Genomic DNA, 57,671 nt, shown 5'->3' with positions numbered 1-57,671 from the left:
CGATCGTCTCCGAGGCCCATTCCATCCGCGCCGAGGCGGCCAGGATGTCCGTGCGGATGAGCACGCGCAGGCCCTCGTCGGTCTCCTCGGTGATGATCTGATCCTCGGTCAGGGAGAAGAACAGCCACCACGACGGCGGCACGTCCCAGGCCGAGACGCGGGTGAAGATCCTGGTGTCCTTGGCGTCCTGCAGCCACTCCGCGCGACGGCTGGCGGCACGTCTCCGGGCGGACTTCGGAGCGACGATGTCCAAGGTCGCCTTCGAGGTGTGTTCGGCCAGCGAATCGAGCGCCTCCCACCCGCGGATGTCCTCCTGAGCGGGGCAGAAACGGTCGACCCCGTCCGCGGTCTGAGACGCCGGAAGGAAGATCGGAGTGCGCCGAAACGAATCGGCCACGGGCGACGGGGGCAGGGAGATCAGGCGCTTGTCAGCGTCGTGGGAAATCTGCTCCTCGATGCGTGACCGGTTGTCCTCCACCTGCCTATCTTGCAATTCGGAATGCACCACAAGAGGTTCGAAGATCCGCAGGGTGACGACATAATCGCGACGGTAGGCCATGGGTTCAGCCTATCCAAGGTCCACTCACAAAATGGAACTTCCCAGTATGAACAGGTAGGATTTAAGCGCATAGCAGAGATCTAGTCCGGGGCAATCGGTCCCATCGACGACGGAGGGGGTCACGCCAGTGGGTCGCGGCCGCGCAAAGGCAAAGCAGATCAAGGTAGCTCGGAAGCTGAAGTACTACAGCCCGGATACCGACCTTAATAGACTCCAGCAGGAGCTGGGCGCCGACGCGCACAAGTCTGGTCCGTCCGATCCGTACGACGATGAACCCGACTACTCGGCTTACGCCGACAAGTACAACGTCGACGATGACGACGAGTACGAGGACTGAACTCGGATGAGTCCAGCCGCATACGGCTGATCTGACACGCACAGAGGGCGGGGACTTCGGTCCCCGCCCTCTGTCGTACGCCCGGGCATCCCTCGCCGAGGCGGCCGTGCCCTCACGCGCATCACGCACCGTTGCGTGCAATTCCTCCGCGTACCTGGCCATCACGCACCGCAAGCAGCACACCCCCGTGCAGGAACACGAGGGTGTGAGACCAACGGTGTGAGAAGCCTCTGCGCCGAGGGTGTGAGACTAACGGTGAGGGATGCACCGCGATCAGGGCCAGCCGGCTGTGCGGGGCCCGGCGACCGCGGCCCTTACTGCAGGATCGCGGCGCCGCCGTCGACGCCTTTGGCGCCCTGCACATAGTAGGGATCACGCGCCAGAGATCCGTCATCGGCGGCGACGTCGCCGAGCACCCAGGCTCCGGGGCTCGCGGCGAGGACACCGTCGACGGATGCTGCGTCGACGACGAGGACCATGCCGACGCCGAGGTTCCAGGTGCGTTCACGGTCGTCCTGCGGCACTCCGCCGAGCTCGCCGAGCACGGAGAACACCGCCGGGATCTCCCAAGAGGCCCGCGACATCCTGGCGACCAGACCCTGCGGAAGCACCCTGGCCACATTGGCCGACAGTCCCCCGCCGGTGACGTGCGAGACCGAATGGACGGCATCGGGCAGTGCGTCGAAGAGAGCAGCGAGTTCGCCGGTGTAGACATGGGTGGGAACGAGCAGCTCCTCACCGAGGGTGCGGCCGAACTCCGCGACCTGCCTGTCCAGGCCCCATCCCGCCTCGGCGATGATGTGGCGGACCAGGGAGTACCCGTTGGAGTGGATGCCCGAGGACGGCAGACCGATGAGCACGTCCCCGTCGCGGACCTTCTCCGGCCCGAGCAGCTTCGACGCCTCGACGACACCCGTGGCGGCACCGGCGACATCGTATTCGTCCGCCCCGAGCAGACCCGGGTGTTCGGCGGTCTCCCCGCCGACCAGTGCGACACCGGCCGAAGCGCAGGCGTCGGCGATGCCGCGCACGATATCGGCGATGCGTTCGGCCACGACCTTGCCGCAGGCGATGTAGTCGGTCATGAACAGGGGGCGGGCACCACAGACGATGATGTCGTCGACGACCATGCCGACGAGGTCGTAGCCGATGGTGTCGTGCTTATCCATGGCTTGAGCGATGGCGACCTTCGTACCGACGCCATCGGTCGACGAGGCGAGCAGCGGACGGTCGAAGTCCTTGAGCACGGAGACGTCGAAGAGTCCGGCGAATCCGCCCATCCCACCGACGACCGAGGAGTTGTGGGTGGCCGAGACCGCGGCCTTCATGAGTTCGACGGCGCGGTCTCCGGCCTCGACGTCGACGCCTGCGGCGGCATAGGTGGTGGACTTCGGGTTCGCGTCGGAACTCAACTCAGCATCCTTTGTCGGCGGGGGTGTTGTTGACGGGAATCGGGTACTCGCCCGAGAAGCAGGCGGTGCACAGCTGGCTGCGTTCCTGCTGGGTGGCGGCGATCATGCCGTCCAGGGAGATATAGCCCAGGGAGTCCGCGCCGAGGTTCTCGCAGATCTCGTTCGTGGTCAGCCCGTTGGCGATGAGTTCGGCACGGGTGGCGAAGTCGATGCCGTAGAAGCACGGCCACTTCACCGGCGGGGAGGAGATGCGCACATGGACCTCTGCCGCTCCTGCCTCTCGCAGCATCCGCACGAGCGCCCGCTGGGTGTTGCCGCGCACGATCGAATCGTCGACGACGATGAGGCGCCTGCCCTCGATGTTCTCCCGGATCGGGTTGAGCTTGAGGCGGATGCCCAGCTGTCGCAGGGTCTGTGAGGGCTGGATGAAGGTGCGGCCGACATAGGCGTTCTTCATCAGCCCCTGACCGAACGGGATGCCCGAGGCTTCGGCATAGCCGACGGCCGCCGGGGTGCCGGATTCGGGGGTGGCGATGACGAGGTCGGCGTCGACCGGGTACTCCTCGGCCAGCTGCCGGCCCATCTGGGTGCGCGCGGCGTGGACGTTCTTGCCGGCGAGCATGCTGTCGGGACGGGCGAGGTAGACGTATTCGAAGACGCAGCGGGCCTGGCTCGGCTCGGCGAAGCGGTGCGAGCGCAGACCGTCTTCGTCGATGGCGATGAGCTCTCCGGGTTCGATGTCGCGGACGAACTTCGCGCCGACGATGTCGAGTGCCGCGGTCTCCGAGGCAACGACCCAGCCGTTCTCCAACCGGCCCAGAGACAGGGGCCTGACCCCGTGCCGGTCACGGGCTGCATAGAGGGTGTGCTCGTCCATATAGACCAGCGAGAACGCGCCTTCGACATGAGGCAGCAGGTTGAGAGCCGCCTCGGTGAGGTTCTCACCCTCTTCGGTCGCGAAGAGCTCGGTGACCAGGGAGGTGTCGTTCGAGGAGTCGCGGAAGGGCCGGGTGCGGGCCGTCTTCTTCGTGGCCTCCTCGACGACCTTCGTCGCATGGTCGCGGCGAGCGTCGGCCATGGCCTCGAGGGCGTCGAAGTTCGTCAGATTGCCGTTGTGGGCCAGCGCCACGGTGCCGAACGGAGTCGGCCCCAGCGTGGGCTGGGCGTTCTCGAAAGAGGGTGATCCGGTCGTCGAATACCGGGTGTGCCCGACGGCGATATGGCCCTGCAGGAGCTCGAGATCGCGTTCATGGAACACCTGGGAGACCAGGCCCATGTCACGGTAGATGAGGATCTGCTTGCCGTTGCTGGCAGCGATCCCCGCGGACTCCTGTCCGCGGTGCTGCAGGGCGTAGAGCCCGAAGTAAGTGAGTTTGGCGGTTTCCTCGCCGGGGGCCCAGACTCCGAACACACCGCATTCATCCTGCGGTCCGCGGTCCTGGGGGTCGATTTCGTGCGTCAGCTGCCCGTCTCCTCTTGCCACGAGTGAAATTGTCTCATACCCGCGCAGGCCCTCTGACGCGGTGCTCAGACTGTGGAACCGGGGGCCGAATCCCGTCCGGCTCCCGCATCGTCCCCGTCATCGGCCGCGGGAGCCGGATCGTCGACCGCAGGTGCGGCATCCTGGCTCGCCGAGGCGGTCCCACCCTCGCCAGCGTCGGCATCCGGGTCCTCCCCGCGGGCTTCGGCGATGCGACGGCGCGCGATCTCCTTCGGATCGTCGACCATGTCGATCTGTGCATCGACCCGGAATTCCTTCGATGTCTTCCGTCCCCGCCAGTCGAGGATGAGCGCGACGAGTCCGCCGAGGAACAGTCCCCCGATCCCGAGGACGAGCAGCAGCAGACCCAGTCCCTTGGCCACCGTGTAGCCCATCGGCATATCGGCCGGGTCGACGAAGACCGCGAGGATTCCGGCGAGCACGATGCCGAGAACCGCGCCGATGCCCATGAACACCGAGTACTTGGGGCTGCGACGGACGGAGACGTCGATCTGGTCCTTCATGATCTCCTTGGACATGTGGCCGGATGGGCCGATGGATCGCCGGGATCGCCCCGGAACTACAGGTCGCGAACAGTCTAGTCGAGTCAGCCTGAGGTTCCTCCCAGGCAGTCTCATGCCAGTTCCCATAAACTGGACACAACTAAACTGGACTCAACCAGATTGACGGTCACTGAAGACAGAGGTTTGCGATATGTCCCATACGATCATCGTCGGCATCGACGGTTCCGACAACGCCGAATGCGCCCTGCAATGGGCGATCATGCACGCACAGAAGACCTCCGCAGAGATCCGCATCGTCTCCGCCTACACCGTCCCCGGCGTGAATATGAGCCAGGCCGATATCGTCTACCCCGCCGATTTCGACAGTGCCGTGAAGCAGACCGTCGAATCCATCGCCGAGGCGGCCGCCGCCACCGTCACGAAGGCCGGGATTCCCGTCTCGACGACGATCGCTCCCGGTGACGCCTCCGGAGTGATGGTCGAGCATTCGAAGAACGCCGCCCTCGCCGTCGTCGGGGCACGTGGTCGCGGCGGATTCGCCGGTCGCCTCCTCGGGTCCGTGGCCTTGGCGATGCCCGCGCACTCGCAGTGCCCCACCGTCGTCGTCCCGAGCACCTGGCCCACCCGAGTCATGCCCACGACTCCCCTGCCCGTCGATGATCCCGTCCGCACGACGGATGGTCCCTCCGCCGAGGCGGAGACCGGTTCACGCCCCGACTTCTCCGGGGAGGTCGTCGCCGCCGTCGATCCCTTCGAAACCGACACCCCGGTGCTGCGCGCAGCTGCCGCTCAGGCCGCGATCTACGGTGTTCCGCTGCGCCTCGTCGGGGTCACCGCCACGCACATCCTCTCGCCGGAGTGGATGCCCAGCGAAGAGCATCTCATCCGGATGTACGACGAAGCGGCGAAGGCCTTCACCGCCGCGGCCGATTCGCTCACGACCGATTTCCCCGACCTCGAGGTGCGGTACTCGATCTTCGACGCTCCCGCCACTGAGGTGCTCGTGTCCGCCACATACACCGCCGATCTCATGGTCATCGGCTCCCGTGGCCGCGGCGGCTTCGTCTCCACCATCCTCGGGTCGACGTCGCAGGGCGTGCTCTCCCACGCCGTGTGTCCGGTCCGGGTGGTGCGGGTCAACCGCCGTCAGCCCGGCCGTCGCCGCTGAGCCGCAGCCCCGTCAGCCGAGTGCGATGAGCCCGATGCCGGTGACCACGACGAGGGCACCGGCGAGTTTGAGCAGCACGTTCCTCTCCCCGAAGAACCACCAGGCCAGCAGGGTGCCGACGATGATCGAGGTCTCCCGCACGGGAGCCACGAGCGCCACCGGCGCCTGCTGCATCGCGTAGAGGACGAGCACATACGCCAAGGGCGAGAGGATCGCCACGGTCACGAGTGCCCGCTTGTGGTTCCTCAGGATCTCACGCAGGTCCGCGCGTCGGTCCTGGCCTCCGGGCAGGGTGAACGCTCCCGCGGTCATGATCAGTCCGACGCAGGCTTCGGAGACCGCGAAGTACAGCAGCGGGGAGTCGCTGACATGGTTGACCGCGAAGTCGTCCCAGAGCGTGTACGAGGCGATGAACGCCCCGATCAGCCCACCCCACGCCAGGCCGCGCCGCAGACCGTCGCTGGTGGTGGGACCGTCCCCACCGCGGGGCCGGATCGTGACGACAGCGATTCCGGCGATGACGGTGAAGGCTCCGAGAGCCTCGGTGAGGGTGGGACGCTCACCCAGGAGGGCCACGGCGATGATGATCGTCACGACCGGCCCGGTGCCGCGCGCCGTCGGATAGACGACGCCCAGCGGCGCATGGTCATATCCCGACTGCAGAGTCACCGAGTAGGCGATGTGGAACACTGCACTCAGTGCCGCCGCGCCGACCAGCCCCCAGTTCAGCGGCTGCGCGCCGGTGGCGATGATGACGGCCGCGACCGGGGCGAGCAGAATCGCCGAGAGCCCGTGGTAGCCGAGTACGAAGGCAAAGCCCTTGCCGGTGACGGACTTCGCGGCGAGGTTCCACACGGCGTGGGCGATCGCGGCGAGGAGGACGAGCCCGAGGACGGGGAAGGTCATCTCAGCTCCGCCCTCGTCGGCACCGTCACAGCTTGATGGCGACGGTCTTCGTCTGTGTGTATTCGTCGAGGGCTTCGATGGACTTCTCGCGCCCGTAGCCGGACTTCTTGAACCCGCCGAAGGGCAGTTCGACTCCCCCGCCGGCACCGTAGGTGTTGACGAAGATCTGACCCGCGTCGACCTCGGCGGCCAGGCGGTGGGCACGGGAGATGTTCTGCGTCCACAGAGCCGTGACCAGCCCGTAGTCGGTGCCGTTGGCCAGGGCCACGGCTTCATCGTCGTCGGCGAACGGCAGGGTCGCGACGACGGGACCGAAGACCTCCTCCTGGGCGATCCGCGACTGCGGGTCGACGGAGTCGACGATGGTGGGGGTGATGAACGCCCCCGCGGCGAGGTCGTCGGCCAGGCCGTCGGGCCGGGTGCCGCCGGTGACGATCTGCCCGGAATCGACCTCGGAGAGGAACCCGTCCACCCGATCGTGCTGCTTGGCCGAGATCAGGGGGCCGAGCATCGGGTCGTCGAGGCCGTAGCCGATGGTCACGGCCGCCATGGCCGTCGCCATCTTCTCGACCACCTCGGCGTGGATGTCGCGGTGGACGATGAGCCGGGAGCCGGCCGAGCAGGTCTGCCCGGCGTTCTGGATGATGGAGCGCACGAGCGACGGAACGGCCGCATCGACATCGGCGTCGGGGAAGACGATGTTCGCGGACTTCCCGCCGAGTTCGAGGACCGTGGGCACGACCCGCTCGGCGGCGGCGTGGGCGATGGCCGAACCGGTCTGCGTCGATCCGACGAAGCCCAGGTGCGCCACCCCGGGGTGGGCGCTCAGTGCCGTTCCCGCCTCGGCGCCGAGGCCGGTGACGACGTTGAAGGCTCCGGCGGGGAAGCCGACGGAGTGGATGAGTTCGGCCAGTCGCACGGTCGACCGCGGGGTCTCGTCCGCGGGTTTGGCGACGGCGCAGTTGCCGGTGGCCAGCGAGGTGGCGGCGGCGCGGCCGATGAGCTGGAGCGGATAGTTCCAGGCCACGATGTGGCCGGTGACGCCGAAGGGCTCCCGCCGCGTGTAGACGTGCATGTCCTCGGCCAGCGGGATCGCGTGACCGTAGTAGGACTCGATGGTGTGGCCGTAGAACTCGAAGTAGCGGGCGCACACGTCGACGTCGGCATAGGCCTGGGTCAGCGGTTTGCCCGTGTCCTCGGATTCGATGCGGGCCAGATCGTCGCGGTTGGCGGTGATGACGGCCGCCGTGGCGATGAGCAGACGGGAGCGCTGTTCGGGGCTCGAGCGTTTCCATTCCCGCTGCGCCTTCGCCGCCACCCGCACGGCTCGGTCGACCTCATCTGCTCCGGCGCGGGCGATGTCGCCGAGCTGGCCGCCGGTCGCCGGGTCGATGTTCGCGTAGGTGAGCAGAGAGGGCACATGCCGCCCGCCGATGAACGACGTCGTCTGCGTGATCTGTGCACTCATCGTCGGTCCTCGAGTTCGGCAGCGGTGAACAGGGGCAGGAAGTCGCCGAGGTCGGCTCGGGTTCCCGAGGCGTCGATGTCTCCGGCGGCGAGCGCGGTGGCGAAGTCGGTGCGTCCGGTGACCAGGGCCAGCCACACCTCGGCGGAGGTTTCGACGACGTTCGGCGGGGTGCCGCGGGTGTGCCGGGGTCCGGCGATGCACTGCGTGACCCCGAACGGCGGGACCCGAACCTCGACGCTGTTGCCTTCGGCGCGGGAGGCGAGCTCTTCGAGGGTGAAGCGCACGGCGGTGGCGGTGGTCGACCGGTCGGCCGGGGCCGCATCGAGCCTCGCCTGGGTCAGCCACATCTCCACGGCACTGCGCCCCTGATCGGGGTCTATCCTTCTGCGAATCGCCATCAGTTCTGCTCCCTCCGCCGAATCTTCGCTACATCTTCACCCACGCAGAGCGTGCCGACAACGTCCGTCCGCCCCTCGGAATCCGTGCCCCCGGTGACCGTGTCCGTGATCGCTTCGATCACGGCGTCGACCGTGTCATCCTCCGGCGCCGAGGCGGCTCCCGGCCCGGCAGCGAACGCTCCGGCCCGCCGGAGCAGGGTCAGCGCCACGAGCCCGGTCGCCCGCGAGGACCCGTCGAGGCACTTCACCGCCACCGAATACCCGGTTCGGGTGGCCATGACGATGACGCCTTCGGCCCCGCCCTTGGCGAAGACGCCGAGCCGGTCGATGACGGTCGAGTTCGGTCGGCCGTGTCCCTCGATCGCCCACGGGTCGGCGAAGACCGCCTCGGTGAGGGTGCGCGCCTCGTCCTCATACGCGGTCCATGCCCCTGTCGCCGCCTCGGCGGGGCCGTCGGCGCTGCCCATCCGCACGACACGGCCGACAGCGCGGGCCAATCCGGTGAGGCTGAGCGCGAACACGGGAGCACCGCAGCCGTCGATGCCGAGCGCGGACGGTTCCTCGGAGGCGAAGGCGGCGACCACCTCGGCGACCTTCTGCTGCACGGGATGGTCCGGGGACAGGTAGGTGGAGGTGTCGGCACCGATGGCACGGGCGGCGGCGAGGAACGCCGCATGCTTGCCGGAGCAGTTGAAGTACAAGGGCGAGCGCGGGTCGGTGTCCGCATCTGAACGAGCCCGTGCACGCTCCTGCAGTTCACGCCGGAAGTCTCCGTCGGCGGGATGGGCGGACGGGCACTGCAAGTCGGACACGCTCAACCCGGCGACCTCGAGCATCGATTCGACGACCTCGACGTGCCCGGCCTCGGACTTGTGCGAGGCGGTCGCCAGGGCCGCGGCAGGACCTGTCAGCTGCGCGCCGAGGCTCATCGCGGCGATCGCCTGCAGCGGTTTGAGACTGGAGCGTGTGAACACGGCTGTCTCAGGGGCGCCCAGGCTGATCAGCGGCGATCCGTCCGGGGCGAGGACCACGGCGGATCCGATGTGCCGGGATTCGATGAACCCGGAGCGCTCGACGACTGCGAGCTCGGCGGCTTGGGCGGGAGTGAAAGTCGAGAGGGTCACGCACTCAAGCCTACGACCCTTTAGGCTGGTGACGTGAAGGTTCTTGTCATCGGTTCGGGCGCCCGTGAACACGCCCTTGTCCTCGCTCTCTCGCGCGACCCGCAGGTCGACGCCGTCATCGCCGCTCCCGGCAATCCCGGGATCGCGCAGATCGCCCACACCGAGGCCGTCGACGCCTCGGATGCCGCCGCCGTGACCGCGCTGGCCGAGACCCTCGACGTCGACCTCGTCGTCATCGGGCCCGAAGCCCCGCTGGTCGCCGGTGTTGCGGATGCTCTGCGCGAAGCCTCCTTCCCCGTCTTCGGCCCCAGCGCGGAAGCCGCTCACCTCGAAGGCTCCAAGGCGTTCGCGAAGGAGGTCATGGAGTCCGCGAACGTGCCGACTGCCCGCACCGTCGTCGCCTATTCGACCGATGAGGCCGCCGCCGCGCTGCGCGAATTCGGCGCCCCGCACGTGGTCAAGGCCGATGGACTGGCCGCCGGCAAGGGAGTCGTCGTCACCGATGACCTCGATGCCGCGCTGGCGCATGCGAGCTCCTGCCTCGAGGTCTCCGATCGCGTCGTCATCGAGGACTACCTCGATGGCCCCGAGGTCTCCCTGTTCGTCCTCTGCGACGGCACGACCACCGTCCCCCTGGCCCCGGCGCAGGACTTCAAACGCATCGGCGACGGCGACACCGGCCCGAACACGGGCGGAATGGGCGCGTATTCGCCGCTGCCGTGGCTGCCCGCCGGCACGGTCGACGAGATCGTCGACACCGTCGCCCAACCCGTCGTCGATGAGATGGCCCGCCGCGGCACGCCGTTCACCGGTCTGCTCTACTGCGGTCTGGCGCTGACGTCGAAAGGCCTGCGCGTCATCGAGTTCAACGTCCGCTTCGGCGATCCGGAGACCCAGTCCGTGCTCGCCCGGCTGGCCAGCCCCCTGGGCCAGACGCTGCTCGCCGCCGCCGAGGGGCGCCTCAACGAAGTCGCGGCCCTCGAATGGGATCCGCGCTCCTCGGTGACCGTGGTCATGGCCGCCGAGAACTACCCGGGCACGCCGAGCACCGGAGACATCATCCGCGGGCTCGACACCGCCGCGGCCCTGCCCGACGTCAGCGTCCTTCACGCGGGCACGAAGCTCGCGACCGGCCCCAGCGGCGGGTTCGCCCCCGAGGACGCCGTGATCACGAAGGACATCGCCGAGACCGGTGACATCGTCACCTCCGGCGGCCGCGTGCTCTCCGTCGTCTCCCTCGGTGACGACCTCGACGATGCACGCGCGAGGGCCTATGCCGCGGTCGACGAGATCGCATGGGACGGCGAGCAGCATCGCACCGATATCGCCGAGGCGGCCGCCGCCGGACGTATCGAGCTCGCTTCCGGCTACGCCGCCCCCGCCCCGGTCGCCCCAGTGCTGCCGGGCTGGAAGCATGTGTATTCGGGGAAGGTCCGCGACCTCTACATTCCCGCCGATGCCGCCGATGCCGCGAGCGCCGAGCAGCTGCTCATGGTCGCCTCGGACCGCATCTCCGCCTACGACTGGGTGCTCGATTCGGAGATCCCGGACAAGGGCAAGGTGCTCACCGGTCTGAGCCTGTGGTGGTTCGATCAGCTCGCCGATGTCATCGGCAACCATGTCATCAGCTCGGACGTGCCGGCCGCCGTGGCCGGGCGCGGGCTGATCGTGCAGAATCTCTCCATGTTCCCCGTCGAGTGCGTCGCCCGCGGCTACCTCACCGGTTCGGGAATGTCGGACTACCGGGCCACCGGATCGGTGTGCGGCATCCAGCTGCCCGCCGGGCTCGTCGAGGCCGATCGCCTCGAGCCTCCGATCTTCACTCCGGCGACGAAGGCGGAGCTCGGCGACCACGATGAGAACGTCAGCTTCGATGCCGTCGCCGAGACCGTCGGGACGGAGACGGCGGAGAAGCTGCGCGATCTGACCGTGGAGATCTACCAGCGTGCCGAGCAGATCGCCCGGGAACGCGGGATCATCCTCGCCGACACGAAGTTCGAGTTCGGAACCCTGCCCGATGGCACGATCGTTCTCGGCGACGAGGTGCTCACCCCTGATTCCTCCCGCTTCTGGGACGCCGCGGGTTATGAGGCCGGCAAGGCTCAGTCGAGCTTCGACAAGCAGTTCGTCCGCGACTGGCTGACCGAAGAATCCGGGTGGGACAAGGCATCGGACACTCCTCCCCCGCCGCTGCCCGCCGAGGTGGTCGAGAAGACCCGTGCCCGCTATATCGAGGCCTTCGAGAAGCTCACCGGGGAGACGTTCCCCGGCTGAGACCCTGCGCGCCGCAGAGCGCCAGTGCGTGAGCCGCGGGGCACCGACACACAGTCGGTGCCCCGCGGCTTCGTCGTTCCCAGAGACTCCCCGGCCACCTCCTGCCCGCTGTCGCCGACATTCGAGCCGCCAACTCCTCCTGTGCGAATATCGCGGAATGAGACGCTGATTCAGCATCACTGGCAATCTGCGTTGCAGTTTCCATCAATAGAGCCGCAATTGAGCAACGGAATCAGTGGAATCGGGAGTGAACTTCCGCTAAGGTGACTTCACAGTGATTCAGGACACACAGTGAGCGGACTCTGCGATCCGCCTCTGCCACGACACAGCAGTCGGGAGGCACCGATGGACCTCGACATCCTCGACGTCGCGATCTTCGACGGTGAGGCTCTGCGCCCCGAGGATCGCGTGAGCATCCGCGACGGGATCATCACCGAGATCGGCACCGGTCCCGCAGCGGTGCCCGCCGCGCGCACGATCACCGCCGCCGGCAGGCTGCTCACTCCCGGATTCGTCGATGCGCATGTGCACACGACCTTCGGCGGCCAGGAGGCCCTGGCCTGCGATATCAGCGGAGCCGACAGCCTCGAGGCGGCGCTGCAGATGATCCGTGAGTATGTCGCCGAGACGACCCGTGATGACGGCGCGACCGACCCTGCGAACGACTGGGTCATCGGCGGAGGCTGGTCGATGGCGCACTTCCCCGGGGGCGATCCGAGTGCCGACATCCTCGACGCGGCCTGCCCCGATCGGCCCGCGATCCTGCTCAGCGCCGACCATCATTCGGCATGGGTGAACACGCAGGCGATGTCCGCGGCCGGACTCGACGAGACGTCGACGGCGCCTGCCGGCGGCGTCATCGTCACCGATTCGACCGGTCGGCCCACTGGGTGCCTGCACGAATCGGCCATCGACCTCGTCTCCGCATCGGTTCCCGCGGCCTCCGACGAGGAGGTCCTGGCCGGTCTGCGCGAAGGTCAGCGCTATCTCAACTCCCTCGGGGTGACTGCATGGATGGACGCCATCGTCGGCGACTACGGCGGTCACCGCGACCCGTACGGCACCTATGTCGGGGCGGCGGAGACCGGCGAGCTCCATTCCGAAGTCGTCGGCAGTCTGTGGTGGCCGCGCGGTGTCACCGACATCGACGCCGAGGTGGCCCGACTGACCGATCTCGCCCGTGCCGAGGGACGCTTCCGCGCCACCTCGGTGAAGTTCATGCTCGACGGGATCGTCGAATCCCGGACCGCGGCGATGACGAACGAATACACGTGCACCTGCGGCGGCTTCGGAACGAGCTATTTCACGCAGCACCACCTCGAGGCCTCGTTCGCGGCCCTCGATGCGGCCGGTTTCGACATCCACTGCCATGCGATCGGCGATGCCGCCGTCAAGGCAGCCCTCGACGCCTTCGCGGCCGTCCGCAGCCAGGGCACCGCCGGCACCGGGACGACCGGCGCACCCAACACCGGCGAACGCCGCCACCATATCGCCCATGTCCAGGTCGTCGATCCCGCCGATGTGCCGCGCTTCGCCGAACTCGGCATCACCGCGAACCTGCAGGCACTATGGGCCTGCCATGACGAGCAGATGATCGACCTCAACCTACCGTTCCTCGGCGCCGAACGCAGCGGCTGGCTCTACCCTTTCGGGTCTCTCAACCGCACCGGCGCCCATCTGGCGATGGGCTCGGACTGGCCGGTGTCGACGGCGAACCCGTGGGACGCGATCCATGTCGCACTCAACCGCTCACACCCCACCGCCGCGGACACCTCTCCCCTGCTGCCGGACGAGGCGATCGACCTGACGACGGCACTGCGTGCCTACACCGCAGGCTCGGCACACCTCCTGCGCTCGGCCGACAACGGCCACATCCGCCCCTGTCGGCCGGCGAACCTCGCCTTGGCCAGTGTCAACCCCTTCACTCTGCCGACCACCGACATCGCCGGAATCACCAACGTTCTGACGATCTGCGACGGCCGCATCGTCCACGATGATCTGCCGCCTCTGACACCGACCACCACGTCCGCACCGACCACCACAGGCTCAGCCCGCTGACGACGAAAGGCCATCATGACCAGCACAGCCACCTCGGCGCCCTCTGCGGAAACCGGACTCGACCACCTCGAGATCCAGGGCGTGAAGAAGGTCTTCGGCGACAACACCGCCATCGAACGCCTCGATTTGAGCGTCCGCAAGGGCGAATTCCTCTCCCTGCTCGGCCCCTCCGGCTGCGGAAAGACCACCCTGCTGCGGATGATCGCCGGGTTCGAGACCCCCACCGACGGGGCGATCCTGCTCGGCGGCAACGACATCGTGTCCCTGCCGCCGCACCGCCGACCGGTCAACACGGTGTTCCAGTCGTACCTGCTCTTCCCGCACATGAACATCGCCGACAACATCGCCTACGGACTCAAGCAGGCGAAGGTTCCGAAACCGGAGATCGCCCAACGGGTCAGAGACGCCCTGGCACTCGTTCAGATGGAGGACTTCGCCGGACGCAAGCCCGAACAGCTCTCCGGCGGTCAGCAACAGCGCATCGCCCTGGCCCGCGCGCTCGTCAACCGCCCGCAGGTCCTCCTCCTCGACGAGCCGATGTCCGCGCTCGACCGGAAGCTGCGGGAGGAGATGCAGCTCGAACTCAAACGACTCCACACGAGACTCGACACGACTTTCGTCTTCGTCACCCACGACCAAGACGAGGCACTGGCGATGAGCGACCGCATCGTCGTCATGTACGACGGCGTCATCCAGCAGATCGGGACCGGTGAGGACATCTACGCGAACCCGCACAACGGCTTCGTCGCCGGCTTCATCGGCAAGCAGAACTTCATCTCCGCCGAGGTGGCGTCCACCGATGCGACGACCGCGACCCTGCGCTCGGCCAACGCTGTGCTTACGGCCCCGACGCTGACACTCAAACCATCCACCGCCGCAGGTGAACCCCGTGATCTCACCGTCGGCGACCGAGTGCGCGCAGCCATCCGTCCCGAACGGATGCACGTCGCCCCCGCAGGCGAGGCTTCCGGGGATGCGAACACGGCACGCGGCTCGGTGATCTCGTATTCGTTCTTAGGCGACGTCATTCAGTACATGATCGTCGTCGGTGACAACGACGAGATCCTCGCTCGCGTCCCCGCCGCCGGGCGGGAGCCGATCAGCGCCGGCACCGAGGTGGAGCTGAGCTGGAATGCCGACGCCGTCGCCGTGTACGACCGTGAGCCTGGCCTGCCGACCGCGACCGTCGAGGGCGGTGCCTGACATGGCCGGCACACGACCCGATGTGACATTCCTGGCCCCGCGGGCCGCCTCGGCGAGGTTGAGCCGGCGAGCGCTGCTGGCCGGATTCGGTGTCGCGGGCCTCGGCGCACTGAGCGCGTGCGGGAAGACCACGAAGATGGCGGCGTCGCCGCCGACCGACGGCAAGCTCGAGTCGAAGCTCAACCTCTACTCGTGGGGCGACTACGATGCTCCGGAACTCATCGAGGCGTTCAAATCGAAGTATGACGTGCTCGTCCAGGTCGACTCGTACGGATCGAACGAGGAACTCGCCGCGAAGCTCTCAACTTCACGCGGCACCTCCGGCTACGACGTGGTCGTGCCGACGGGATCGAATGTTCCGCAGATGCTCAACCATGATCTGCTCCAAGAACTCGATCTCTCGCTCATCCCGAACTTCGAACACATCGACGACAACTTCAAGAACCAGTACTTCGACCCGGACAACACGTACACGGTCTGTAAGGCCTGGGGCACGACCGGATTCGTCTACAACACGACGAAGATCGACCGTGAGCTGACCAGCTGGCAGGACTTCGTCGACGCCGCGCAGAAGGAAGCGGCCGGCACGACGGCGCTGCTCGAGGACCCGTGGGAGGTCTCAGCGATCGCCTTGGCCGCCATGGATGTCAGCCTCAACACCGAGGACGAAGACGAACTCGACCGGGCTCGGACGATCGTCGTCGACCAGCTGGCCCCGAACATCAAGGCCTATATCGGCAATGCCGCCACCGGCATGATCCAGGGCAGCTTCACTCTGCTGCATGCGTTCAACGGTGACGCCCGGCAGGGACTGTCGGAGGTCAAGGATCCGGAGAACTGGAAATTCGTGTTCCCGACGCCGTCGGCGAACCTGTGGACGGACACGTGGGCGATCGCCACCGGTGCTCCGCACCCGGACTCCGCTCACGCCTTCATCAACCACATGATCTCCCCGGACACGGCCGTCGAGCAGCTCGACTACATCGGCTACCCGATCGGCACGAAGGGGCTCGAAGAGCAGGCGGTCAAAGCCGACCTCGACGAACGTGACCTCATCTTCCCCGCCCAGGAGGTCCTCGACCGTCTCGAACCGAGCAAGCAGACCCCGGCCGATCAGATCCGCACGAAGATCTTTGCCGACGCCCAGGCCAGGAGTGGAGCATGAGCACAACCACGACCACGACCACAGAGACAGCCAGGCGCGGGCTCTCCCCGCGTTTCTTCGGCCCGGCGGCCATGTCGTTTCCGACGTGGGCCTATGCGCTGTTCTTCTTCATCGTTCCGCTGGCACTCATCGTCTTCTACAGCTTCGGCTACAAACCGGATGAGTTCACGGCCATCGCCACCGACCGGCTGTCCTTCGACCGATACCCGGAGGCGATGAGCGCAAGCTTCGTCTCCACGTTCTTCGCGACCCTGCGGATCTCGATCGTCGGCACGATCCTGTGCCTGCTCATCGCCCTGCCCTTCGCCTACTGGTTAGCGGTCAAGGTCTCCCCGGCCCGCCGTTCCCTGGCCCTGGCATTGGTGATGGTGCCGTTCTGGACGAACTTCCTCGTCCGCACCCTCGGTTGGCAGATCATGCTCTCCCCCGACGGGTTCCTGTCGAACTGGCTGCAGGGTCTCGGCCTGCTCGATGGACCGCTGGACATCCTCTACACCCGATCGGCTGTGCAGATCGGCGTCGTCTACAACTATCTGCCGCTGATGATCCTGCCGCTGTTCGTCGCCATCGACGCCTCCGGCAAGAAGCTGAGGGAGGCCAGCTACGACCTCGGCGCGGGGAAGGTGAAGACCTTCATGCGGGTGACGCTGCCGATGGCGATGCCGGGAGTCGTCTCCGGCTGCCTGCTCGTGTTCATCCCGCTCAACGGCGACTACGTCACGGCGACCGTCCTCGGCGGGGCGAGCGGCTCGATGGTCGGGCAGCTCATCGCCAATCAGTTCAACACCGCACAGAACTGGGCGGTCGGGGCGGCCATGGCGATGATCCTCATCATCTCCACCTTGGTCGTCGTCGGCCTCGGATTCGCTCTGCTCAAGCTCGGGCAGGCGATCACCGCCAGACTCAACAGTGTTCCGCTGCAGGACGGGAGGGCCTGAGATGCCGAAGAAGAACACGTTCGCACGTCGGACACCGACCGATATCGCTCTGCACGTCTGGGGCATCATCGTCTTCGTCTACCTGTTCGTGCCGATCGCGGTGATCATCGCCTATTCGTTCAACAACGGCAAGGTGCTCGCGAACTTCCGCGGTTTCGGCCTGCACGCCTACATCAGCGGCATCAACAACGACATCATCGTCTCCTCCATCGTCACGAGCCTGCAGGCGGCCGTGGGCACGGCCATCGTCTCGACGATCTTCGGCACCCTCGGCGGGGTCGCTCTGGCCAGGGCGCGAAGGGGCGCGTGGTGGGCGCTCGGACTGACCGCGATCCTCGGGCTGACGCTGGTCACGCCCGAGATCGTCGACGGCATCTCGTTCCTGCCGTGGTTCGTCACCGTCGGCGTCGACTGGGGCATCACTCCGCTCAACAACGGTCTGGTCAGGCTCATCATCTCGCATGCGATGTTCTCGATGGCGATCGTGACGTTCATCATCAGGGCCCGGCTCGCCGGCATGGACACCCAGCTCGAGGACGCCGCCGCCGATCTCGGCGCGACACCGTGGAACCGGTTCAAGGACATCACCCTGCCGATCGCGGCTCCCGGCATCCTCGCCGGTGCCCTGATGTCGTTCACCGTCAGCCTCGACAACACGATCCTCTCGAGCTTCGTCCAGCAGCCGGGCTACACCCCGTGGCCGGTCTACATCTTCTCCGCCGTCCGCGTGGCTCTGCGCCCCGAGGTCGCGGCGATGTCGACGGTGATGTTCGTGCTCACCCTCGCCGCGCTCGGCTTCGTCGGGTTCGTCCTGCGCAAGGCCGGCGGCAATGCCACCGAGATCATCAAGACCATGGCCGCCTGATCCAACCCATCACCGAGGCGACCCCGAAGATCGCCGGCGCCGAGGCGGCCCGCCGTTCCGCACCACCCCGCACCTGCTCATCCGGCGGAGTGTCCGCCGACCGCACCGTGAAGAAAGTGAAGTGACATGGACGTCAATGCCGCATTGGCCGACGCCTCGACCATTCCGTTCTGGCTCGATACCGACCTCCGTCCGGCGCCGCTGCCGCCGCTGGTCGAGGACCGCGAGACCGATCTCCTCGTCGTCGGCGGCGGGTTCACGGGTCTGTGGACGGCGCTGCAGGCGAAGGAACGGGACCCGAGCCGTCGGGTCGTGCTCGTCGAGGCGAACTCGATCGGGTGGGCCGCCTCGGGGCGCAATGGCGGATTCTGCGCGGCCAGCCTCACACACGGCTATGACAACGGGCTAGCCCACCTGCCTGAGGAGAACGATCGGCTCGCGCAGCTGGGCCGGGAGAACCTCGACGCCATCGAAGCAGCGGTGGCGAAGTACGGAATGGACGTCGAGTTCGAACGCACGGGCGAACTCGACGTCGCCACCGAGGACTACCAGGTCGCCGAGCTGCGGGAGGCCCACGATCCCGATTCCGGTTTCGTCTTCCTCGACCAGCAGGAACTCGCGGGGATCGTCAAGTCACCGACGTACAAGGGTGCGCTGTGGGATTCTCGTGAGGTCGCGCTGGTCCATCCGGCGAAGCTGTGCTGGGAGCTGCTGCGCGTCATCCGCGAACTCGGGGTCGACGTCTATGAGGGCACGAAGGTCACCGATGTCAGCGATGCGACGTCGACCGTGCAGGTAAGCACCCGCGTGACCGCGGAGACGATCGAGGACTGCGCATCCGCGCCGTGCACCACGATCACGGCGAAGCGGGTCGCGTTGGCGACGAATGTGTTCCCGTCCCTGCTCAAGCGGGTGAGTCTGCACACCGTTCCCGTCTACGACTATGCGCTGATGACCGAGCCGTTGACCGACGAGCAGATGGCCGCGATCGGGTGGGAGGGCCGCCAGGGCATCGGCGACTGCGCGAATCGCTTCCACTACTACCGGCTGACCGCGGACAATCGGATCCTCTTCGGCGGCTGGGACGCCGTCTACCACTTCGGACGGAAGGTGTCGTGGAAGTACGATCAGCGGCCCGAGACCTTCGAGACCCTCGCTGAGCACTTCTTCGAGACCTTCCCACAGCTGGCCGGACTGAAGTTCACTCACAAATGGGGCGGACCGATCGACACCTGCTCGCGGTTCTTCTCGTTCTTCACCAGCGCCTATGGGAAGAAGGTCGCCATGGCTGCCGGGTTCACCGGGCTCGGCGTCGGTGCGTCGCGGTTCGCCGGAACGGTCATGCTCGATCTGCTCTCCGGCGAGGACACCGAGCTGACAGCGCTCGAGATGGTGCGCAAGCTCCCCCTGCCGTTCCCTCCCGAACCCGTGGCCTGGCTGGGCATCAAGATGACGACGAATGCACTGATCAAGGCCGATGAGAACGAGGGTCGGCGCGGACCTCTGCTCAAGGTCCTCGACGCAGTGGGCATGGGCTTCGATTCGTAAGCTCGCGTCGGCCTGTCCGGCGTCCGGACCCCAGGCGGGGAATTCGGCCGTGGTTGGTAGACTCTGGGTGAGCGCGGGAGGAACTCCCGAACACTTTCACAAAGGAGCAGTACACGCATGGCACGTGTCGTCGTTGAGGTGATGCCCAAACCCGAGATCCTTGACCCGCAGGGCAAGGCGATCTCCGGCGGACTGACCCGTCTGGGCTTCACCGGGTTCGGTGAGGTTCGTCAGGGCAAGAGGTTCGAACTCGAGGTTGACGGCGAAGCCACCGAGGAGGTCCTCGCCCAGGCACGCGAAGCCGCGGAGAAGCTTCTGTCGAACCCCGTGATCGAAAACGTTGTGGCCGTCCGCGTGGCCGAGGATGCATCGTGACCGCTGTCGCTGCTGATCCCACCGCCGCGGCGACCGCAGAGTCCGGTGTCTCCGTCGGAGTCGTCACATTCCCCGGAACGCTTGATGACCGTGACGCCGCTCGAGCCGTTCGCCTGGCAGGGGCGAACCCGGTGAACCTGTGGCATGCGGATTCGACTCTGTCCGGTGTCGACGCCGTCATCCTGCCGGGCGGATTCTCCTACGGTGACTACCTGCGCTGCGGTGCGATCGCCGGATTCGCTCCGATCATGGAGTCCGTCGTCGCTGCGGCGAATGCCGGTATGCCGGTGCTCGGCATCTGCAACGGCTTCCAGATCCTCTGCGAGTCCCGTCTGCTGCCCGGTGCCCTCATCAGAAACGATCACCAGCACTTCATCTGCCGCGACCAGGACCTGGTCGTGGAGAACGCGAACACCGCGTGGACGAGCGACTACGAGCAAGGTGAGACGATCCGCATTCCGCTGAAGAACGGTGAGGGCGGGTTCGTCGCCACCGACGAGGTGCTCGACGAGCTCGAGTCCACCGGGCGCGTGGTCTTCCGCTACCAGGGCTTCAACCCGAACGGGTCTCTGCGCGACATCGCCGGAATCACGAACGAAGCAGGCAACGTCGTCGGTCTCATGCCGCACCCCGAACACGCCGTCGAGGCCGGTTTCGGCCCCGAGTCCGGCGGCGGAATCGACGGTCAGGGGTTCTTCTCCTCGGCCGTGCGCACTCTCGTCGCCAAGGGCTGAGACCACCCCGGCACGTGGTCCGGCTTTGCTCGGACACGCTTCAGGCCCCGAACTCGGTTCTTTGCGAGTTCGGGGCCTGAGCTGTTGTGGCCGGACAGCAGTGTGTCGCTTTCGCAGTCACCACGGTCGCCGTCGGGCCGGGTGGAGTCACCAACCCGACGGGTCACCGGTCGCTGTCAGCTCTTGTTCTTCCGGCGGGCCAGTCCGATGGCTGCTCCACCGCCGAGGATGAGCAGGGCGCCTGCCGTCAGTCCGGTGAGTTCAGCACCGGTACGCGGCATCGACGAGCCGTCTCCGGATCCGCCGGAATCCCCGCCGTTACCGCCACCGGACTCACCACCGGTCACGACGAACTTTCCTGACCTGCTGACGTCCATACAAGCGGCGACGACTTGGTACGTCCCGACGTAGTACGCGGGATCATCCCCGAGGCCGTAGACCTGGATTCCGGCTGCGCCATCCTGATCAGCCGTTGCCGTCTGCTCGTAGAGCTTCTCGCTCTTATCACCCGAGTACACCTCGAAATGCACATCGGCGTCCGCTGCGCAGTCGGTGAGAGTCATCTGTACGCCCTTGTCTCGGTCGATGAAGTCCACTCCGGAGATTCGTTCGGGACTGATCGAGAGCGTCGGGTCGACGACGCTGCCGTCATCGGTGACCGTGAACGTGGTCTCGGCGCTCTTGTCGCCGCAGGAGGCGGCGACGGTGAAGTCACCGATCCAACCGGTGCCGCCGTCACCGTCCGGGAGGAACTGAACGGATCCGGCCGCATCTTCACCGGCCTCCTGGGTCTCTTCCCAGATCACGGTGTCGGGGTCTTTCGCGGAGCTCACCTGGAACGTCACCTCGGAGTCGACGTGGCAGTTGACGAGGGTGATGTTGACACCGTTCTCGAGGAAGTCGGCCAGCTTCTGGCTCTGCGGAGTGACACTGAGATCGGCATCAGTTCCGTCGTCGTTCTCAGTGACCGAGTATGTCGTCTCGGCGCTCGTGCCGCCGCACTTCGCGCTGACCACGAAGTCACCGATCCAGCCGTCGCCACCGGTGCCGGGCATGAAGGACGCAGAGACCGAACCGTCGTCGCCGGCGGTCTTCGTCTCTTCCCAGATATTCGTGTCCTCGCCCTTGCGGACGATGGTGATTGGCACCTTCTCGCCCGGTTCGCAGCTGCTCACGGTGATGTCGACACCGTTGTCGAGGTACGAATCGATCCCCTGGCTCTGCGGATCGACGCTGACTGCCGCATCCGACTCATCTTGGCTGTCGGTGATCTCCACGCTGCCGGTGAACGTCTTCGACTCCTGCCCGTCGCGGGCGACGGTCACGGTGACATCGACGACATCGCCGACCTTGAGCTCGGTATTGCCGCGGAGCTCTCCGTTGAACGTTCCGTCGCTGTCGACGGTGATGGAGCTGTTCTCGCCCGGTTCGGCGGTGACAGTATCTCCGGCCTGCAATCCGGTGATGGTGTACGGGATGGATTCAGCCGCCTCGTCGACCGGCATCGTCGACCGGTCGAGGGAGAACGAGGCGTCGATCGGGGTTGAGTCCTCGGACGGCTCCTCCGAACCTTCGCCAGGATCGGCCGCCTCTTCACCGTCGCCGGGATCGGCCGCGTTCTCGTCGCCTCCCGGATCAGTCGATTCCTCCCCGTCACCGGGTTCGGTAGGTCTGCCGTCGTTGCCGGGATCAGCGTCGTCACCAGGGCCCGCGGGCGGATCCTCCGGACCCGGGGTTTCTGCGTCACCGTTTCCTGCTCCCTGCACGACCGTCGCGTCTGCTGCAGACTTGTCGTCGGCCAGCGCGACCGCCGGACTCAGTCCTCCGATGGAGAGTGCCAGGGCGAATGTTGCCGCCATTGCCAACCGTCTCATGATGGTCCTTCCAGAGTTCTGGCCGGTTGCCGTCTTCAGTTATGGCTTGGACCATACGCAGGCAGAGGAGTGCGCACGACTTTAGTTCATTTAGGTCATGACAGAAGTGATAGAGGTGTTGTGCCGAATGTTTATCACTTCGCAATACTGTTCGCGCGCCCGATCTAGGGCGCCCCGCGGGTTCGGACCAGCTGCTGTGCTCTCACCTGCACAGCAACGTCGAGTCGGGGTCCGAGATCCACACGGCAGAGCAGTCAGATCAATGTCACATTCGGGTCGATTTCGGCATAAGCCAGGCAGAAATCGTTATGCCGGATTTCCGTTCATTTCCTGATTTCTGCGGTGAAAACGAGGCAGGGTCCCCGAGCTCGAGCTCGGGGACCCTGCGACCGGTTGGAACTGTCAGGCCTGCGGCGAGGACCCCTCTTCTGCCGGCGCCTCGGTGCTCTCGCCTTCGACGTTCGGCCCGTCCGCACTGTCACCGTCGGAGGACCCGGTCTCGTCGCCGACCGGCGTACCAGACTCGGGCTCGGTCTCGGCGAGCACCTCGGCGGTGAACTGCTCCTCGGCGTCCTCCCCGCGGAACTGCGACATGTACAGCCGGTAGTAGGCGCCTTGTGAGGCAAGCAGCTGCTCATGATTGCCGTGCTCGACGATTGCGCCGTCCTCCATCACGAGGATGGTGTGAGCGTCACGGATCGTCGACAGCCGGTGGGCGATGACGAACGACGTCCGATCGGTCCGCAGCGCCGCCATCGCCTGCTGCACGAGCACCTCGGTGCGGGTGTCGACCGAGGAGGTCGCCTCATCGAGGATGAGCAGCGAGGGGTCGGCGAGGAAGGCTCGAGCGATCGTGATGAGCTGTCGCTCACCGGCCGAGACGCTTCCACTGTCGGAATCGATGACCGTGTCATAGCCGTCGGGCAGCTGACGCACGAACCGGTCGACCATCGTCGCCTTGGCAGCTGCGACGACTTCCTCATCGGTGGCACCCAGCCGACCGTAGCGGATGTTGTCGGCGATCGTGCCCTCGTACAGCCAGGCGTCCTGGAGCACCATGCCCACATGCGAGCGGAGGTCGGCACGGCTGAGGTCGCGGGTGTCGATGCCGTCGAGGAAGATGGTTCCGCCCGTGATCTCGTAGAAGCGCATCACGAGATTGACCAAGGTGGTCTTGCCGGCACCGGTGGGTCCGACGATCGCCACCGTGTGTCCCGGTTCTGCGGTGAAGGACACCTTCTCGATGAGAGGAATCTCGGGAGCGTAGCGGAAGCTCACCTCGGAGAACTCGACCTTGCCCGGGGTGCGCGGGGGCAGTTCCCGCTGCACCTCGTCGGGATCTTCCTCCTCGGCGTCGAGCAGCTCGAAGGTCCGCTCCGCCGAGGCGACTCCGGACTGGAGCATGTTCGCGACACCGGCCATCTCGGAGATCGGCTGCGAGAACTCACGGGAATACTGGATGAACGCGGTCGCATCGCCGAGCGTCATCTGCCCCGTTGCCACCTTGAGGCCGCCGGCGACTGCGATGAGGACATAGCTGAGGTAGGACACGAACTGCATCGAGGGCATGATCATGCCGGAGACGAACTGTGCTCCCGCTGAGGCCTTGTACAGCGATTCGTTGCGACGGTCGAACTCCTCGAGCATGACCTCATCACGGCCGAAGGCCCTGACGATGTCGAGGCCGGAGAACGACTCTTCGACGTGCCCGTTGACCTCACCGGTGTGCTTCCACTGCGCCTTGAACAGCTTCTGCGACCGAGTGCCGATGACACCGGCGATGATCGCCGACAGCGGCAGAGCGATGAGGGCCAGCAGCGCTAGCTGCCAGGACACGATGAACATCATCACCCCGATGCCGATGATCGTCAGCGCCGACTGCACGAGCTGCGAGAACGCCTGCTGCAGGGCCTGCTGGATGTTGTCGACATCGTTGGTCACTCGCGACATCACATCGCCGCGCTGCCGCGTGTCGAAGTAGCGCAGCGGCAGTCGGTTGATCTTGCGTTCGATGTCCTCACGCAGTCGGTAGACGACCCGCATGACCAGGGCGTTGAGGATGTATCCCTGCGCCCACATGAGCATCGAGGCCACGAGGTACATGAGCAGGACGACGATGATGATCTGCCCGAGGGCGGTGAAGTCGATTCCCTGCCCGGGCACCACCTCGGCGGTGGCGAGCATATCGGCGAAGTCGTCGCGGCCTTCGGCGCGGGCCCCGGCGATGATGTCGTCGATATTCGCACCTGCGGGCAGCCCAGCACCGATGACTCCGGAGTAGACGACGTCCATCGCCTTGCCGAGGACCTTGGGAGCGATGACGGTGAGGACCACGGAGCCGACGACGAGGGCGACGACGTAGATCAGCCCTTTCTTCTCGCTGGCCATGAGCCCGAACAGCCGTTTGACCGAGGGCCAGAAGTGCTTGGCCTTGCGCGGAGGTGTGCCTCCGCTCATCTCCAGGTCCTCGCCGCTGGGAATGTACTCGTCTTCCGCAGCCACCACGGTCTCGGTCGAGGTTTCGTCGGCCATGTCAGTTCACCTCTTCCGCGGTCAGCTGGGATTCGATGATCTCGCGATACGTCGGGTTCGCCTCGGCGAGTTCGTCATGGGTGCCGCGGCCGACGATCTTCCCTGCTTCGAGGACGATGATCTGGTCGGCGTCCCGGATCGTCGACACGCGTTGGGCGACGACGATGACGGTGGCCTCCCCCGTCGATTCGTCGAGGGCCGCCCGCAGCCGTGCGTCGGTGGCGACGTCGAGGGCGGAGAACGAATCGTCGAAGACATAGATCTGCGGCTTCACCGTCAGCGCTCTGGCGATGCAGAGACGCTGACGCTGACCGCCGGAGTAGTTCGTGCCTCCCTGGGCGACGCGCTCTGAGAGCCGGTCCTCCTTCTCGATGACGAAGTCGTCAGCCTGAGCGATGCGCAGGGCCTCCCACAGCTCGTCATCGGTGGCGTCCTCGTTTCCGAAACGCAGGTTCGAGGCGATCGTGCCGGAGAACAGATACGGCTTCTGCGGGACGAGACCGATGAGCTGGGCCAGCTGGTGACGGTTGAACTCGGTGACGGGGATGCCGTCGATGAGGATCTCGCCTGCCTGCGGATCGATGAGTCTGGGGATGAGGTTGACGATCGTCGATTTGCCGGAGCCGGTCGAGCCGATGATCGCGGTGGTCGTTCCGGGCTGGGCGGTGAAGGTCAGTCCTTCCAGCACGGGCACCTCGGCGCCGGGATATCCGAAGGAGACATTGCGGAATTCGAGCTCACCACGGCCGGGCAGGTCTGTGACACCGGCGGGGATGGTCATCGTGCTGCGGGTGTCGAGGATCTCTGCGATGCGTTCGGCGCAGACGACGGCGCGCGGAATCATCATCATCATGAATACGCCCATCATCACGGCCACCAGGATCTGCAGCAGGTACTGCAGGAACGCCGTCAGCGATCCCACTTCCATCTGTCCGGCGTCGACGCGATGACCGCCGAACCACAGGACGGCCGCGGTCGCGAGGTGGAGGATCATCATGATGGCGGGGAACATGAGCACGAACAGATTGCCGACCTTGACCGAGGTCTCGGTCAGGGCACGGTTGGCATCGGCATATCGGTCGGTCTCAAAGGGTTCGCGAACGAAGGCGCGGATGACGCGGATGCCGGTGATCTGTTCGCGCAGAACCCCGTTGATGTCGTCGACCTGGCCCTGCATGCGGCGGAACAGCGGCATGAGGAGGTAGACGAGGATGGCGACGACGATGAAGAGGACGGGCACGGAGACCCACACCAGCCAGGACAGCCCCGCGTCTTCCCGCAGGGCCATGATGATGCCGCCGATGCACATGATCGGGGTCGAGACCATGAAGTTCAGGGTCATGAGCACCAGCATCTGCACCTGTTGGACGTCGTTGGTGTTGCGGGTGATGAGAGTGGCGGAGCCGAATTTTCCGACCTCGAGCATCGACAGGTCATCGACCTGCCGGTAGATCGCTCTGCGGAGGTCGCGGCCGACGCCCATTCCCGTGCGGGCACCGAAGTAGATCGCAGTGATCGCGGTGACGACCTGCACGAGGCAGACGAGCAGCATCGTCATGCCCGTCGACCAGATGAAGTCGGTATCGCCCTTGGCGACGCCTTCGTCGATGATCCGAGCATTGAGGCTGGGAAGGTACAACGCTGCGATGGTCGAGGCCAGCTGCAGGATGACGACCAGAATGATGAAGGGCCAATAGTTCTTGGCGTATTTCAGGGACAGGCGGAGTAATGCCACGTTGAACGTCCAGAGTGAAGAAAGGCTGACAGTTGAGTCGTGAGAGTTGCGAAGCGCAACAGACTACCTTACATGAGTTCTCCTCCCCGAGGTATGTGAACGGACGACGATTCTGGCAGTTCTGCTGAGATATCTACTCCACCATGAGGCACTGACACGGCCATCGCACCGCGTGCCTCCTCGATTCTCGGGCGCTCCCGCATACGCTTGACAGCATGAGCTCAACTCTGCAGGACCTGGTCAACCGCGCCGTCTTCTACTCGACGGAGGTGCAGACGCATTTCGGTGCGCTCATCGCCGACGCCGAGTGGGAAGTCGACTTCAGCTCCGACCCGCATCTGACGTTCACGTCGGCCGACGGTGCCGTTCTGCGCGCCCGACCACATCTGCTCGGTTCCGAGTCCGACCGGGAGAAGACTTGGCTGTGGGGATGGGAGAACGTCAATGACTTCCCCGATGCCGTCGTCGGGCTCTCCCACGAGGTGCGCAAGTACGGGGCCGCCGAGGATGTCACCGAGCTCACGACCCCGGAGCTGTCCCTCGATGAGGAGCTCGCACTGCGCCTGACCCTGGCGTCGAAGGAGGCCACTGACAAGTGGGCCCACTATCCTGCCGCCGCCGGTGCCGGGACCACGGTATGGCTGCTCGTCGATGCCGCCGAAGTCGCCCTGCCCGCACCGCAGGTCAAAGTCTCTGTGCGCGCGCTCATGCAGGGTCTGACACAGACGACGGTGACCGATCACCGCGCGGCTGTCGAAGCGTACGTCGCTAAGCGCGGCGTTCCGACGGCAGAGCTGCCCGAGGGTGGGCTGCGGATGCTGTTCTCCGACGGCTCCGCCGACCTGTCCTTCGACGATCAGCGTCGCATCTCCAACTGCGACCTGAACGCTCCCTTGGAGGGTGAGGCCGCCGACCAGTTCGCCGCCGCCGGGGGAGCCACGGGCACCCCCGCCTCCCGTACGCCGGATTCAGCTTCCGCTACCGCCGCGGAAGACGCTGTCGCGCCTTCTGAGACGGCCCCGGCAACTCCGGTACCTGCTCAGGCAGAGGAAACTGCGCCCGCGGAGTCCGTGCCGGATGAGAAGCCGGCAGCGGAGGCGACCCCGGCGGCCGAGGCTCGGGCCGACGAAGCCGCAGAGCCTGCGGCGGAGGCTTCGGATGCCGCACGCGGACAGCACCAGCCGGAAGACGAACGACCGCGCGGAGACGAGCCTGTCGAGCCTGCGCGGGCAGAGACTTCTGCCGAGGAAGAACCAGTCGAGGAGGCCAAGCCGAAGAAGAAGGGCCTGTTCTCGAAGTTGTTCGGTCGTTGAAGCAGCTTTTGATCTGCCGGATCATTCATCGCCCTTCAGCGATTCACGGGTGCCTCGGGACCCCATCGGAACCCGCGGTCGAAGAGGAAACGTCTCTCGTCATCGTTGTGCAGTGTCAGTTCCGAGTCTTCTGTCCGCAGAGAGAACTCCCCCTCTCCGACCTTCGAGTACCGGAACTCGACCGTGCCGGAGGGATCGCGAATGAGGGTCTGAGCACCTTTCCGGACCGGAAAGAGCTTCCCTGTGATCGACTGGCCATCGACGCTGTAGACACCGTCCTGGAAGTCTCCGTCGGAGTACCGCACGCTCATTCTCTTGCCCTTGCCCGATCCGATCTGCCCGAAGGCGATCTGAGCGATGTCTGCGGTCGTGTGGTCGGTGCCTTCGATCGGGGTCGTCTTGCCTGACGTAGTGACGGTGTAGACACCTGAGATCTCCTCGGGAGTGCCGCGGTTGCCCCAATTCAAGCTGATACCGGTTGCCAGACCGCTGCCGATGATGATGACGATGGCAAGTATCGGGGATACCCAGCGTGTGATCCGTACGAAGATCCGGTTGCGCCAGATGAGGCCGCTGACCGCAGGACCGACGCTGCGCCCGAGTATGAATCGCATGACTCGAGGCACATTCGGGATGAGAAGGATGAGACCGACCAGTGCCATCGCTCCGGACAGTTGCTTCACCGGCACGTCGAACGTCAGGTTGAGCAGGAAGACGACGCTCATGTCCAGAGCAGCGATGAGCGCACCGAGCCAGGCAGAGCGCCGGAAGAGCAGCAGGATGACGGCGATCAGCTCAGCGACGCCCGCCAGAAACTGCACGGTCGGGGAGAACGCCATGAAGCGCCACAGCAGTCCCATGGGGCTCATCTCGCCGTATTGGACAAGAGCATCGGCGTAGTCGGCGTAACCCATCTGAACGTGAAAGACCTTCGTCCAGGCGTAGGGCAGGAGAGACACCGCCAGCCCCGTCCGGAGCACCCAGTGGAGGGCCCAAAGGATCCCGACCCATAGAGATCGTGACCGAAGCTGCTGAGCTGACTGTTCTGTTGATTGTTCCTGTATCGCAGTGTCTTGCGTCATCATGGTGATCAGATTACTGACAAAACCACTTGCCCCGAAGTGGGGTTCTCCCGACCATTCCAAAAGACATTCCCCACCACCCTATTACTACCTGGCGGGGGCGCAGCAACCCCGCGCCAGGTAGCCCGGCCCCCATCAGGTAGCAACAAGCACGGGCAACACACCTCATCGTGAATACACGCAACACACCCGATCGTGAATACAGGAAAGGCCCTGCCCCTGACCCGAAGATCAGAAGCAGAGCCTCCCCACTAAAAAATTATTGCGGCAGTCACTTACTCTCCCACAACCACCAAGTTGCAGTACCATCAGCGCGAATGGGCTTAGCTACCGGGATCGGAACGGTTAACCGGGCGTTTCCCCACCACTATCACCACCGCAAAACCACACAGACCACCACCACAACCCACAAGGATTGTCAGCGGTAGTGGTCCAAGAACCGCACAGCGAACGCGAACACCAAAAACAATGTCATGCGCACCCCACAAGGGCGCATTCTCTCATCACAACTAGAAAAGATTACTCACAGAAACACTCTCTCGCACACACCAACCCCACTTGGAATGGTTGGTGAGTGATCGGTGTATTAGTACCAGTCAACTCCACACATTGCTGTGCTTCCATACCCGGCCTATCAACCCCATCATCTATAGGACACCTCCCCTGACAAAAGTCAGTTGGAAATCTCATCTCGGAGCCGGCTTCCCGCTTAGATGCTTTCAGCGGTTATCCATCCCGAACGTAGCCAACCAGCCATGCTCCTGGCGGAACAACTGGCACACCAGAGGTTCGTCCGTCCCGGTCCTCTCGTACTAAGGACAGACCTCCACAAATTTCCTACGCACGCAGCGGATAGGGACCGAACTGTCTCACGACGTTCTAAACCCAGCTCGCGTACCGCTTTAATGGGCGAACAGCCCAACCCTTGGGACCGACTCCAGCCCCAGGATGCGACGAGCCGACATCGAGGTGCCAAACCATGCCGTCGATATGGACTCTTGGGCAAGATCAGCCTGTTATCCCCGAGGTACCTTTTATCCGTTGAGCGACCACGCTTCCACAAGCCATGGCCGGGTCACTAGTCCCAGCTTTCGCTCCTGCTCGACACGTCCGTCTCACAGTCAAGCTCCCTTGTGCACTTACACTCGACACCTGATTGCCAACCAGGCTGAGGGAACCTTTGGGCGCCTCCGTTACTCTTTAGGAGGCAACCGCCCCAGTTAAACTACCCATCAGGCACTGTCCCTGAACCCGATCAGGGTCCGAAGTTAAGGAATCCACTATGGTCAGAGTGGTATTTCACCGATCGACTCCACCCCAACTAGCGTCAGGGCTTCACAGTCTTCCACCTATCCTACACAAACCACACCGAATCCCAATACCAAACTATAGTGAAGGTCTCGGGGTCTTTCCGTCCTGCTGCGCGTAACGAGCATCTTTACTCGTAATGCAATTTCGCCGAGTTCGTGGTTGAGACAGCAGAGAAGTCGTTACGCCATTCGTGCAGGTCGGAACTTACCCGACAAGGAATTTCGCTACCTTAGGATGGTTATAGTTACCACCGCCGTTTACTGGGGCTTAAATTCTCCGCTTCACCCTTACGGGTTAACAGGTCCTCTTAACCTTCCAGCACCGGGCAGGCGTCAGTCCGTATACATCGACTTACATCTTCGCACGGACCTGTGTTTTTAATAAACAGTCGCTTCTCTCTGGCCTCTGCGACCACCACCAGCACATCCCCAAGCAAGTTGGGTTCACCGGGATGGTCCCCCTTCTCCCGAAGTTACGGGGGCATTTTGCCGAGTTCCTTAACCACGATTCTCTCGATCACCTTAGTATTCTCTACTCGACCACCTGTGTCGGTTATAGGGTACGGGCAACACACACCCTCACGTCGATGCTTTTCTCGGCAGCAGAGGATCACCAGATCACCCCACCAATGTGGGGCGCCCATCAGCTCTCACACACTTGTGGGGACGGATTTACCTACCCCCACGTGCTACAACCTTAGACCGTGACTACCATCGCACGGCCTGGCTACCTTTCTGCGTCACACCTCACGCTTACCGACTCCACACTCAGGTCCCACCCGCAACCCCAACATCAAGTCCGAAGACTCAAAGGAGGAATTGGATGGTTAGTCTCATGTGTTTTGGTACTGTCGGTTGTGTGTCGGTACCAGAATATCAACTGGTTGTCCATCGACTACGCCTGTCGGCCTCGCCTTAGGTCCCGACTTACCCAGGGCGGATTAGCCTAGCCCTGGAACCCTTGGTCATCCGGTGGACGGGTTTCTCACCCGTCTTTCGCTACTCATGCCTGCATTCTCACTCGAATCGCCTCCACCACTCGTTCACACGGCGACTTCACCGGCAACTCGACGCTCCCCTACCCAACACCACACCATTACGGCGTCCGTGGTGCTGCCACAACTTCGGCGGTGTACTTAGCCCCGCTACATTATCGGCGCTCAATCACTTGACCAGTGAGCTATTACGCACTCTTTCAAGGATGGCTGCTTCTAAGCCAACCTCCTGGTTGTCTTCGCAACTGAACATCCTTTCCCACTGAGCACACGCTTAGGGGCCTTAGTTGATGGTCTGGGCTGTTTCCCTCTCGACAATGAAGCTTATCCCCCACTGTCTCACTGCCACGCTGAACCTTGACTGGCATTCGGAGTTTAGTTGACGTCAGTAACCCGGTAGGGCCCATCAGCCATCCAGTAGCTCTACCTCCAGCAAGAACCACGCAACGCTGCACCTAAATGCATTTCGGGGAGAACCAGCTATCACAGAGTTTGATTGGCCTTTCACCCCTAACCACAGGTCATCCCCTCCATTTTCAACTGAAGTGGGTGCGGGCCTCCACGCGCTCTTACACACGCTTCACCCTGCCCATGGCTAGATCACTCCGCTTCGGGTCTAGGACACGCGACTCAATTCGCCCTATTCGGACTCGCTTTCGCTACGGCTACCCCACACGGGTTAACCTCGCCACGCACCGCTAACTCGCAGGCTCATTCTTCAAAAGGCACGCCATCACAGTCATCAAGATACTGCTCTGACGGATTGTAAGCACATGGTTTCAGGTACTCTTTCACTCCCCTCCCGGGGTACTTTTCACCATTCCCTCACGGTACTCATTCCGCTATCGGTCATCAGGAAGTATTTAGCCTTACCAGGTGGTCCTGGCAGATTCACACGAAATTCCACGAGTTCCGTGCTACTCGGGCAACGCACACACCACGACAGGTCAATGTTTCGTCTACGGGACTCTCACCCACTCCGGTCCTGTTTCCCACCAGGTTCGACTACACCAACCACGCTCGCGGACCAGTCATGCTGAACCGGACCATGCACACCCCACAACACCCTGACAGCAACACCAGCACGCTTGACACTGACAAGGTTTAGGCTCATCCAGTTTCGCTCGCCACTACTCCCGGAATCATTGTTATTTTCTCTTCCTGCGGGTACTGAGATGTTTCACTTCCCCGCGTTCCCTCCACATGCCCTATATATTCAGACACGGGTCACCACCCTCACGAGTGGCGGGGTTTCCCCATTCGGAGACCCTCGGATCAACGCCTGTTTATCGGCTCCCCGAGGCTTATCGCAGATTTCCACGTCCTTCATCGGCTCCTGATGCCAAGGCATCCACCATGCGCTCTTACACACTCACCCAACCCCCAAACAGGGCCGGCTTTGTGTGCGCGAAAAATTGTTTCATTCACCTCACTAGATGATGACAAGAAAAATCACATTACATCAACAACACAAAACAATTGTGTTGTTTGATGCTCGCGTCCACTATACGATTCTCAAACCACTACCAAACACCGGCCACCACACAACACCATTTCGCTGCTGCCTGGCCGTCGGGTTGGTCCTGTTGGTTGAAACCACACCCACACACACTGTGTGGGGTTTGTGATTCCAGGACCCAATAACGTGTTCGTCCTAGCCCACCCGATCACCACCGTCGTCATGGCACACAGGCCACACCACGCTGGAAGGTATGAGCGAAAGAAGTGATGTTCCACCCTTGAGCTCCCAACCAGATGACGCATTCGGTCACTGCGTTGGGGTTCTGATGTGTGCTCCTTAGAAAGGAGGTGATCCAGCCGCACCTTCCGGTACGGCTACCTTGTTACGACTTAGTCCCAATCACCAGTCCCACCTTAGACGGCCCCCTCCCACAAGGGGTTGGGACACCGGCTTCGGGTGTTACCGACTTTCGTGACTTGACGGGCGGTGTGTACAAGGCCCGGGAACGTATTCACCGCAGCGTTGCTGATCTGCGATTACTAGCGACTCCGACTTCACGTAGTCGAATTGCAGACTACGATCCGAACTGAGACTGGCTTTAAGGGATTCGCTCACCCTCACGGGTTCGCCTCTCTCTGTACCAGCCATTGTAGCATGCGTGAAGCCCAAGACATAAAGGGCATGATGATTTGACGTCATCCCCACCTTCCTCCGAGTTGACCCCGGCAGTCTCCTATGAGTTCCCACCATCACGTGCTGGCAACATAGAACGAGGGTTGCGCTCGTTGCGGGACTTAACCCAACATCTCACGACACGAGCTGACGACAACCATGCACCACCTGTACACCAGCTCCAAAGAGAAGAACTGTTTCCAGAACGGTCCAGTGTATGTCAAGCCTTGGTAAGGTTCTTCGCGTTGCATCGAATTAATCCGCATGCTCCGCCGCTTGTGCGGGCCCCCGTCAATTCCTTTGAGTTTTAGCCTTGCGACCGTACTCCCCAGGCGGGGCACTTAATGCGTTAGCTACGGCGCGGAGAACGTGGAATGTCCCCCACACCTAGTGCCCAACGTTTACGGCATGGACTACCAGGGTATCTAATCCTGTTCGCTCCCCATGCTTTCGCTCCTCAGTGTCAGTTACAGCCCAGAGTCCCGCCTTCGCCACCGGTGTTCCTCCTGATATCTGCGCATTTCACCGCTACACCAGGAATTCCAGACTCCCCTACTGCACTCTAGTCAGCCCGTACCCACTGCACGCGCAACGTTAAGCGTTGCGTTTCCACAGCAGACGTGACCAACCACCTACGAGCTCTTTACGCCCAATAATTCCGGACAACGCTCGTACCCTACGTATTACCGCGGCTGCTGGCACGTAGTTAGCCGGTACTTCTTCTGCAGGTACCGTCACCTTACGGCTTCTTCCCTGCTGAAAGCGGTTTACAACCCGAAGGCCGTCATCCCGCACGCTGCGTCGCTGCATCAGGGTTTCCCCCATTGTGCAATATTCCCCACTGCTGCCTCCCGTAGGAGTCTGGGCCGTGTCTCAGTCCCAGTGTGGCCGGTCGCCCTCTCAGGCCGGCTACCCGTCGTCGCCTTGGTAGGCCATTACCCCACCAACAAGCTGATAGGCCGCGAGCCCATCCCCGATCGAAAAACTTTCCACCAACCCTCATGCGAGGGATGGTCGTATCCGGTATTAGACCCAGTTTCCCAGGCTTATCCCGAAATCAGGGGCAGGTTACTCACGTGTTACTCACCCGTTCGCCACTCATCCACCAGGTGCAAGCACCCGGCTTCAGCGTTCGACTTGCATGTGTTAAGCACGCAGCCAGCGTTCGTCCTGAGCCAGGATCAAACTCTCCATAAAAAACTTATGTCACGAATGAATCCCAGCAAGACAGCCAACCCCTCACGGGGTGAGAAGGTTGACCCATAAAATTACTGACCAAACACACCATCCACCCCACACAGCAGGAGGTTCGGCGAAGAACCACCCACCAGGGGCGAACCAATGTTTGGCCAGGTGATTGTCTTACCAGAAAATAAATTGTTCTGGCATCACAACTTGTTCAAACAAACACGCTATTGGATTCTCAAACCACAAACACACACCCATCACCACACCACACAAAAAGACAGTGTGTTCACTGGGGGTATCAGTTTCATTTTTCTGTCACCCACCCGATCGCCTGAACACTTGGATCAAACCGTGTTTGTCCTGGTCAGACCCGGTAGAAACGGTGTTCCGTGAACCTCGTTTCCGGCGGGGCAACGAGATATAACTCTAGACCACCCCAGAGGCGACGTGCAAATCCAAAACCGACTTTCTCCACGTGACACCCACCACACGGCCTGCAGTGCTCAGCGATGCCACTTGCAGAGCGGCCCGGCTGCACATCAGTCCCTGCAGCAAACGAGCCTGAATGCCGCGCGATTCAGCGGCACAGTCGGATAGCTTCGCCCAAGCGTGCGAGCTGCGCGTCGATGACGGCACCCATCTCGGTGATCTCTGCCCGTCGGATCCCGCGTTCGACCGCCTGCGATCTCCACCCTTGGACTGCGCTCACGACCTCATTGAGCACTGACACAGCAGTCGGCTTCGTCAGATGGCAGAGAGAGGCGAAATCGAGCAGCGCCTCTGCTTCAACCTCCGCGGACGCGACGCCATTGATCGCGGTCTGCCGTTCGACCGCGGGCTCCGGTTCCGGGTTGATGTCGAAAGCCGGGCTCAGCTGCCATCCCGCGTCCGCCCGTATGAAGCCATGGTTACGCAAATGATCGTCCGTATTGTGCAAAGCAACTGAGAATGCCACTCGGCGAAACAGTTCCGCACAGTCGCTGCGCCAGCTCCGGCTGTGGTCTTCGATAGCTTCGACGATATCGAGATAGTCACCGGCTTCTCCGTCCCGACGCCCGGTTGCTGTCATCGCACTCATATATCCGATCCGACGGTCGGCCGTACGATCGAACCTCTGCAGAAGGAGCACGGATCTCTCGTCGACGCTCAGCAACCGAGATTCAGAAGTGTCGATTCCGGCCCTACGGGCGAGTTCGAGTGCCAGACTCTCCCATGCGATGACGTCTCGATCGTCTCCGGGCCGGGAGAACTTCGCGATCAACAGTCGCCCCTCATCGTCCGCCACAGATGCTTTGGGCCGCGCCCCTCCCAGAGATCCTGTCCCAGCGTCAAGAAGGCGCTTCACAGCCGTGCCCGACCCTTCTGCGGCCCCATCGGCAGCCCGCTGCAGCTCGGGCAAGGAGAGCAGTTTCGGTACACGGTTCGTCGGGCTGAGGAAGTCTTCTCCAGCCGCACGACGAAATCGCAGAGCCCCTTGCCGGGTGCGGTCGCTGACTCCGAGCAGGAAGTCGATGTCTGTCAGACGGCGGTCACGCACGACGCCGTCGGCGACCTGCCGCCGATGCTCCTTCGCAACGAGGTTACGACCCCACCGGTCAGGAGAGCAGTCGGCGAATGCTCCCGGCAGACCAGGTACGCTGAATGGGGCTGTCGACAGCGGGAGCTCAGGGTCGATGGAATAGGCCCATCGAGTCCTCGCGTACTCATCGGAATATTTGAACGTCGTCGAGATCTGCCCCCGTGCGATGTGGAAGTACGCGGTGCCGACGAATACCGCCGTTCCGCCATGGTCCATCTCAACCCGGATCTGCTCACTCATCGACGGACCCTGTTTGGAAGTGTTTCAGCGGAACGTAATCTGCCGACATCGGTGCTCAGAGGATCAAATGCGGCGGACACATGGTCGAGCTGCCCCAGTGCCTGCATAACCGACATCACTGCCCCGATTGATACGCCTGCGTCACCACGTTCGACTTTCTGGAGCGTCGATCGAGAGATGCCGGCCCGCTCTGCGACTTCGACTGCCTTGAGCGATTGCATGAGTCGCCACCGACGAATCGAGGATCCGATCTCGCTGAGGCGGCGATCCACTTGTCGAGTGACGCTCATCTGGGCTCCTTATGAGTGCAATACTCACCACATAATCTATTAACGACTAGAATACGCGTCATTAGATCCACCGGCAATGCCCATTTCGAGCGAATCGATGGCCGGCTCCTGTCCGGGGCGACTCCACACAATCTCTGCGCGTCAGTAAGAACACCGCTCATAGTCGCCGGCGACCGGGCCGGAGAATACACGAATGGCCTCGCCCGGCTCCCGCTCAGAGTCGGACGAGGCCATTTGCTACCTGACGGCGGCGCAGCAACCCCGCGCCAGGTAGCCCGGCCCCATCAGGTAGCAACAAGCACGGGCAACACACCTCATCGTGAATACAGTGATGGCCCCGCCCAAGACTGGACGAGGCCATCACCCCAAAGAATATTGCGGCAGTCACTTACTCTCCCACAACCACCAAGTTGCAGTACCATCAGCGCGAATGGGCTTAGCTACCGGGATCGGAACGGTTAACCGGGCGTTTCCCCACCACTATCACCACCGCAAAACCACACAGACCACCACCACAACCCACAAGGATTGTCACCTGAGTTGCACAACTTTAGTTACCCACCGCTGACAGCAGAATCTACGACTTTTCCAGCGCCTGGAGCATGTTCTCGACGGCCCTAGGTACCTCCGGTGTGAACGTGATGTCCTGCCCACCGACCCGCCCGGTGAACTCCCGCAACGGCCGCAAACTCGTGATGATCTTCTTCAACGACGCCCCAGTCGCGGCCTGCATGAACCTCGATACGGCCAACGCCGTGAACACGACCGTCAAGTGCGCCTCAATCGCATCCCTGGTCCGGTGAAAGATCGGCCTGGCTCTCAAGTCGGTCTTCGACATCCGAAAAGACTGCTCGACCTGCCAGAGATCGTGATAGCTGCCGATGACCTCGGTCGCTGGCATAGTCCCGACGGGAATGTTCGTCACGTAGCCCTTGAACCCCGTCAGCTTCATCGCCCGCTCATACGCCTTCTCATCGAAGGCTTTCTCCTCGTCCGTGACTTTCACGAACCGGGCCTTCTTCGCTGGCTTGTCACCATCGATGATTGCCAGTGCGCGGTTGCGCTGTAGGTTCAGCGTCTGCTCATCACGCATCGCCCGTTTGCGCCGGTACTGCCACACCACTCGCCACGCATCCGGATGTTCCGTAGCCGACCACACGGGTTCGCGTCGCTTCTTCACCCGCTCCGGATCGAGTCGCTTCACCCCTTTCGGAGTAATCGTGTCGATGATCTGTCCATCGTCGGTGTACTCACCGTTCCACCGAAAATGCGTAGCCAGGTCATGTGGTGCTTTCGTCTGCCTCGACCCGACGATGAACCGCAGCCCAGCATCGTCGAGTTCCTTGAGGTTCTTCGCCGACAGCATGCCCGCATCAGCGGCGACGACCATGTCCGCCACCTGGTGGCGGTGTTGGAAGGCTTTGATCACGGGAATGATCGTGTGGGTCTCGGCTTTCGCGCCTTCGAAGCACCCGATCTCGAGTGGGAACCCCGTCCTGTCGACGAGCAACCCGACGACGATCTGCGGGTCGACACGACGTTCTTTCGAGTACCCGACCTGGCGCAGATCGTCTTCCTTCTCAGCTTCGAAATACAAGGTCGTGACGTCATAGAGGAGCAGGCTGATCCCGGTGGTAGCGACGCTGTGGGCGAAGCATTTCTCAGCGATCTGTGCCCGGTAGTCGCGTTCTTTTGCCCGGATAAGGCTGTTGAGGAACGTGTTGTGGTGAACGACGTCGACACCGAGTTCGTCAAGGACTCTGACACTGGCGGACTTCGACGTCGGCTCAACCAATCGGGCAGCGACGAGTTGGAAGAATGCTTCATCGTCGATGATGTCGAACCCGAGCCTTTCGTACACGGTGCGGATCGTGTCGATGAGGAGTCCGGATCTGCTGGACTTCACGACTGCCGATGCCACTCGTGGTTTGTCGGCAATATCGAAGTCGAGTGTGGCCTGTCCGGGGTCGCGCAGTTTGGCTTTGCCGGCCTCGACGAGAGCGGCGAGGTCTTCGGGTGTGTGGGCTGACCCGAGGTGCTCGACGATCCGGTACTTCCCGCCGGTCTTATCAGCGATCTGTACGGATGTGGCGCCCGACGCGGTCGGGACCTTGCGCACGAATGGGCTCATTCCACCATGATAAGGCTCAAATTAGTTACCCAAATCCGAAACAAGCAACCTCCTGACCAGGAGGAATATGCTCGGCGGCCCCGAAAACCTCATCTACTTGTGCAAGTCAGGTCAGAGTCGGACGAGGCCATTTGCTACCTGGCGGGGGCTCAGCAACCCCGCGCCAGGTAGCTGGGCCCCCTTCAGGTAGCAACAAGCACGGGCAACACACCTCATCGTGAATACAGTGATGGCCCCGCCCAAGACTGGACGAGGCCATCACCCCAAAGAATATTGCGGCAGTCACTTACTCTCCCACAACCACCAAGTTGCAGTACCATCAGCGCGAATGGGCTTAGCTACCGGGATCGGAACGGTTAACCGGGCGTTTCCCCACCACTATCACCACCGCAAAACCACACAGACCACCACCACAACCCACAAGGATTGTCAGCGGTAGTGGTCCAAGAACCGCACAGCGAACGCGAACACCAAAAACAATGTCATGCGCACCCCACAAGGGCGCATTCTCTCATCACAACTAGAAAAGATTACTCACAGAAACACTCTCTCGCACACACCAACCCCACTTGGAATGGTTGGTGAGTGATCGGTGTATTAGTACCAGTCAACTCCACACATTGCTGTGCTTCCATACCCGGCCTATCAACCCCATCATCTATAGGACACCTCCCCTGACAAAAGTCAGTTGGAAATCTCATCTCGGAGCCGGCTTCCCGCTTAGATGCTTTCAGCGGTTATCCATCCCGAACGTAGCCAACCAGCCATGCTCCTGGCGGAACAACTGGCACACCAGAGGTTCGTCCGTCCCGGTCCTCTCGTACTAAGGACAGACCTCCACAAATTTCCTACGCACGCAGCGGATAGGGACCGAACTGTCTCACGACGTTCTAAACCCAGCTCGCGTACCGCTTTAATGGGCGAACAGCCCAACCCTTGGGACCGACTCCAGCCCCAGGATGCGACGAGCCGACATCGAGGTGCCAAACCATGCCGTCGATATGGACTCTTGGGCAAGATCAGCCTGTTATCCCCGAGGTACCTTTTATCCGTTGAGCGACCACGCTTCCACAAGCCATGGCCGGGTCACTAGTCCCAGCTTTCGCTCCTGCTCGACACGTCCGTCTCACAGTCAAGCTCCCTTGTGCACTTACACTCGACACCTGATTGCCAACCAGGCTGAGGGAACCTTTGGGCGCCTCCGTTACTCTTTAGGAGGCAACCGCCCCAGTTAAACTACCCATCAGGCACTGTCCCTGAACCCGATCAGGGTCCGAAGTTAAGGAATCCACTATGGTCAGAGTGGTATTTCACCGATCGACTCCACCCCAACTAGCGTCAGGGCTTCACAGTCTTCCACCTATCCTACACAAACCACACCGAATCCCAATACCAAACTATAGTGAAGGTCTCGGGGTCTTTCCGTCCTGCTGCGCGTAACGAGCATCTTTACTCGTAATGCAATTTCGCCGAGTTCGTGGTTGAGACAGCAGAGAAGTCGTTACGCCATTCGTGCAGGTCGGAACTTACCCGACAAGGAATTTCGCTACCTTAGGATGGTTATAGTTACCACCGCCGTTTACTGGGGCTTAAATTCTCCGCTTCACCCTTACGGGTTAACAGGTCCTCTTAACCTTCCAGCACCGGCAGGCGTCAGTCCGTATACATCGACTTACATCTTCGCACGGACCTGTGTTTTTAATAAACAGTCGCTTCTCTCTGGCCTCTGCGACCACCACCAGCACATCCCCAAGCAAGTTGGGTTCACCGGGATGGTCCCCCTTCTCCCGAAGTTACGGGGGCATTTTGCCGAGTTCCTTAACCACGATTCTCTCGATCACCTTAGTATTCTCTACTCGACCACCTGTGTCGGTTATAGGGTACGGGCAACACACACCCTCACGTCGATGCTTTTCTCGGCAGCAGAGGATCACCAGATCACCCCACCAATGTGGGGCGCCCATCAGCTCTCACACACTTGTGGGGACGGATTTACCTACCCCCACGTGCTACAACCTTAGACCGTGACTACCATCGCACGGCCTGGCTACCTTTCTGCGTCACACCTCACGCTTACCGACTCCACACTCAGGTCCCACCCGCAACCCCAACATCAAGTCCGAAGACTCAAAGGAGGATTGGATGGTTAGTATCGTGTGTTTTGGTACTGTCGGTTGTGTGTCGGTACCAGAATATCAACTGGTTGTCCATCGACTACGCCTGTCGGCCTCGCCTTAGGTCCCGACTTACCCAGGGCGGATTAGCCTAGCCCTGGAACCCTTGGTCATCCGGTGGACGGGTTTCTCACCGTCTTTCGCTACTCATGCCTGCATTCTCACTCGAATCGCCTCCACCACTCGTTCACACGGCGACTTCACCGGCAACTCGACGCTCCCCTACCCAACACCACACCATTACGGCGTCCGTGGTGCTGCCACAACTTCGGCGGTGTACTTAGCCCCGCTACATTATCGGCGCTCAATCACTTGACCAGTGAGCTATTACGCACTCTTTCAAGGATGGCTGCTTCTAAGCCAACCTCCTGGTTGTCTTCGCAACTGAAATCCTTTCCCACTGAGCACACGCTTAGGGGCCTTAGTTGATGGTCTGGGCTGTTTCCCTCTCGACAATGAAGCTTATCCCCCACTGTCTCACTGCCACGCTGAACCTTGACTGGCATTCGGAGTTTAGTTGACGTCAGTAACCCGGTAGGGCCCATCAGCCATCCAGTAGCTCTACCTCCAGCAAGAACCACGCAACGCTGCACCTAAATGCATTTCGGGGAGAACCAGCTATCACAGAGTTTGATTGGCCTTTCACCCCTAACCACAGGTCATCCCCTCCATTTCAACTGAAGTGGGTGCGGGCCTCCACGCGCTCTTACACACGCTTCACCCTGCCCATGGCTAGATCACTCCGCTTCGGGTCTAGGACACGCGACTCAATTCGCCTATTCGGACTCGCTTTCGCTACGGCTACCCCACACGGGTTAACCTCGCCACGCACCGCTAACTCGCAGGCTCATTCTTCAAAAGGCACGCCATCACAGTCATCAAGATACTGCTCTGACGGATTGTAAGCACATGGTTTCAGGTACTCTTTCACTCCCCTCCCGGGGTACTTTTCACCATTCCCTCACGGTACTCATTCCGCTATCGGTCATCAGGAAGTATTTAGCCTTACCAGGTGGTCCTGGCAGATTCACACGAAATTCCACGAGTTCCGTGCTACTCGGGCAACGCACACACCACGACAGGTCAATGTTTCGTCTACGGGACTCTCACCCACTCCGGTCCTGTTTCCCACCAGGTTCGACTACACCACCACGCTCGCGGACCAGTCATGCTGAACCGGACCATGCACACCCACAACACCCTGACAGCAACACCAGCACGCTTGACACTGACAAGGTTTAGGCTCATCCAGTTTCGCTCGCCACTACTCCCGGAATCATTGTTATTTTCTCTTCCTGCGGGTACTGAGATGTTTCACTTCCCCGCGTTCCCTCCACATGCCCTATATATTCAGACACGGGTCACCACCCTCACGAGTGGCGGGGTTTCCCCATTCGGAGACCCTCGGATCAACGCCTGTTTATCGGCTCCCCGAGGCTTATCGCAGATTTCCACGTCCTTCATCGGCTCCTGATGCCAAGGCATCCACCATGCGCTCTTACACACTCACCCAACCCACAGGGGCTTGTGTGCGCGAAAAATTGTTTCATTCACCTTCACTAGATGATGACAAGAAAAAAACATTACATCAACAACACAAAACAATTGTGTTGTTTGATGCTCGCGTCCACTATACGATTCTCAAACCACTACCAAACACCGGCCACCACACAACACCATTTCGCTGCTGCCTGGCCGTCGGGTTGGTCCTGTTGGTTGAAACCACACCCACACACACTGTGTGGGGTTTGTGATTCCAGGACCCAATAACGTGTTCGTCCTAGCCCACCCGATCACCACCGTCGTCATGGCACACAGGCCACACCACGCTGGAAGGTATGAGCGAAAGAAGTGATGTTCCACCCTTGAGCTCCCAACCAGATGACGCATTCGGTCACTGCGTTGGGGTTCTGATGTGTGCTCCTTAGAAAGGAGGTGATCCAGCCGCACCTTCCGGTACGGCTACCTTGTTACGACTTAGTCCCAATCACCAGTCCCACCTTAGACGGCCCCCTCCCACAAGGGGTTGGGACACCGGCTTCGGGTGTTACCGACTTTCGTGACTTGACGGGCGGTGTGTACAAGGCCCGGGAACGTATTCACCGCAGCGTTGCTGATCTGCGATTACTAGCGACTCCGACTTCACGTAGTCGAATTGCAGACTACGATCCGAACTGAGACTGGCTTTAAGGGATTCGCTCACCCTCACGGGTTCGCCTCTCTCTGTACCAGCCATTGTAGCATGCGTGAAGCCCAAGACATAAAGGGCATGATGATTTGACGTCATCCCCACCTTCCTCCGAGTTGACCCGGCAGTCTCCTATGAGTTCCCACCATCACGTGCTGGCAACATAGAACGAGGGTTGCGCTCGTTGCGGGACTTAACCCAACATCTCACGACACGAGCTGACGACAACCATGCACCACCTGTACACCAGCTCCAAAGAGAAGAACTGTTTCCAGAACGGTCCAGTGTATGTCAAGCCTTGGTAAGGTTCTTCGCGTTGCATCGAATTAATCCGCATGCTCCGCCGCTTGTGCGGGCCCCCGTCAATTCCTTTGAGTTTTAGCCTTGCGACCGTACTCCCCAGGCGGGGCACTTAATGCGTTAGCTACGGCGCGGAGAACGTGGAATGTCCCCCACACCTAGTGCCCAACGTTTACGGCATGGACTACCAGGGTATCTAATCCTGTTCGCTCCCCATGCTTTCGCTCCTCAGTGTCAGTTACAGCCCAGAGTCCCGCCTTCGCCACCGGTGTTCCTCCTGATATCTGCGCATTTCACCGCTACACCAGGAATTCCAGACTCCCCTACTGCACTCTAGTCAGCCCGTACCCACTGCACGCGCAACGTTAAGCGTTGCGTTTCCACAGCAGACGTGACCAACCACCTACGAGCTCTTTACGCCCAATAATTCCGGACAACGCTCGTACCCTACGTATTACCGCGGCTGCTGGCACGTAGTTAGCCGGTACTTCTTCTGCAGGTACCGTCACCTTACGGCTTCTTCCCTGCTGAAAGCGGTTTACAACCCGAAGGCCGTCATCCCGCACGCTGCGTCGCTGCATCAGGGTTTCCCCATTGTGCAATATTCCCCACTGCTGCCTCCCGTAGGAGTCTGGCCGTGTCTCAGTCCCAGTGTGGCCGGTCGCCCTCTCAGGCCGGCTACCCGTCGTCGCCTTGGTAGGCCATTACCCCCACCAACAAGCTGATAGGCCGCGAGCCCATCCCCGATCGAAAAACTTTCCACCAACCCTCATGCGAGGGATGGTCGTATCCGGTATTAGACCCAGTTTCCCAGGCTTATCCCGAAATCAGGGGCAGGTTACTCACGTGTTACTCACCCGTTCGCCACTCATCCACCAGGTGCAAGCACCCGGCTTCAGCGTTCGACTTGCATGTGTTAAGCACGCAGCCAGCGTTCGTCCTGAGCCAGGATCAAACTCTCCATAAAAAACTTTATGTAACGAATGAATCCCAGCAAGACAGCCAACCCCTCACGGGGTGAGAAGGTTGACCCATAAAATTACTGACCAAACACACCATCCACCCCACACAGCAGGAGGTTCGGCGAAGAACCACCCACCAGGGGCGAACCAATGTTTGGCCAGGTGATTGTCTTACCAGAAAATAAATTGTTCTGGCATCACAACTTGTTCAAACAAACACGCTATTGGATTCTCAAACCACAAACACACACCCATCACCACACCACACAAAAAGACAGTGTGTTCACTGGGGGTATCAGTTTCATTTTTCTGTCACCCACCCGATCGCCTGAACACTTGGATCAAACCGTGTTTGTCCTGGTCAGACCCGGTAGAAACGGTGTTCCGTGAACCTCGTTTCCGGCGGGGCAACGAGATATAACTCTAGACCACCCCAGAGGCGACGTGCAAATCCAAAACCGACTTTCTCCACGTGACACCCACCACACGGCCTCCACGCCGCATCAACAGCCCCGCGAAAGCGGGGTGTTAGCGTCCTGAGTATGAGCATCGAACCCGCAGACACATCACTGCCGAACGCCCAGGCTCCGATCGCCGTCGTCGCAGGCGCATCAGGATTCATCGGCGGCGAGCTGCTGAATGCACTCACCACGTGGGGGTATGCAACACGGACGATCGGCCGCTCCCCCGCCTCGGCCGACGCCACCTGGGATCGTCCCGACCGAATCGCCGAGCTCGTCGACGGCGCCGATCTGCTCATCAACCTCGCCGGTCGCAGCGTCGGGTGCCGGTATACGGATGCCAACCGCCAGGTCATCTGGGACTCCCGCGTCGATACGACCCGCACTCTCAATACGGCCGTGTCGGCCGCCTCGGCGCCGCCGCGCCTGTGGATCAACTCGAGCACGGCGACCATCTACCGTCACGCGATGGACCGCCCGCAGACCGAGGACGACGGAGACATCGGCGAAGGGTTCTCGGTCGACATCGCCAAAGCCTGGGAGAAGGAGTTCTTCGCCGGGGACCTGCCCGCGACCCGACGAGTCGCGTTGCGAATGGCGATCGTGCTCGGTGACGGAGCGGCGCTGAACATGTTGGCCACCGCGGCCAGATTCGGTGCAGGCGGTGCCCAGTATGAAGGTCGCTGGTTCCCGCACCGGCGCTATCGCGGGATCGGCCCGGACGCTTCCGGGCCGACCGTCTGGCGGGGGCATCCGCCGACTCACGGACGACAGCGGTTCAGCTGGGTCCACATCGACGATGTGCTCCGGGCGATCCGGTTCATCGACGAACATGACGAGCTCAGCGGGCCGATCAACGTCTCGAACCCACAGGTCGCGGACAATCGCTCACTGATGAAAGCGCTGCGCACAGCAGTGCGCATGCCCGTGGGGATTCCTGCACCCAGGTGGCTGCTCGAGATCGGGATGACCGTCCTGCGTCAGGAGTCGGAACTCGTGCTCAAGAGTCGGTGGGTGCTGCCGGCACGACTCGAAGCGGCCGGGTTCGACTTCAGGTGGACCGACATCGATGCGGCGACGAAGAACCTGCTGCGCTGAAGCGAGGTCACACGCTCAGCCGGCGGCCGCCTCGGCGGGGGTCCCCTGCTCGACGCAGTCGGCGCAATAGGGCTGCAGACCCTTGTCCGTGCAATCGGCGCACCGCAGGTACTGTCTGCGGCACTCGAGGTTCGCACAGTTGACGAACTCCGGGGTCTTCTTGTCGCAGGACACACAGTGCCCGATGGATTCGACATTGTCCCCGAACTCGACGTGCATGCGCTTGTCGAAGACGTAGAGCGATCCGTCCCAGTAGCCGGAGCTGCCGAAGGTCTCGCCGTAGCGGACGATGCCTCCGTCGAGCTGATAGACCTCTTCGAATCCGCGGTTCTTCATGAGCACGGACAGGACCTCGCAGCGGATTCCGCCGGTGCAGTAGGTGACGACGGGCTTGTCCTTGAGGTCGTCGTATTTGCCGGATTCGATCTCGGCGATGAAGTCACGCGTGGTGTCCGTGTCGGGCACGATCGCGTCCCGGAACTTCCCGATCTGCGCCTCCATCGCGTTGCGCCCGTCGAAGAAGACGACCTCCTCGCCGCGTTCGTCGAGGAGCTTGTGCAGGGCTCCGGGTTTGAGATGCTGGCCGCCGCCTTGGACTCCGTCGTCTGTCACGGTGATCTCGTCCGGGGTGCCGAAGGTGACGAGTTCGTCGCGGACCTTCACGCTCAGGCGCGGGAAGTCATCGCCCTGACCGTTCGACCATTTGATGTCCGCTCCCTTGAATGGCGCGTAGGACTTCGTCGCCCGCACGTACTGCTTAACGTCGAAGACGTCCCCTCCGACCGTGGCGTTGATTCCGTCCTTCGATACGATGATCCGCCCTTTGAGACCGAGGCTCTCGGCTAGGGTGTGCTGCCACAGCTTGACCGCTTCGGGGTCGGGCAGCGGGGTGAAGACATAGAACAGGACGATCTTGGGAGTTGCCATGGTTTCCATTCTAAGTGGCGTGCGACCGTCCGATTCCCAGCCGGGAACGGCCCATCCCCTCCCCGAGGCGGCCCTGCCGTGGACGCGCTTCGCCCTTGCAGTGGGGACACGGCTAAGATTGGCCGTGAGTGCCGTGTCGTATGAAAGGGCCCCGAAGAGGACATGACGTCTAACCTCAGCTCTGCGGATTCCACGCAGGTCGATTCCCCGCAGAATGCATCGAAGAAGGTCAAGGAGACGGTCGAGTTCGCAGCGGCGAACCCCGACGTCGAGCAGCCTTTCGCCGATCTCGGTCTCACGGCCGACGAATACGAGAAGATCAAGGCGATCCTCGGACGTCGCCCCACCTCGGCGGAATTGGCCATGTATTCGGTGATGTGGTCCGAGCACTGCTCGTACAAGTCCTCGAAGGTCCACCTGTCCAAGTTCGGTGACAAGGTCACCGAGGACATGAAGAAGCACCTGCTCGTGGGCATCGGCGAGAACGCCGGCGTCGTCGACATCGGGAACGGCTGGGCGGTGACCTTCAAGGTCGAATCGCACAACCACCCCAGCTACGTCGAACCCCACCAGGGTGCTGCCACCGGAGTCGGCGGCATCGTCCGCGACATCATCTCCATGGGCGCGCGCCCGGTCGCCGTGATGGATCAGCTGCGATTCGGAGCCATCGACCATCCGGACACCGCCCGAGTCGTCCACGGCGTGGTCGCCGGCATCAGCAACTACGGCAACTCCCTGGGCCTGCCGAACATCGGCGGCGAAACCGTCTTCGATTCCGTCTATCAGGGAAATCCGCTGGTCAACGCCCTGGCTGTGGGCGTGATGCGACACGAGGACATCCGTTTGGCCAACGCGTCGGGACTGGGCAACAAGGTCGTGCTCTTCGGTGCGCGCACCGGTGGCGACGGCATCGGCGGTGCTTCGATCCTCGCTTCAGAGTCCTTCGACGATTCGAAGCCGTCGAAGCGTCCAGCCGTGCAGGTCGGCGATCCGTTCGCTGAGAAGGTGCTCATCGAATGCTGCCTCGAGCTCTTCCACGCCGGTGTCGTCGAAGGCATTCAGGACCTCGGCGCCGCGGGAATCTCCTGTGCGACCTCGGAACTGGCGTCCAACGGCGACGGCGGTATGCACATCGCCCTCGATGACGTGCTGCTGCGCGATGAGACGCTGACCCCTGAAGAGATCCTCATGTCGGAGTCGCAGGAGCGGATGATGGCTGTCGTCCGTCCGGACCGCCTCGAGGAGTTCTTGCAGATTGTCGGCAAATGGGAGGTCGAGACCTCCGTGCTCGGCGAGGTCACCGACTCCGATCGTCTCGTCATCGAATGGCACGGCGACGTCATCGTCGATGTGCCCCCGCGCTCTGTCGCTCACGACGGCCCCGTGTACAACCGTCCGTTCACCGAACCGTCATGGACCGCCGAGGTGGCGGCGAACACCGTTGAGGCCGCTGGTTTGGCGAAGCCCCAGTCCGATGATGAGCTGCGGTCGACGGTGCTGCAGCTCGCGGGGTCGCCGAACCTCGCCTCGAAGTCGTGGATCACCTCGCAGTACGACAAGTACGTTCAGGGCAATACCGCATTGGCCTACCCGGATGATGCCGGTGTCGTCCGCGTCGACGAGGAGTCCGGTCTCGGCGTGGCCATCGCCACCGATGCCAACGGCCGCTACAGCTTCCTCGACCCGGCGCGCGGTGCCCAGCTGGCTCTGGCCGAGGCCTACCGCAACGTCTCGACCTCCGGTGCCATTCCGCGTGCGGTCACCGACTGCCTGAACTTCGGATCCCCCGAGGATCCGGAGATCATGTGGCAGTTCGCGCAGGCTGTCGAAGGCCTCGCCGGCGCCTGCCAGGACATGGGAATCCCGGTCACCGGCGGCAACGTGTCCCTGTACAACCAGACCGGCGGAGTGGCCATCCACCCGACTCCGGTCGTCGGTGTGCTCGGTGTCTTCGATGATGTCACCCGCGCCACCCCGAGCGGCTGGCAGGAGCCGGGCCAGACCATCTATCTGCTCGGCACCACCGAGGCGGAGCTCGACGGTTCGGCGTGGGCCGACGTCACGGCGGGCCACCTCGGCGGTGTTCCTCCGCAGTACAAGCCGGCGGCGGAGAAGGAACTCGGCGAGATCCTCATCAACTGCTCGCGCGACGGCATGATCGATGCCGCGCACGATCTGTCCGAGGGTGGACTGTCGCAGGCACTCGTCGAATCGTCGCTGCGCTATGGCACCGGCGCCCGGATCTGGCTCGACGAGGTCTGCGAGCGTGACGGCATCGACGTGTTCACCGCACTGTTCTCCGAATCGGCGGCGCGCGCGATCGTCGCCGTGCCGCGGTCGGAAGAAGTCCGCTTCAAGGACATGTGCACGGCACGCCGGTTCCCGTTCGTGCGCATCGGCATGACCGATGCCGGCGACGGAGCTCCCGAGCTCGAGGTCGTCGACCACTTCTCGATCAAACTCGACGAACTCGGCAGGGTCCACGAGGGTACGCTGGCTGATCGCTTCGGCGGCAGCGTCGCGGCGGTGACCGAAACCGCCGTCTGACACTGGCGGCGGGGCGTCCCCGCGCTCGGCGTCTGATCCGCGGCACGCCGTGCCGCAGCACCGAATCGACCCCTGAGCGTCGAGACCACCCGCTGCATGCGGAAGTCTCGACACTCAGGGGCCGATTCGCTGAAGGTCCCGGGTCAGGGCTGGTAGGGCATGTGCCCTGACTGACTCTGGGCCGGCCGTCCCGGGGCCGAATAGACGGGTGCTGCCCGGCTGGACACAGGCACTGTCCCTCCGCGCACCCGACCGAGCAGATGGCAGAGTCCGAGTACCGCGAAGACGAGGCCGAACATCACTGCCTGGATGATCGCCACGGCAATGACGCCGGAAGCCAGCCCCGTGGCCAGGGAGAGGCCGACGACCGCGGTCAGCACATTCAACAGCACGGCGATCACGACGGCGATGACGAGGATCCACCACCGCCGATTGCGGGCGATGTTCCACCCGCAGAGCACGGCCGCCAGGTAACAGGCACTCAGTACTCCCTGAATGACAGACACCAGCATCGAGTCGACAGACCCGGGTTCACCCATATTGATGACCGCCGACAGCACCGGATTGAGGACCAACAGCGCGACACATCCGATCAGGAAGATCGCGGCGCCGACGATTCTGCGCGACCAACTCGTGTTCTTCACCAGCAGGATGGCAGCGACGCCGAGGATGAGCCGCAGGCATTGCGCCAGGATCGACCCGATGCTGTAGAGAGCATAGACCTGTGGTCCACCCGACATGCTCAGCGGCGCCAGCAGGAGAGACGGCAGTCCGCCGAGGATGAGCGCCGTCCAGAACAGACTGCGGGCAAGCCAGCCCGGATGGTGGGGCGCCGGTCGGACGTCCCAGCCTGTTGGTGCAGGCGGTCCCGGTGGGGCCGGTGGGTAGGCGGAATTCTCCGGCGAATACGGTCCCGACGGGTTCTGCCCACCTGCGAGCTGGTACCCGTCTGCCTCGGTCCACCCGGATTGGGCCCAGGACTGATTCGTCCCCTGCCGATGACCCCTGCCGTGACTGCTCTGCCCATAGCTCATGTGCCCACTCTACGGTTTCGCCCGTCTGCACACGTGACCGAAGATGACAACGTACTCACATGCACCATGGCGAATGTGATTGTCTGAAGAAGATCAGTCCGGTCGTCGGCGTTGCGTTCGAACGGCTTCGGAAGCGCAGACCAAAGACACCACATTCAAGGAAGAGGAGCCAGTCATGGCGACGATCCGCACATCCCACGCGGGATCCTTACCCCGCACCCCCGAACTCATCGAGGCCAACAAGGTCAAGCAGGCGCAGAACACCGCCCGCCTGGCCGGCGAGTCCGTGTCGCAGGAACAGGAGCAGGAATTCGACGAGCTCCTCGCTGCCAGCGTCACCGACCTCGTCAAGCGGCAGAAGAACCTGGGCATCTCACTGCCCAACGACGGCGAATATGGTCACGCCATGGCCGCCGACTTCGACTACGGCGCATGGTGGCATTACTCATTCGCCCGCACCGGCGGACTCGAGCTCGACGACGTCGACAAGTGGGATGCACCGGCCGTGCGTTCCGAACCCGGTAAGACGGTTCTCACCAGCTTCGGCGACCGCCGCGATCGCAACCTGTTCCCCAACGTCTACTCCGACGCCGACGCCGGAACCGACACCGGCCAGCAGCCGCAGTTCCCGAAGGCCACCGGTCCGATCAGCTACATCGGTCAGGACCAGGTCAACCGCGACGTCGCGAACATCAAGGCCGGTCTGGCTGCCGCCGGGTACGACGAGCGTGCCGGGTACATCAATGCGCTCTCCCCCGGTTCGGCCTCCCGCATCGCCAACGAGTACTACTCATCCGATGAGGAGTTCATCTGGGCGTGGGCCGATGTGCTGCGGGAGGAATACCTCGCCATCACCGAGGCGGGTCTGACCGTCCAGATCGACGATCCCTCCCTGGCTGAGAACTTCGACCAGATCAACCCGGAACCGTCGTTCGCTGACTACCGCTCGTTCATCCAGGTGCGCATCGACGCCCTCAACCATGCGCTGCGCGGAATCGACCCGGCGCAGGTGCGCGTGCACACCTGTTGGGGTTCCTGGCACGGGCCCCACGTCACCGACCTGCCGTTCATCGAGATCGTCGACCAGGTGCTCTCGATCAACGCCGCCGGCATCACCTTCGAAGCCGCGAACGTCCGCCACGAACACGAATGGCGGATCTGGGAAGAGAAGAAGCTGCCAGAGGGCAAGTACATCATTCCCGGAATCGTCTCCCACTCGACGAACGTCGTCGAACATCCCGAACTCGTCGCCGAACGCATCGGTCGATTCGCCAAGCTCGTCGGACCCGAGAACGTCGTCGCCTCCACCGACTGCGGCCTGGGCGGGCGAGTCCACCCGGACATCGCCGTCGCGAAGTTGCAGTCCCTGACCGAAGGCGCGGAGATCGCTTCGAAGCGCTTCTGATCTGCGGCCGCAGAAGCAACAGCAGTAACACCGGTCCCCTCCGTCAGGCTCGTCTGCCGAGCGGAGGGGACTTCTGCATCACGCCCCGATGCCGAGCTCCTCGTCGAAGCAATCGGCAAGCGTCGGGTGAGCGAACTGGTAGCCGGTTTCCTCCAGCTTCTCCGGCACCACCCGCTGATCGGCCAGCGCGAGCTCCTTCGCCCCGTCACGGCCGAGCATGATCTCGGTGATGAAACCGGGCGTCGGGATCCATGCGGGCCTGCGCAGGTGGGCGGCGAGAGCCTCGGCGAATTCCGCCTGCGAAACGAGATCCGGGGCGACAGCGTTCACGGGTCCCCGCACATAGTCGTAGAGGACGGCGTGCACATACGTGCGTGCCACGTCGTCGAGGGAGATCCAGGCCAGGGCCTGCTCCCCGCTGCCCAATCGACCGCCGGCACCGGCGAGGAACAGCGGCGCCTGCAGTTTGAGCAGACCGCCCAAAGAGCTGAGGACGACGCCGGTCCGGATGGACACGCGCCTGATTCCGGCGTCCTCGACCCCGGCCGCCGTCTCCTCCCACTTCTGGCACACCTCGGCGAGGAATCCTTCGCCGGCCGGCCCCGTCTCGTCGACAGGTTCGTCGGCTTTCGCCCCGTAATATCCGACCGCAGAGGCGCAGACGAAGACCGACGGACGCTTCTCTTCGGGCAGACCGCGCATCGTTTCGACGAGCAGCCTCGTCGAGTCGATGCGGGAAGACCAGATCTCGTCCTTCGCGTGCTTGGTGAACCGCGTGGCGATGGATCGCCCGCCGAGGTGGACCACCGCATCCGCCCACGCGAGGTCCCGTGGGTTGAGGATTCCCAGATCAGGGTTCCAATGCACCTCATACGGAAACTTCGGGGTCTCGCGGACAAGCAGTCGGACGAAATGTCCGGCGGTGGAGAACAGTGCGGCGACCTGGCGTCCGATCATTCCGCTTCCGCCGGCGATGAGGATGTGTTTGCCCTTCTTCCGCGTCAGCAGGGGCGCGTTCGTGGATTCGAGAAAGGCGATGTCCATGAGCATCCGCTTGCGGCGGGCGTCGAAAGTGGCTTCGAGGTAGTGGGTGAGCCCGCGGTCGATGACGTCGAAGCCCTGGGGAGCCATGGAGAATTCGATGTGGTCGTCGATCTTCGTCCCGCCGGCGACCGAGGTGAACTCGTGCGTGTGCTTCCACTGGCTCAGCGGGCCCTTCTTCAGTTCGTCGACGAACGAGAACCGCGATGGCCCCTCCGAGTGCACCGAGCTGAACGGCCGTCGCACGAGCCCGTAGGTGCCGGGCACGCTCGTCCTCACCTGCGCCACCGAGCCCGGGGCGATCGGAGGATAGCTCTCTTCGACGATCTCCTGGGCCCAGTGCGGCGAGAGGCGGGTCAGCGCTCCTGGCCGAGCGTGCCAGTCGAATGTGGTCTCCGCACCGAGCGGAACTTCAGATGTCGACTCAAAGATGGTCATGGCATCCCTCCTACCTCGAATGATGCCACCGGTTTCTGAGAATATGACCTGCAACTCACCTAAGACCAGGTGAATTGTTCTCGCCGAGGCGGCTCACCCGCCCAGCAGCCCTGAAAGCCGCTTCAGCGGGTTCGAAGTGTGAGCGCAGTGATCTGGATCGGGGCGCTCACACTTCGAACCCGCGGGTGCAGCGCGGTCAGTCGGCGGCAGGGATCTTGCCGAAGCGGAACGCCGACCAGAAGTCACCGCGCACGTAGCCGTGCTCCGGCTCCGGGTCGAAGTCCCAGTGGCGGGCACGGCCGACCTTGAGCGCATCGGCGACAAGCTGCCGGCTGCGCTGCGAACCGAGCACATGCTCCTCGAGATGCTCGAGATCGTAGTGGTACTCGAGTTCGGCGCGCATCGACTCCCGCGCCTGGGCATAGGCCGGATCCTCGGCCCGATTGACCAGCTCGTCGGGGTCGGCGGCCAGGTCGAAGAGCAGCTCCGGGTCGCCCGGGCACACGGTGAGCTTGAGATCCCCACGCACCAAAGTGACCTGCGGCCGGTAGGTGCCTTCGGCGAAGTACTCGATGACGACGTCGCGGTCCTCGGACCCGAACTCGCCAGCGGCCTCCCGCCGAGCGGACTCGAGCAGCGAGGTTCCGCTCAGACCGTCATCGATCGCCGAGGCGGCCCCGGAGTTCGCATCGCCGGCACCCACCGATCCCGGCTCGACTTCTCCCGTACCCTGGGCGATGTCGAGCAGGGTCGGCGCGAGGTCGACGAGACTGACCGGGTTCGCGTACCGGCCCGGGGCGATCACCTCGGCGGGACCGTTGATGATGAGCGGAACCCGGGAGGACTGTTCGTACGGGGACATCTTGAACCACAGCCCCTTCTCCCCCAGCATGTCGCCGTGGTCGCTCGTGACGATGATGACGGTGTTGTCCGCGAGGTCGAGTTCGGCCAGCCGACGCCGGATGGCCCCGACGTGGTCGTCGATGTAGTTGACCGCCGCATAGTAGGCCCGACGCGCTCGCCGCACATCCTCGGTGCCCGGTTCGCGTTCGTCGAAGCCGCACATCGTGCGCAGGCGGTGGCTGTGCGGGTCCACGGCCGGATCGGGAACCTCGGGGTGGGCTGGGTCCGGGATGGCCACCTCGGCGAATCGGTCCCAGTTGGCCTTCGGCGGCTCGTACGGGTCGTGGGGATGGATGAACGAGGTGACCATCAAAAACGGCTGGTCGGTCCCGGCGGCCTGGTTCGCGCGTTTGCGATCGTTGAGGTGACGCAGGGTCTTGAAGATCACCTCGTCGTCGAAGTCCTGCTGGACGTTCGCGGTCGCCGCACCGGCGGTGAACACGGGGTCGGCCTCGTGATACCACTGCAGCTTCTGTTCCAGGGGACGGTTCCAGTCGGGCACCATATCGAGGTCGGCCGGGTACACGTCCGTGGTCAGCCGCTCTTCGAAACCGTGGTGCTGATCAGGACCGATGAAGTGCATCCGCCCGATCAGCGCCGTGTGATAGCCGAGCTTGCGAAGGCGGTGGGCGAAGGTCGGCACCGAGGCTGCGAAGTCATCGCCGTTGTCGAGGCAGTCGATCTCCGAGGGCATCCGCCCGGTCATCATCGACGCCCGCGACGGCGAGCACAGCGGAGTATTGCAGTACGCACGGTCGAAGACGGCTCCATCGGCGGCCAGGGCGTCCATATTCGGCGTCAGCGCGGCGGCGTCACCATAGGCTCCCAGGGCCTGGGCGGCCATCTGATCGGCTTGGATGACGACGATGTTCGGGGTGGTCATGAGTGGTCCTCTCTGCGGTCGGAGCCGAGGTCGGCTGCGGAATCGGTCACTGAATCCGGGTCGGGTTCCGTCGCCGAGGCGGCCACGGAGTCCGCATCGGTCGCCGAGGCGGCCACGGAGTCCGCATCGGTCGTGGAGGCGGCGTTCCCTTCCGTCGCTTCCGTCGTCGAGGCGGCGTCCGCCTCGGCGGGGGCGGTACCGTCTTCCGGAGTCCATCCGTCGGCCCACTCCCCCGTCTCGTAGTCGAATCCGACGGGTTCGCCGTTCTCATCCGTGCGCTGGTACCAGTCGGTGTAGTCCTCGTGTTCGGAGTCGATGCCGCAGTTCGCGCCGTCTCCCGGTTCGGTGGGCACGACCTGCAGGGCGAAGTCGTCGCCGTAGGATTCGGCACCGGCGACCACCGCATTGTCCACGGCATTCTGCGCGTACTTCCGGCGCAGCGCCATCGGGTCGGTGCGCAGCTCCCTCACCCAGGCGATGATGATGAAGAGCATGATGACCGCGAACGGCACAGCCGTGACGATGACGAGCTGCTGGAGGCCCTCGAGCGCGTTCGCGTTGCCGAGCAGGAGCATCACCACGGAGATGCCCGACATCACCAGGCCCCAGAACACGACCACCCACTTCTTCGGCTCCTGGTCGCCGCGGCTGGCGAGCATGCCCATGACCACGGAGGCGGAGTCAGCCGAGGTGATGAAGAAGATCGCGAGCACGACGATCGCCGCGAACGGCAGCCATTCGACGTAGGGCAGGTTGTCGACGAGCGCGAAGAAGACCTCGGGTGCGGCCATGCTGTCGGAGAATCCGGCGGCGCCGTCCCGGTACATCGAGATCGAGGTTCCTCCCATGATCCCGTAGGCGACGAAGAGCAGCGTCGAGGGGATGAAGATCGTGCCGAGGAGGAACTGGCGGATGCTGCGCCCGCGCGAGATGCGGGCGATGAAGGTGCCGACGAAAGGCGACCAGGAGATCCACCAGGCCCAGTAGTAGACGGTCCACACCGACTGGAACTCCTGGGTCTCGGAACCCCAGGACAGGGACTTGCCCATGAGATCGAACATCGACCCGAGGTACTCCATGAGCGCCGAGGGCAGCAGGTTGAGCAGGAACAGAGTCGGCCCGAGGAAGAGGACGATGCCGACGATGCCGATCGTGAGCACGATGTTGATGCTCGACAGGTAGCGGATGCCCTTCGAGACACCCGAGACCGCAGAGATGATGAAGCCGAGGGTGAGGACGAGGATGATGATGACGAGCATATTGTTCGTCATCGGTCCCGCACCGGAGACGATGCTCACTCCGGTGCCGATCTGCATGGCTGCGATGCCGAGCGCGGCGGCCGTGCCGAACAGTGTGGCGACGATGGCGAAGATGTCGACGAGTTTGCCGGCGAAGCCCTCCGACTGTCGTTTGCCGAAGAGGCTGACGAAGATCGAGGACAGCAGCAGGGACCTGCCGCGGCGGTAGGCGGCGTAGGCGATCGCACCGCCCACCAAGGCGTACATCGCCCAAGCGTGGAATCCCCAGTGGTAGTAGGTCTGCGCCATCGCGCCGTGGAGCGCTTCGATCGACTCTGGGTCATTCGTCAGCGGGGGTGGAGTGATGAAGTAGGTCAGCGGCTCGGAGGGGCCGAAGAAGAGGACTCCGATGCCGATGCCCGCGGCGAAGAGCATCGCCACCCAGGCGAACGTGGAGAACTCGGCCTTCTCCCCGTCCTTTCCGAGCGGGATCTTTCCGTACGGGGAGAACGCGAGGATGAGCATGGCGACGAGGATGACGAGGGCGACGAGGTTGAACAGCCAGCCCACATTCATCGTCGACCAGTCGAATGCAGCCTGCGCCACCGAGGCAACGCTGCCGGAATCGGCGATGCCCCAGATGACGAAGGCGACCGTGAGGGTTCCGGCGATCGCGAAGATCACTTTGTCGAGGGAGTACCGGCGCCGCTGTTCGTCGATGGCGATGCCGGGCACGAGGATCGGGTGGGTGTCGTGCGGGTAGTGGCCGTGTGTGTCTTCGAGATCGGCCTTCACGGGACCGCGAGGGCGGCGGTAGTCGAATTGGCCGAGGTTGCGCCCGGTCTCGCGACCGACGCGTTTGGCGTCGGCACCCATCCGACGGGCATCGGCCATGATCCGTTCACGTGAGGCACGGCGGGCCGCCTCGGTGGTGGCATCGGACCGCTGATCCGGGCCCCGATCGTGTTCGTCGGTGCGGTTGGAGTCATCTGTCATGTGTCGGTTCACACTCTTTCGATTGTTGCGGAAACTGCCGAGATCGATCGGTGCCGCGCACGAAGACGAACGCATCAGGGCCCGATGGCATGAACGCACATCGGGTCAGAGTCGGGAATCAGGTGATGCGACCGGCC

Annotated in this window: 35 protein-coding genes and 7 rRNA genes (1 of these 42 only partly in view); 15 read left to right on the top strand and 27 right to left on the bottom strand. The window is 63.0% G+C overall.

The genetic code is table 11. The features are described 5' to 3' along the window. Nucleotides 1–559: the 5' portion of a hypothetical protein gene (locus tag HF684_RS03705; RefSeq protein ID WP_101555960.1), read on the bottom strand. The gene continues 257 nt to the left of window position 1, outside the view; 559 of the gene's 816 nt are visible here — the first part of the coding sequence; it begins with the start codon at nucleotides 557–559; its stop codon lies beyond the left edge, outside the window. Between the two features lie 127 nt (nucleotides 560–686). Here HF684_RS03705 and HF684_RS03700 point away from each other — a divergent pair, with 127 nt between their 5' ends. Then, complete coding sequence (locus tag HF684_RS03700) at nucleotides 687–896, top strand: DUF3073 domain-containing protein (protein WP_169251396.1); 210 nt, start codon at nucleotides 687–689, stop codon at nucleotides 894–896. Nucleotides 897–1,210: 314 nt separating this feature from the next. Here the strand turns inward: HF684_RS03700 and purM are convergent, their stop codons facing one another. From purM to HF684_RS03685, 3 genes are read right to left on the bottom strand one after another with little or no spacing between them, the layout of a single operon-like run. Next, nucleotides 1,211–2,308, bottom strand: coding sequence for a phosphoribosylformylglycinamidine cyclo-ligase (gene purM, locus HF684_RS03695; RefSeq protein ID WP_169251395.1), 1,098 nt, complete (start codon nucleotides 2,306–2,308; stop codon nucleotides 1,211–1,213). 1 nt (nucleotide 2,309) lies between these two features. Then, nucleotides 2,310–3,791 (bottom strand): amidophosphoribosyltransferase, encoded by a 1,482-nt coding sequence (gene purF / locus HF684_RS03690; RefSeq protein WP_169251394.1) that lies wholly within the window; start codon nucleotides 3,789–3,791, stop codon nucleotides 2,310–2,312. A 44-nt stretch (nucleotides 3,792–3,835) separates the two neighbouring features. Further along, nucleotides 3,836–4,312 carry a hypothetical protein gene (locus HF684_RS03685; RefSeq protein ID WP_211168061.1) on the bottom strand — a complete coding sequence of 159 codons (477 nt, stop codon included), beginning with the start codon at nucleotides 4,310–4,312 and terminating at the stop codon, nucleotides 3,836–3,838. Between the two features lie 190 nt (nucleotides 4,313–4,502). On the opposite strand from HF684_RS03685, the gene HF684_RS03680 reads away from it, so the two are divergent. Continuing rightward, on the top strand, nucleotides 4,503–5,480 hold the full coding sequence (locus tag HF684_RS03680) for a universal stress protein (RefSeq protein ID WP_169251393.1): 978 nt from the start codon (nucleotides 4,503–4,505) through the stop codon (nucleotides 5,478–5,480). Between the two features lie 12 nt (nucleotides 5,481–5,492). On the opposite strand, the gene HF684_RS03675 is transcribed toward HF684_RS03680, so the two are convergent. Genes HF684_RS03675 through HF684_RS03660 form a run of 4 tightly spaced genes read right to left on the bottom strand, consistent with a single transcriptional unit; the run spans nucleotide 5,493 to nucleotide 9,376 of the window. Next, nucleotides 5,493–6,386, bottom strand: coding sequence for an EamA family transporter (locus HF684_RS03675; RefSeq protein ID WP_169251392.1), 894 nt, complete (start codon nucleotides 6,384–6,386; stop codon nucleotides 5,493–5,495). Nucleotides 6,387–6,411: 25 nt separating this feature from the next. Continuing rightward, nucleotides 6,412–7,854, bottom strand: a complete 1,443-nt coding sequence (locus HF684_RS03670) for an aldehyde dehydrogenase family protein (protein WP_169251391.1) — start codon at nucleotides 7,852–7,854, stop codon at nucleotides 6,412–6,414. Further along, complete coding sequence (locus HF684_RS03665) at nucleotides 7,851–8,252, bottom strand: sterol carrier family protein (protein ID WP_169251390.1); 402 nt, start codon at nucleotides 8,250–8,252, stop codon at nucleotides 7,851–7,853. The genes HF684_RS03670 and HF684_RS03665 overlap by 4 nt, the downstream gene beginning before the upstream one ends. Beyond that, nucleotides 8,252–9,376 (bottom strand): asparaginase, encoded by a 1,125-nt coding sequence (locus tag HF684_RS03660; RefSeq protein WP_169251389.1) that lies wholly within the window; start codon nucleotides 9,374–9,376, stop codon nucleotides 8,252–8,254. The genes HF684_RS03665 and HF684_RS03660 overlap by 1 nt, the downstream gene beginning before the upstream one ends. A gap of 33 nt (nucleotides 9,377–9,409) precedes the next feature. On the opposite strand from HF684_RS03660, the gene purD reads away from it, so the two are divergent. From purD to purQ, 9 genes are all read left to right on the top strand, one after another. Continuing rightward, nucleotides 9,410–11,650 (top strand): phosphoribosylamine--glycine ligase, encoded by a 2,241-nt coding sequence (purD, locus tag HF684_RS03655; protein ID WP_169251388.1) that lies wholly within the window; start codon nucleotides 9,410–9,412, stop codon nucleotides 11,648–11,650. A 345-nt stretch (nucleotides 11,651–11,995) separates the two neighbouring features. After that, the gene (locus tag HF684_RS03650; protein ID WP_169251387.1) at nucleotides 11,996–13,708 is read left to right on the top strand and encodes an amidohydrolase; all 1,713 of its coding nucleotides are present in this window, start codon (nucleotides 11,996–11,998) and stop codon (nucleotides 13,706–13,708) included. A gap of 15 nt (nucleotides 13,709–13,723) precedes the next feature. Beyond that, nucleotides 13,724–14,911 (top strand): ABC transporter ATP-binding protein, encoded by a 1,188-nt coding sequence (locus tag HF684_RS03645; protein ID WP_169251386.1) that lies wholly within the window; start codon nucleotides 13,724–13,726, stop codon nucleotides 14,909–14,911. Between the two features lies 1 nt (nucleotide 14,912). Beyond that, complete coding sequence (locus tag HF684_RS03640; RefSeq protein WP_169251385.1) at nucleotides 14,913–16,076, top strand: spermidine/putrescine ABC transporter substrate-binding protein; 1,164 nt, start codon at nucleotides 14,913–14,915, stop codon at nucleotides 16,074–16,076. Further along, a complete protein-coding gene (locus HF684_RS03635) occupies nucleotides 16,073–17,014 on the top strand; it encodes an ABC transporter permease (RefSeq protein ID WP_169251384.1) in 942 nt (313 codons plus the stop codon). The genes HF684_RS03640 and HF684_RS03635 overlap by 4 nt, the downstream gene beginning before the upstream one ends. 1 nt (nucleotide 17,015) lies before the next feature. Next, nucleotides 17,016–17,879, top strand: a complete 864-nt coding sequence (locus tag HF684_RS03630) for an ABC transporter permease (protein ID WP_025780532.1) — start codon at nucleotides 17,016–17,018, stop codon at nucleotides 17,877–17,879. A gap of 126 nt (nucleotides 17,880–18,005) precedes the next feature. Next, a complete protein-coding gene (locus HF684_RS03625; protein WP_169251383.1) occupies nucleotides 18,006–19,427 on the top strand; it encodes an FAD-dependent oxidoreductase in 1,422 nt (473 codons plus the stop codon). A 117-nt stretch (nucleotides 19,428–19,544) separates the two neighbouring features. Beyond that, nucleotides 19,545–19,802 carry a phosphoribosylformylglycinamidine synthase subunit PurS gene (gene purS / locus HF684_RS03620; protein ID WP_025780534.1) on the top strand — a complete coding sequence of 86 codons (258 nt, stop codon included), beginning with the start codon at nucleotides 19,545–19,547 and terminating at the stop codon, nucleotides 19,800–19,802. Further along, entirely contained in the window at nucleotides 19,799–20,536 is a 738-nt protein-coding gene (purQ, locus tag HF684_RS03615) for a phosphoribosylformylglycinamidine synthase subunit PurQ (RefSeq protein ID WP_169251382.1), read from the top strand. Before purS ends, purQ begins: the two co-directional genes overlap by 4 nt. Nucleotides 20,537–20,712: 176 nt before the next feature. Here purQ and HF684_RS03610 read toward each other — a convergent pair whose 3' ends face one another. The 3 genes from HF684_RS03610 to HF684_RS03600 form a co-directional block, all read right to left on the bottom strand. After that, nucleotides 20,713–22,410 (bottom strand): LPXTG cell wall anchor domain-containing protein, encoded by a 1,698-nt coding sequence (locus HF684_RS03610; RefSeq protein ID WP_169251381.1) that lies wholly within the window; start codon nucleotides 22,408–22,410, stop codon nucleotides 20,713–20,715. A 402-nt stretch (nucleotides 22,411–22,812) separates the two neighbouring features. After that, the gene (locus HF684_RS03605; RefSeq protein ID WP_282433915.1) at nucleotides 22,813–24,942 is read right to left on the bottom strand and encodes an ABC transporter ATP-binding protein; all 2,130 of its coding nucleotides are present in this window, start codon (nucleotides 24,940–24,942) and stop codon (nucleotides 22,813–22,815) included. A 1-nt stretch (nucleotide 24,943) separates the two neighbouring features. Further along, nucleotides 24,944–26,677 carry an ABC transporter ATP-binding protein gene (locus tag HF684_RS03600; RefSeq protein WP_169251380.1) on the bottom strand — a complete coding sequence of 578 codons (1,734 nt, stop codon included), beginning with the start codon at nucleotides 26,675–26,677 and terminating at the stop codon, nucleotides 24,944–24,946. A 215-nt stretch (nucleotides 26,678–26,892) separates the two neighbouring features. Between HF684_RS03600 and HF684_RS03595 the strand changes: the two genes are divergently transcribed. Continuing rightward, complete coding sequence (locus HF684_RS03595; protein WP_169251379.1) at nucleotides 26,893–27,990, top strand: DUF6882 domain-containing protein; 1,098 nt, start codon at nucleotides 26,893–26,895, stop codon at nucleotides 27,988–27,990. Nucleotides 27,991–28,025: 35 nt separating this feature from the next. Here HF684_RS03595 and HF684_RS03590 read toward each other — a convergent pair whose 3' ends face one another. The 11 genes from HF684_RS03590 to HF684_RS03540 all read right to left on the bottom strand — a co-directional run bounded on the left by HF684_RS03590 (nucleotide 28,026) and on the right by HF684_RS03540 (nucleotide 44,568). After that, complete coding sequence (locus HF684_RS03590) at nucleotides 28,026–28,949, bottom strand: DoxX family protein (protein WP_248279101.1); 924 nt, start codon at nucleotides 28,947–28,949, stop codon at nucleotides 28,026–28,028. A gap of 385 nt (nucleotides 28,950–29,334) precedes the next feature. Further along, a 5S ribosomal RNA gene (rrf, locus tag HF684_RS03585) occupies nucleotides 29,335–29,453 on the bottom strand. A gap of 185 nt (nucleotides 29,454–29,638) precedes the next feature. Beyond that, a 23S ribosomal RNA gene (locus HF684_RS03580) occupies nucleotides 29,639–32,755 on the bottom strand. A 424-nt stretch (nucleotides 32,756–33,179) separates the two neighbouring features. Beyond that, a 16S ribosomal RNA gene (locus tag HF684_RS03575) occupies nucleotides 33,180–34,708 on the bottom strand. The 16S, 23S and 5S rRNA genes sit together here, the layout of an rRNA operon. 568 nt (nucleotides 34,709–35,276) lie before the next feature. After that, nucleotides 35,277–36,518, bottom strand: coding sequence for a type II toxin-antitoxin system HipA family toxin (locus HF684_RS03570; RefSeq protein WP_169251378.1), 1,242 nt, complete (start codon nucleotides 36,516–36,518; stop codon nucleotides 35,277–35,279). Further along, entirely contained in the window at nucleotides 36,515–36,808 is a 294-nt protein-coding gene (locus HF684_RS03565; RefSeq protein ID WP_169251377.1) for a helix-turn-helix transcriptional regulator, read from the bottom strand. The genes HF684_RS03570 and HF684_RS03565 overlap by 4 nt, the downstream gene beginning before the upstream one ends. A 375-nt stretch (nucleotides 36,809–37,183) precedes the next feature. Continuing rightward, nucleotides 37,184–37,302, bottom strand: a 5S ribosomal RNA gene (rrf, locus tag HF684_RS03560). Nucleotides 37,303–37,385: 83 nt separating this feature from the next. Continuing rightward, nucleotides 37,386–38,939, bottom strand: a complete 1,554-nt coding sequence (locus HF684_RS03555) for an IS1634 family transposase (protein ID WP_169251376.1) — start codon at nucleotides 38,937–38,939, stop codon at nucleotides 37,386–37,388. A 273-nt stretch (nucleotides 38,940–39,212) separates the two neighbouring features. Beyond that, nucleotides 39,213–39,331: ribosomal RNA gene (rrf, locus tag HF684_RS03550) — 5S ribosomal RNA — on the bottom strand. Nucleotides 39,332–39,516: 185 nt separating this feature from the next. Next, a 23S ribosomal RNA gene (locus tag HF684_RS03545) occupies nucleotides 39,517–42,625 on the bottom strand. Nucleotides 42,626–43,041: 416 nt separating this feature from the next. Then, nucleotides 43,042–44,568, bottom strand: a 16S ribosomal RNA gene (locus HF684_RS03540). A 537-nt stretch (nucleotides 44,569–45,105) separates the two neighbouring features. Here HF684_RS03540 and HF684_RS03535 point away from each other — a divergent pair. Then, the gene (locus HF684_RS03535) at nucleotides 45,106–46,122 is read left to right on the top strand and encodes a DUF1731 domain-containing protein (protein WP_169251375.1); all 1,017 of its coding nucleotides are present in this window, start codon (nucleotides 45,106–45,108) and stop codon (nucleotides 46,120–46,122) included. Between the two features lie 15 nt (nucleotides 46,123–46,137). Here the strand turns inward: HF684_RS03535 and HF684_RS03530 are convergent, their stop codons facing one another. Beyond that, complete coding sequence (locus HF684_RS03530) at nucleotides 46,138–47,049, bottom strand: rhodanese-related sulfurtransferase (RefSeq protein ID WP_169251374.1); 912 nt, start codon at nucleotides 47,047–47,049, stop codon at nucleotides 46,138–46,140. Nucleotides 47,050–47,211: 162 nt separating this feature from the next. Between HF684_RS03530 and purL the strand changes: the two genes are divergently transcribed. After that, entirely contained in the window at nucleotides 47,212–49,596 is a 2,385-nt protein-coding gene (gene purL, locus HF684_RS03525; protein WP_169251373.1) for a phosphoribosylformylglycinamidine synthase subunit PurL, read from the top strand. 143 nt (nucleotides 49,597–49,739) lie between these two features. Here purL and HF684_RS03520 read toward each other — a convergent pair whose 3' ends face one another. Then, nucleotides 49,740–50,630 (bottom strand): hypothetical protein, encoded by an 891-nt coding sequence (locus tag HF684_RS03520; RefSeq protein ID WP_169251372.1) that lies wholly within the window; start codon nucleotides 50,628–50,630, stop codon nucleotides 49,740–49,742. A 175-nt stretch (nucleotides 50,631–50,805) separates the two neighbouring features. On the opposite strand from HF684_RS03520, the gene HF684_RS03515 reads away from it, so the two are divergent. Continuing rightward, nucleotides 50,806–52,035 carry a cobalamin-independent methionine synthase II family protein gene (locus HF684_RS03515; protein ID WP_169251371.1) on the top strand — a complete coding sequence of 410 codons (1,230 nt, stop codon included), beginning with the start codon at nucleotides 50,806–50,808 and terminating at the stop codon, nucleotides 52,033–52,035. A 78-nt stretch (nucleotides 52,036–52,113) separates the two neighbouring features. Here HF684_RS03515 and HF684_RS03510 read toward each other — a convergent pair whose 3' ends face one another. From HF684_RS03510 to HF684_RS03500, 3 genes are all read right to left on the bottom strand, one after another. After that, nucleotides 52,114–53,514, bottom strand: coding sequence for a TIGR01777 family oxidoreductase (locus tag HF684_RS03510; RefSeq protein WP_169251370.1), 1,401 nt, complete (start codon nucleotides 53,512–53,514; stop codon nucleotides 52,114–52,116). 196 nt (nucleotides 53,515–53,710) lie between these two features. Next, nucleotides 53,711–55,300: a choline-sulfatase gene (gene betC / locus HF684_RS03505; RefSeq protein WP_169251369.1), complete on the bottom strand. Its 1,590-nt coding sequence runs from the start codon at nucleotides 55,298–55,300 to the stop codon at nucleotides 53,711–53,713. Continuing rightward, nucleotides 55,297–57,414, bottom strand: coding sequence for a BCCT family transporter (locus HF684_RS03500; RefSeq protein ID WP_169253749.1), 2,118 nt, complete (start codon nucleotides 57,412–57,414; stop codon nucleotides 55,297–55,299). The genes betC and HF684_RS03500 overlap by 4 nt, the downstream gene beginning before the upstream one ends. Nucleotides 57,415–57,671: the final 257 nt, after the last annotated feature.

The sequence above is a fragment of the Brevibacterium sp. 'Marine' genome, assembly GCF_012844365.1.
In the GTDB taxonomy this organism is placed as follows: Bacteria; Actinomycetota; Actinomycetes; order Actinomycetales; family Brevibacteriaceae; genus Brevibacterium.
This window is presented reverse-complemented; position numbering and strand designations above follow the sequence as displayed.

Excerpts from the sequence above, each read along its gene's own strand:
- HF684_RS03625 (WP_169251383.1), top strand. The coding sequence starts at position 18,006 with ATGGACGTCAATGCCGCATTGGCCGACGCCTCGACCATTCCGTTCTGG.
- HF684_RS03685 (WP_211168061.1), bottom strand. The coding sequence starts at position 4,312 with ATGAAGGACCAGATCGACGTCTCCGTCCGTCGCAGCCCCAAGTACTCG.
- HF684_RS03650 (WP_169251387.1), top strand. The coding sequence starts at position 11,996 with ATGGACCTCGACATCCTCGACGTCGCGATCTTCGACGGTGAGGCTCTG.
- purL (WP_169251373.1), top strand. The coding sequence starts at position 47,212 with ATGACGTCTAACCTCAGCTCTGCGGATTCCACGCAGGTCGATTCCCCG.
- HF684_RS03565 (WP_169251377.1), bottom strand. The coding sequence starts at position 36,808 with ATGAGCGTCACTCGACAAGTGGATCGCCGCCTCAGCGAGATCGGATCC.
- purS (WP_025780534.1), top strand. The coding sequence starts at position 19,545 with ATGGCACGTGTCGTCGTTGAGGTGATGCCCAAACCCGAGATCCTTGAC.
- HF684_RS03670 (WP_169251391.1), bottom strand. The coding sequence starts at position 7,854 with ATGAGTGCACAGATCACGCAGACGACGTCGTTCATCGGCGGGCGGCAT.
- HF684_RS03555 (WP_169251376.1), bottom strand. The coding sequence starts at position 38,939 with ATGAGCCCATTCGTGCGCAAGGTCCCGACCGCGTCGGGCGCCACATCC.
- HF684_RS03530 (WP_169251374.1), bottom strand. The coding sequence starts at position 47,049 with ATGGCAACTCCCAAGATCGTCCTGTTCTATGTCTTCACCCCGCTGCCC.
- HF684_RS03535 (WP_169251375.1), top strand. The coding sequence starts at position 45,106 with ATGAGCATCGAACCCGCAGACACATCACTGCCGAACGCCCAGGCTCCG.
- HF684_RS03570 (WP_169251378.1), bottom strand. The coding sequence starts at position 36,518 with ATGAGTGAGCAGATCCGGGTTGAGATGGACCATGGCGGAACGGCGGTA.
- HF684_RS03680 (WP_169251393.1), top strand. The coding sequence starts at position 4,503 with ATGTCCCATACGATCATCGTCGGCATCGACGGTTCCGACAACGCCGAA.
- HF684_RS03605 (WP_282433915.1), bottom strand. The coding sequence starts at position 24,942 with ATGGCCGACGAAACCTCGACCGAGACCGTGGTGGCTGCGGAAGACGAG.
- betC (WP_169251369.1), bottom strand. The coding sequence starts at position 55,300 with ATGACCACCCCGAACATCGTCGTCATCCAAGCCGATCAGATGGCCGCC.
- HF684_RS03515 (WP_169251371.1), top strand. The coding sequence starts at position 50,806 with ATGGCGACGATCCGCACATCCCACGCGGGATCCTTACCCCGCACCCCC.
- HF684_RS03520 (WP_169251372.1), bottom strand. The coding sequence starts at position 50,630 with ATGAGCTATGGGCAGAGCAGTCACGGCAGGGGTCATCGGCAGGGGACG.
- HF684_RS03665 (WP_169251390.1), bottom strand. The coding sequence starts at position 8,252 with ATGGCGATTCGCAGAAGGATAGACCCCGATCAGGGGCGCAGTGCCGTG.
- HF684_RS03635 (WP_169251384.1), top strand. The coding sequence starts at position 16,073 with ATGAGCACAACCACGACCACGACCACAGAGACAGCCAGGCGCGGGCTC.
- HF684_RS03645 (WP_169251386.1), top strand. The coding sequence starts at position 13,724 with ATGACCAGCACAGCCACCTCGGCGCCCTCTGCGGAAACCGGACTCGAC.
- HF684_RS03640 (WP_169251385.1), top strand. The coding sequence starts at position 14,913 with ATGGCCGGCACACGACCCGATGTGACATTCCTGGCCCCGCGGGCCGCC.
- HF684_RS03675 (WP_169251392.1), bottom strand. The coding sequence starts at position 6,386 with ATGACCTTCCCCGTCCTCGGGCTCGTCCTCCTCGCCGCGATCGCCCAC.
- HF684_RS03630 (WP_025780532.1), top strand. The coding sequence starts at position 17,016 with ATGCCGAAGAAGAACACGTTCGCACGTCGGACACCGACCGATATCGCT.
- HF684_RS03595 (WP_169251379.1), top strand. The coding sequence starts at position 26,893 with ATGAGCTCAACTCTGCAGGACCTGGTCAACCGCGCCGTCTTCTACTCG.
- HF684_RS03610 (WP_169251381.1), bottom strand. The coding sequence starts at position 22,410 with ATGAGACGGTTGGCAATGGCGGCAACATTCGCCCTGGCACTCTCCATC.
- HF684_RS03510 (WP_169251370.1), bottom strand. The coding sequence starts at position 53,514 with ATGACCATCTTTGAGTCGACATCTGAAGTTCCGCTCGGTGCGGAGACC.
- HF684_RS03500 (WP_169253749.1), bottom strand. The coding sequence starts at position 57,414 with ATGGGTGCCGACGCCAAACGCGTCGGTCGCGAGACCGGGCGCAACCTC.